This is a genomic window from Desulfurobacterium crinifex (assembly GCF_054656775.1).
In genome coordinates this window covers 1,354,116-1,410,282 of sequence record NZ_BAAHXO010000004.1, presented here as the reverse complement: position 1 = coordinate 1,410,282, position 56,167 = coordinate 1,354,116, and the positions used below count along the sequence as shown (strand labels likewise).

At 39.2% G+C, this 56,167-nt stretch carries 61 protein-coding genes (1 of these 61 running past the window's edge); 37 read left to right on the top strand and 24 right to left on the bottom strand.

The features are described from left to right. Window positions 1-185: 185 nt before the first annotated feature. Entirely contained in the window at window positions 186-1,499 is a 1,314-nt protein-coding gene (locus ACYQ3A_RS09230; protein ID WP_459897030.1) for a GGDEF domain-containing protein, read from the top strand. On the opposite strand, the gene mnmH is transcribed toward ACYQ3A_RS09230, so the two are convergent. The 3 genes from mnmH to ACYQ3A_RS09215 are packed head-to-tail and all read right to left on the bottom strand — an operon-like array spanning window position 1,467 to window position 4,243. Next, window positions 1,467-2,504 carry a tRNA 2-selenouridine(34) synthase MnmH gene (mnmH, locus tag ACYQ3A_RS09225; RefSeq protein ID WP_459897029.1) on the bottom strand — a complete coding sequence of 346 codons (1,038 nt, stop codon included), beginning with the start codon at window positions 2,502-2,504 and terminating at the stop codon, window positions 1,467-1,469. The genes ACYQ3A_RS09230 and mnmH overlap by 33 nt on opposite strands. Further along, window positions 2,476-3,195 carry a class I SAM-dependent methyltransferase gene (locus tag ACYQ3A_RS09220; protein WP_459897028.1) on the bottom strand — a complete coding sequence of 240 codons (720 nt, stop codon included), beginning with the start codon at window positions 3,193-3,195 and terminating at the stop codon, window positions 2,476-2,478. Before ACYQ3A_RS09220 ends, mnmH begins: the two co-directional genes overlap by 29 nt. Further along, on the bottom strand, window positions 3,185-4,243 hold the full coding sequence (locus ACYQ3A_RS09215) for a DNA double-strand break repair nuclease NurA (RefSeq protein ID WP_459897027.1): 1,059 nt from the start codon (window positions 4,241-4,243) through the stop codon (window positions 3,185-3,187). Before ACYQ3A_RS09215 ends, ACYQ3A_RS09220 begins: the two co-directional genes overlap by 11 nt. Window positions 4,244-4,310: 67 nt before the next feature. Here ACYQ3A_RS09215 and ACYQ3A_RS09210 point away from each other — a divergent pair, with 67 nt between their 5' ends. Next, complete coding sequence (locus ACYQ3A_RS09210) at window positions 4,311-5,552, top strand: penicillin-binding transpeptidase domain-containing protein (RefSeq protein WP_459897026.1); 1,242 nt, start codon at window positions 4,311-4,313, stop codon at window positions 5,550-5,552. A 9-nt stretch (window positions 5,553-5,561) separates the two neighbouring features. Further along, window positions 5,562-5,906: a histidine triad nucleotide-binding protein gene (locus ACYQ3A_RS09205; protein WP_459897025.1), complete on the top strand. Its 345-nt coding sequence runs from the start codon at window positions 5,562-5,564 to the stop codon at window positions 5,904-5,906. Between the two features lie 5 nt (window positions 5,907-5,911). Here the strand turns inward: ACYQ3A_RS09205 and ACYQ3A_RS09200 are convergent, their stop codons facing one another. The 10 genes from ACYQ3A_RS09200 to ACYQ3A_RS09155 all read right to left on the bottom strand — a co-directional run bounded on the left by ACYQ3A_RS09200 (window position 5,912) and on the right by ACYQ3A_RS09155 (window position 15,150). Next, complete coding sequence (locus tag ACYQ3A_RS09200; RefSeq protein ID WP_459897024.1) at window positions 5,912-6,628, bottom strand: GGDEF domain-containing protein; 717 nt, start codon at window positions 6,626-6,628, stop codon at window positions 5,912-5,914. Window positions 6,629-6,799: 171 nt separating this feature from the next. Continuing rightward, window positions 6,800-7,129 carry a PocR ligand-binding domain-containing protein gene (locus tag ACYQ3A_RS09195; protein WP_459897023.1) on the bottom strand — a complete coding sequence of 110 codons (330 nt, stop codon included), beginning with the start codon at window positions 7,127-7,129 and terminating at the stop codon, window positions 6,800-6,802. Between the two features lie 26 nt (window positions 7,130-7,155). After that, on the bottom strand, window positions 7,156-7,446 hold the full coding sequence (gene hisE, locus ACYQ3A_RS09190) for a phosphoribosyl-ATP diphosphatase (RefSeq protein WP_459897022.1): 291 nt from the start codon (window positions 7,444-7,446) through the stop codon (window positions 7,156-7,158). Next, on the bottom strand, window positions 7,439-7,792 hold the full coding sequence (gene hisI, locus ACYQ3A_RS09185; protein ID WP_459897021.1) for a phosphoribosyl-AMP cyclohydrolase: 354 nt from the start codon (window positions 7,790-7,792) through the stop codon (window positions 7,439-7,441). Before hisI ends, hisE begins: the two co-directional genes overlap by 8 nt. Then, window positions 7,792-9,051 carry an adenosylhomocysteinase gene (ahcY, locus tag ACYQ3A_RS09180; RefSeq protein ID WP_459897020.1) on the bottom strand — a complete coding sequence of 420 codons (1,260 nt, stop codon included), beginning with the start codon at window positions 9,049-9,051 and terminating at the stop codon, window positions 7,792-7,794. Before ahcY ends, hisI begins: the two co-directional genes overlap by 1 nt. Before the next feature lie 118 nt (window positions 9,052-9,169). Further along, window positions 9,170-10,111, bottom strand: coding sequence for an MJ1477/TM1410 family putative glycoside hydrolase (locus ACYQ3A_RS09175; RefSeq protein WP_459897019.1), 942 nt, complete (start codon window positions 10,109-10,111; stop codon window positions 9,170-9,172). Window positions 10,112-10,121: 10 nt separating this feature from the next. Continuing rightward, window positions 10,122-11,123, bottom strand: coding sequence for a UDP-3-O-(3-hydroxymyristoyl)glucosamine N-acyltransferase (gene lpxD, locus ACYQ3A_RS09170; RefSeq protein WP_459897018.1), 1,002 nt, complete (start codon window positions 11,121-11,123; stop codon window positions 10,122-10,124). Beyond that, window positions 11,120-11,656 (bottom strand): OmpH/Skp family outer membrane protein, encoded by a 537-nt coding sequence (locus tag ACYQ3A_RS09165; RefSeq protein WP_459897016.1) that lies wholly within the window; start codon window positions 11,654-11,656, stop codon window positions 11,120-11,122. Before ACYQ3A_RS09165 ends, lpxD begins: the two co-directional genes overlap by 4 nt. Window positions 11,657-11,669: 13 nt before the next feature. Continuing rightward, on the bottom strand, window positions 11,670-13,958 hold the full coding sequence (bamA, locus tag ACYQ3A_RS09160) for an outer membrane protein assembly factor BamA (RefSeq protein ID WP_459897013.1): 2,289 nt from the start codon (window positions 13,956-13,958) through the stop codon (window positions 11,670-11,672). A 43-nt stretch (window positions 13,959-14,001) separates the two neighbouring features. Next, window positions 14,002-15,150 carry a sensor histidine kinase gene (locus tag ACYQ3A_RS09155; protein ID WP_459897011.1) on the bottom strand — a complete coding sequence of 383 codons (1,149 nt, stop codon included), beginning with the start codon at window positions 15,148-15,150 and terminating at the stop codon, window positions 14,002-14,004. A gap of 76 nt (window positions 15,151-15,226) precedes the next feature. Here ACYQ3A_RS09155 and gap point away from each other — a divergent pair, with 76 nt between their 5' ends. Further along, on the top strand, window positions 15,227-16,234 hold the full coding sequence (gene gap / locus ACYQ3A_RS09150; protein ID WP_459897010.1) for a type I glyceraldehyde-3-phosphate dehydrogenase: 1,008 nt from the start codon (window positions 15,227-15,229) through the stop codon (window positions 16,232-16,234). Window positions 16,235-16,411: 177 nt separating this feature from the next. On the opposite strand, the gene ACYQ3A_RS09145 is transcribed toward gap, so the two are convergent. Continuing rightward, complete coding sequence (locus ACYQ3A_RS09145; protein ID WP_459897009.1) at window positions 16,412-16,996, bottom strand: CvpA family protein; 585 nt, start codon at window positions 16,994-16,996, stop codon at window positions 16,412-16,414. Continuing rightward, window positions 16,993-17,835: a carboxylating nicotinate-nucleotide diphosphorylase gene (gene nadC, locus ACYQ3A_RS09140; RefSeq protein WP_459897008.1), complete on the bottom strand. Its 843-nt coding sequence runs from the start codon at window positions 17,833-17,835 to the stop codon at window positions 16,993-16,995. Before nadC ends, ACYQ3A_RS09145 begins: the two co-directional genes overlap by 4 nt. Before the next feature lie 22 nt (window positions 17,836-17,857). On the opposite strand from nadC, the gene pgsA reads away from it, so the two are divergent. From pgsA to ACYQ3A_RS09070, 14 genes are read left to right on the top strand one after another with little or no spacing between them, the layout of a single operon-like run. Continuing rightward, window positions 17,858-18,409 (top strand): CDP-diacylglycerol--glycerol-3-phosphate 3-phosphatidyltransferase, encoded by a 552-nt coding sequence (pgsA, locus tag ACYQ3A_RS09135; RefSeq protein WP_459897007.1) that lies wholly within the window; start codon window positions 17,858-17,860, stop codon window positions 18,407-18,409. Further along, window positions 18,390-19,430 carry an AI-2E family transporter gene (locus tag ACYQ3A_RS09130; protein WP_459897006.1) on the top strand — a complete coding sequence of 347 codons (1,041 nt, stop codon included), beginning with the start codon at window positions 18,390-18,392 and terminating at the stop codon, window positions 19,428-19,430. The genes pgsA and ACYQ3A_RS09130 overlap by 20 nt, the downstream gene beginning before the upstream one ends. Next, the gene (coaE, locus tag ACYQ3A_RS09125) at window positions 19,430-20,020 is read left to right on the top strand and encodes a dephospho-CoA kinase (RefSeq protein WP_459897005.1); all 591 of its coding nucleotides are present in this window, start codon (window positions 19,430-19,432) and stop codon (window positions 20,018-20,020) included. Before ACYQ3A_RS09130 ends, coaE begins: the two co-directional genes overlap by 1 nt. Next, window positions 20,011-20,820 (top strand): TIGR00282 family metallophosphoesterase, encoded by an 810-nt coding sequence (locus ACYQ3A_RS09120; protein WP_459897004.1) that lies wholly within the window; start codon window positions 20,011-20,013, stop codon window positions 20,818-20,820. The genes coaE and ACYQ3A_RS09120 overlap by 10 nt, the downstream gene beginning before the upstream one ends. Further along, window positions 20,786-21,643 carry a bifunctional methylenetetrahydrofolate dehydrogenase/methenyltetrahydrofolate cyclohydrolase FolD gene (folD, locus tag ACYQ3A_RS09115; protein WP_459897003.1) on the top strand — a complete coding sequence of 286 codons (858 nt, stop codon included), beginning with the start codon at window positions 20,786-20,788 and terminating at the stop codon, window positions 21,641-21,643. The genes ACYQ3A_RS09120 and folD overlap by 35 nt, the downstream gene beginning before the upstream one ends. Continuing rightward, window positions 21,640-21,834 (top strand): ATP-binding protein, encoded by a 195-nt coding sequence (locus tag ACYQ3A_RS09110; protein WP_459897002.1) that lies wholly within the window; start codon window positions 21,640-21,642, stop codon window positions 21,832-21,834. The genes folD and ACYQ3A_RS09110 overlap by 4 nt, the downstream gene beginning before the upstream one ends. A gap of 21 nt (window positions 21,835-21,855) precedes the next feature. Further along, complete coding sequence (locus tag ACYQ3A_RS09105; protein WP_459897450.1) at window positions 21,856-22,305, top strand: DUF4149 domain-containing protein; 450 nt, start codon at window positions 21,856-21,858, stop codon at window positions 22,303-22,305. A gap of 12 nt (window positions 22,306-22,317) precedes the next feature. Next, window positions 22,318-22,632, top strand: coding sequence for a lipopolysaccharide assembly protein LapA domain-containing protein (locus ACYQ3A_RS09100; protein WP_459897001.1), 315 nt, complete (start codon window positions 22,318-22,320; stop codon window positions 22,630-22,632). Next, entirely contained in the window at window positions 22,598-22,849 is a 252-nt protein-coding gene (locus tag ACYQ3A_RS09095; RefSeq protein ID WP_459897000.1) for a S4 domain-containing protein, read from the top strand. Before ACYQ3A_RS09100 ends, ACYQ3A_RS09095 begins: the two co-directional genes overlap by 35 nt. Before the next feature lie 17 nt (window positions 22,850-22,866). Next, a complete protein-coding gene (locus ACYQ3A_RS09090) occupies window positions 22,867-24,456 on the top strand; it encodes an AMP-dependent synthetase/ligase (protein ID WP_459896999.1) in 1,590 nt (529 codons plus the stop codon). A gap of 37 nt (window positions 24,457-24,493) precedes the next feature. Then, window positions 24,494-25,300: a diaminopimelate epimerase gene (gene dapF, locus ACYQ3A_RS09085; protein ID WP_459896997.1), complete on the top strand. Its 807-nt coding sequence runs from the start codon at window positions 24,494-24,496 to the stop codon at window positions 25,298-25,300. Beyond that, window positions 25,293-25,964: a uracil-DNA glycosylase gene (locus ACYQ3A_RS09080; protein ID WP_459896996.1), complete on the top strand. Its 672-nt coding sequence runs from the start codon at window positions 25,293-25,295 to the stop codon at window positions 25,962-25,964. Before dapF ends, ACYQ3A_RS09080 begins: the two co-directional genes overlap by 8 nt. After that, entirely contained in the window at window positions 25,964-26,626 is a 663-nt protein-coding gene (locus ACYQ3A_RS09075; RefSeq protein ID WP_459896995.1) for an endonuclease III domain-containing protein, read from the top strand. The genes ACYQ3A_RS09080 and ACYQ3A_RS09075 overlap by 1 nt, the downstream gene beginning before the upstream one ends. A gap of 39 nt (window positions 26,627-26,665) precedes the next feature. Beyond that, window positions 26,666-27,718, top strand: coding sequence for an SO_0444 family Cu/Zn efflux transporter (locus ACYQ3A_RS09070; protein WP_459896994.1), 1,053 nt, complete (start codon window positions 26,666-26,668; stop codon window positions 27,716-27,718). Window positions 27,719-27,720: 2 nt separating this feature from the next. On the opposite strand, the gene ACYQ3A_RS09065 is transcribed toward ACYQ3A_RS09070, so the two are convergent. From ACYQ3A_RS09065 to ACYQ3A_RS09055, 3 genes are read right to left on the bottom strand one after another with little or no spacing between them, the layout of a single operon-like run. After that, the gene (locus ACYQ3A_RS09065; RefSeq protein WP_459896993.1) at window positions 27,721-28,569 is read right to left on the bottom strand and encodes a CoB--CoM heterodisulfide reductase iron-sulfur subunit B family protein; all 849 of its coding nucleotides are present in this window, start codon (window positions 28,567-28,569) and stop codon (window positions 27,721-27,723) included. Then, entirely contained in the window at window positions 28,562-29,683 is a 1,122-nt protein-coding gene (locus ACYQ3A_RS09060) for a succinate dehydrogenase/fumarate reductase iron-sulfur subunit (protein WP_459896992.1), read from the bottom strand. Before ACYQ3A_RS09060 ends, ACYQ3A_RS09065 begins: the two co-directional genes overlap by 8 nt. A 58-nt stretch (window positions 29,684-29,741) precedes the next feature. Next, window positions 29,742-31,436 carry an FAD-binding protein gene (locus ACYQ3A_RS09055; RefSeq protein WP_459896991.1) on the bottom strand — a complete coding sequence of 565 codons (1,695 nt, stop codon included), beginning with the start codon at window positions 31,434-31,436 and terminating at the stop codon, window positions 29,742-29,744. Between the two features lie 214 nt (window positions 31,437-31,650). Here ACYQ3A_RS09055 and sdhA point away from each other — a divergent pair, with 214 nt between their 5' ends. The 19 genes from sdhA to ACYQ3A_RS08960 all read left to right on the top strand — a co-directional run bounded on the left by sdhA (window position 31,651) and on the right by ACYQ3A_RS08960 (window position 51,082). Then, window positions 31,651-33,351 (top strand): succinate dehydrogenase flavoprotein subunit, encoded by a 1,701-nt coding sequence (gene sdhA, locus ACYQ3A_RS09050; protein WP_459896990.1) that lies wholly within the window; start codon window positions 31,651-31,653, stop codon window positions 33,349-33,351. A gap of 10 nt (window positions 33,352-33,361) precedes the next feature. Continuing rightward, on the top strand, window positions 33,362-34,327 hold the full coding sequence (locus ACYQ3A_RS09045; protein WP_459896989.1) for a succinate dehydrogenase/fumarate reductase iron-sulfur subunit: 966 nt from the start codon (window positions 33,362-33,364) through the stop codon (window positions 34,325-34,327). Continuing rightward, entirely contained in the window at window positions 34,327-35,187 is an 861-nt protein-coding gene (locus tag ACYQ3A_RS09040) for a CoB--CoM heterodisulfide reductase iron-sulfur subunit B family protein (protein ID WP_459896988.1), read from the top strand. The genes ACYQ3A_RS09045 and ACYQ3A_RS09040 overlap by 1 nt, the downstream gene beginning before the upstream one ends. A 381-nt stretch (window positions 35,188-35,568) precedes the next feature. Further along, complete coding sequence (gene hypF, locus ACYQ3A_RS09035) at window positions 35,569-37,824, top strand: carbamoyltransferase HypF (protein WP_459896986.1); 2,256 nt, start codon at window positions 35,569-35,571, stop codon at window positions 37,822-37,824. Continuing rightward, window positions 37,808-38,980, top strand: a complete 1,173-nt coding sequence (locus tag ACYQ3A_RS09030) for a nickel-dependent hydrogenase large subunit (RefSeq protein WP_459896985.1) — start codon at window positions 37,808-37,810, stop codon at window positions 38,978-38,980. The genes hypF and ACYQ3A_RS09030 overlap by 17 nt, the downstream gene beginning before the upstream one ends. Before the next feature lie 18 nt (window positions 38,981-38,998). After that, a complete protein-coding gene (locus ACYQ3A_RS09025; protein ID WP_459896984.1) occupies window positions 38,999-39,739 on the top strand; it encodes an NADH-quinone oxidoreductase subunit B family protein in 741 nt (246 codons plus the stop codon). Window positions 39,740-39,748: 9 nt separating this feature from the next. Continuing rightward, window positions 39,749-40,651 (top strand): Coenzyme F420 hydrogenase/dehydrogenase, beta subunit C-terminal domain, encoded by a 903-nt coding sequence (locus tag ACYQ3A_RS09020; protein ID WP_459896983.1) that lies wholly within the window; start codon window positions 39,749-39,751, stop codon window positions 40,649-40,651. 1 nt (window position 40,652) lies between these two features. Then, a complete protein-coding gene (locus tag ACYQ3A_RS09015) occupies window positions 40,653-40,940 on the top strand; it encodes an ArsR/SmtB family transcription factor (protein WP_459896982.1) in 288 nt (95 codons plus the stop codon). A gap of 237 nt (window positions 40,941-41,177) precedes the next feature. Beyond that, on the top strand, window positions 41,178-42,257 hold the full coding sequence (locus ACYQ3A_RS09010; RefSeq protein WP_459896981.1) for a hydrogenase small subunit: 1,080 nt from the start codon (window positions 41,178-41,180) through the stop codon (window positions 42,255-42,257). A gap of 27 nt (window positions 42,258-42,284) precedes the next feature. After that, complete coding sequence (locus ACYQ3A_RS09005) at window positions 42,285-44,015, top strand: nickel-dependent hydrogenase large subunit (protein WP_459896980.1); 1,731 nt, start codon at window positions 42,285-42,287, stop codon at window positions 44,013-44,015. Window positions 44,016-44,062: 47 nt separating this feature from the next. After that, window positions 44,063-44,704 (top strand): Ni/Fe-hydrogenase, b-type cytochrome subunit, encoded by a 642-nt coding sequence (cybH, locus tag ACYQ3A_RS09000; protein ID WP_459896979.1) that lies wholly within the window; start codon window positions 44,063-44,065, stop codon window positions 44,702-44,704. A gap of 84 nt (window positions 44,705-44,788) precedes the next feature. Continuing rightward, window positions 44,789-45,322 (top strand): HyaD/HybD family hydrogenase maturation endopeptidase, encoded by a 534-nt coding sequence (locus ACYQ3A_RS08995; protein ID WP_459896978.1) that lies wholly within the window; start codon window positions 44,789-44,791, stop codon window positions 45,320-45,322. Next, entirely contained in the window at window positions 45,323-45,562 is a 240-nt protein-coding gene (locus ACYQ3A_RS08990; protein WP_459896977.1) for a HypC/HybG/HupF family hydrogenase formation chaperone, read from the top strand. Window positions 45,563-45,564: 2 nt separating this feature from the next. Beyond that, complete coding sequence (locus ACYQ3A_RS08985; RefSeq protein WP_459896976.1) at window positions 45,565-45,915, top strand: hydrogenase maturation nickel metallochaperone HypA/HybF; 351 nt, start codon at window positions 45,565-45,567, stop codon at window positions 45,913-45,915. Window positions 45,916-45,917: 2 nt separating this feature from the next. Further along, on the top strand, window positions 45,918-46,616 hold the full coding sequence (locus ACYQ3A_RS08980; protein ID WP_459896975.1) for a class I SAM-dependent methyltransferase: 699 nt from the start codon (window positions 45,918-45,920) through the stop codon (window positions 46,614-46,616). A 2-nt stretch (window positions 46,617-46,618) separates the two neighbouring features. Continuing rightward, the gene (hypB, locus tag ACYQ3A_RS08975) at window positions 46,619-47,377 is read left to right on the top strand and encodes a hydrogenase nickel incorporation protein HypB (RefSeq protein ID WP_459896974.1); all 759 of its coding nucleotides are present in this window, start codon (window positions 46,619-46,621) and stop codon (window positions 47,375-47,377) included. A 548-nt stretch (window positions 47,378-47,925) separates the two neighbouring features. After that, complete coding sequence (locus ACYQ3A_RS08970; RefSeq protein WP_459896973.1) at window positions 47,926-49,827, top strand: TonB-dependent receptor plug domain-containing protein; 1,902 nt, start codon at window positions 47,926-47,928, stop codon at window positions 49,825-49,827. 63 nt (window positions 49,828-49,890) lie between these two features. Next, window positions 49,891-50,625, top strand: a complete 735-nt coding sequence (locus ACYQ3A_RS08965) for a DUF4198 domain-containing protein (RefSeq protein WP_459896972.1) — start codon at window positions 49,891-49,893, stop codon at window positions 50,623-50,625. Window positions 50,626-50,641: 16 nt separating this feature from the next. After that, window positions 50,642-51,082, top strand: coding sequence for a DUF4198 domain-containing protein (locus ACYQ3A_RS08960; RefSeq protein ID WP_459896971.1), 441 nt, complete (start codon window positions 50,642-50,644; stop codon window positions 51,080-51,082). 6 nt (window positions 51,083-51,088) lie between these two features. On the opposite strand, the gene ACYQ3A_RS08955 is transcribed toward ACYQ3A_RS08960, so the two are convergent. The 6 genes from ACYQ3A_RS08955 to ACYQ3A_RS08930 all read right to left on the bottom strand — a co-directional run. After that, on the bottom strand, window positions 51,089-52,255 hold the full coding sequence (locus tag ACYQ3A_RS08955; RefSeq protein WP_459896970.1) for an IS256 family transposase: 1,167 nt from the start codon (window positions 52,253-52,255) through the stop codon (window positions 51,089-51,091). A gap of 192 nt (window positions 52,256-52,447) precedes the next feature. After that, window positions 52,448-52,804 carry a NifB/NifX family molybdenum-iron cluster-binding protein gene (locus tag ACYQ3A_RS08950; RefSeq protein WP_459896969.1) on the bottom strand — a complete coding sequence of 119 codons (357 nt, stop codon included), beginning with the start codon at window positions 52,802-52,804 and terminating at the stop codon, window positions 52,448-52,450. Between the two features lie 56 nt (window positions 52,805-52,860). After that, the gene (gene hypD, locus ACYQ3A_RS08945) at window positions 52,861-53,910 is read right to left on the bottom strand and encodes a hydrogenase formation protein HypD (RefSeq protein ID WP_459896968.1); all 1,050 of its coding nucleotides are present in this window, start codon (window positions 53,908-53,910) and stop codon (window positions 52,861-52,863) included. Window position 53,911: 1 nt separating this feature from the next. After that, entirely contained in the window at window positions 53,912-54,670 is a 759-nt protein-coding gene (locus ACYQ3A_RS08940) for an ABC transporter permease (RefSeq protein WP_459896967.1), read from the bottom strand. Then, entirely contained in the window at window positions 54,671-55,660 is a 990-nt protein-coding gene (gene hypE / locus ACYQ3A_RS08935; RefSeq protein WP_459896966.1) for a hydrogenase expression/formation protein HypE, read from the bottom strand. After that, window positions 55,657-56,167, bottom strand: partial view of a phosphatidate cytidylyltransferase gene (locus ACYQ3A_RS08930; protein ID WP_459896965.1) — the 3' portion only. Its footprint extends 242 nt past the window's final position; 511 of the gene's 753 nt are visible here — the last part of the coding sequence; the start codon falls outside the window, past its right edge; it ends in the stop codon at window positions 55,657-55,659. Before ACYQ3A_RS08930 ends, hypE begins: the two co-directional genes overlap by 4 nt.

Sequence of the window (56,167 nt, the reverse complement as noted above, 5' to 3'; positions counted from 1 at the left end):
TAGTTAAGTGGAAAAGTGGATGAGTATTCACCAAAGGGATTCTTGAGAATGATGATTAAAACATCTTTATTACAGACTACCGTTTTTGAACAAATTGAAGAATTTCAACTGAGATTTTGCATTGAGACTCTTTGCCTGCTGACATTGAGGGAAGTTTTTTGGTATAGATATAAAGGAGAATTTAGATGGAAATTAAGAAGAAACTTCTACGAAACATTGTGTTAATGGCAACACTTTCAGGACTTCTCACCCCCTTAGCTCTGAAGTCCATTAATCCCTCCTTTGAGTTAGGGTACTTAGAGTTTACCACATCTCTTCTTTCTAACTTCATTTTAGGTCTCTTCATATACTTTGCTTTGGTTGAAGGAGATCTTAAAGACTACTTTAATTCACTTACAAATCTTCTTTCAAGGTTGAGGAAAGCTAAGAAGGCCGGAAAGGTGGAAGAGATGAAAATCCTACTTGAAAACGTGGAAGTTGATGTGAAGGGGGAAGATTTCATTTCAGAGTTTTCTAATGAATTTATGTACTTCCTCAACGCAATATATCAAGATGAGCTTCTTGATCAATATCAAAATGAAATAAACGATATATTTGGAAAGACGCTGGAAGGTAATGTTCTTGCTTCAAAAATATATAGATTTTTGTATGACAAGTTTGGAGTAATAGCTGCTTCTTTTTACTCCCAGAATAGAGGGGAGATAGAATTAATCTATTCTGTGAATTTTGAACCTCTTTCTCCTGAAGGTCTTAAAGAAATTATTGAAAGCGATAAAGTAAAAGTCCTGAACATGGATGAAGTAATAGTTAAGTTTCCAGGAAAATTCCATTTAAAGTCTGTCTGTGTAATACCTCTTGTAACTGAAACCTGGAAAGGAGCAGTAATTGTAGGAAAAACGGAGAGAATCAAAGGACTGGAAATTCTATTTTACAGACGAGTAAGGCATTCTATGGCTCAGGCTTTTAGAAACGCTTATGCATACGAGCTATTGAAAAAAGAATCCATTATAGATCCCCTTACAAGACTTTACAACAGAAGGTTTGGTCTCAAAAGATTAAGAGAAATTATTAAGCTCGCTAAGAGGAAAAGCAAGCCAGTAGCTATAGGTATGTTAGATATAGACAACTTTAAAAGAATTAACGATACATACGGTCATCTTGTCGGTGATTACATTCTCAGAAAGATTGCGGAAATCGTTAAAGAGAACATTAGAAAAAACGATTTAGCTGTAAGGTTCGGTGGAGAAGAAATACTCATAGTGCTTTATGATGCCGACAAAAATGAAGCGAAAGAGGTTTTTGAGAGAATAAGACGTCTCATAGAAAACTATGCATTTACCTATGAAGGACAGGAAATACCAGTAACTGTGAGCATTGGCTATCATGTGTTCTATCCTACAGACAAGAAGGATGTAAATATTGAAGAACTTATAGATTTTGCTGATAAAGCGCTATACAAAGCAAAATCAGCTGGAAAGAACCTGGTTGTTAAGTACTGATTTCAATTTCCTTATTGCATCATCTATATCTCTTGCTTCTATTGTTTTTTCCACTTCAGGAATCGATCGGCTGTAAAGTTTATCATAGTAGTTGATCATCAGCTCTTTGACAGCTTCCTTATAGCTTTTAGCTTTTATAAGTTCTCTTAATCTTCTGTACCTTTCATCACCGAGTATCTTTCTTATCCTCTCAAGTGCCTCGAGATAGGTTTCTGGTGGAAATTCATTAACTCCATAATCTTCCATTGAGATCTTTACTCTCTCTATCAATGGCATTGTTAGCTGAATTTTCCTTCCCTTTTCCATCGCTTTCCAAAAAGGTTCGGGTATGAAAAGTCTTCCGATTTTTTTACTTTCACCTTCAATAAGGATGTAAGGAGAACCTTTAAGCTTTTCAAGTTCAAGCCAGAGCAGAGAGTCAAACATTTTCTGTGAAGGTTGTTCTAAGCCTATTCCTCCAAAAACAGACCCCCTATGGCCTGCCAGACCTTCCAGGTCGATGACGGGATACCCTTCTTCCTTGAGTTTCCTGAGAATTCTCGTCTTTCCAACGCCTGTAGGACCGTAAAGGATAACCAAATTTACTTTTTGGCATATTTCCTCAAGTCTTCTTAAAATGTACTGTCTGAAAGCTCTGTAACCACCATGAAGTCTTGAAACATGAACACCTGCTACGTTGCAGATTGCAGCAACTGAAAGGCTTCTCATTCCTCCGCGCCAGCAGTAAATGACAACGTTTTTATGCCTATCTTTTATTCCCTTTATTTCTCTAACTATTCCGTGAAGTTTTGGTCCCACAAGCTCGAGAGCGTAAAGTCTTGCCTCTTTCTCTCCCTTTGAGTAGTAGATTTTTGAAATCTTTTCTCTTTCTTCCTTTGTAAAAAGTGAAATGTTCAAAGCACCAGGTATGTGAAACTCCTCGAACTCCTCTGCCGTCCTGACGTCCACAAATGTGAAACCCTTTTTTAGAGCCTCTTCAACCGTTATCTCTTTTACCAGTTCCATGGCGGTCTCTAATATAGAACTTTATTACAGTAAATCCTCCAAAGGGGCTGTTAAATCCAATTGCTTCTTCCAATTTTCTGTTTATAAATCCATCTATGGTTAAATTCAAAGTTGAATGGATTTTATCCGCTGCAATAATTTTATCTTTTAAGATCTCTCTGGCATATCTTGCCAGTTGTTTCACTTCATCAATAGTTAAAAAGTTAGTCGCTTTATAAACAGATTTTCTGTATAAGGAACGTAAGGATCTATAAAGTGAGAGAACAGAATATCTGTTAAAAAAAGCAACAACTACGGACTTTCTTGAAACTCTAACTGCTTCTAAGAAAGCTTTTCTTCTGTTTTTCATGAATTCCAGACTTGTTATAAAGAGAGTTGCGTCAACAGAGTTTGGCTTAAAAGGTAAATTTTCGGCATTACCAAGAACAAGTTTTCTTAGGCCTTTTTCCCGGGCAATCTTTAGCATATCCCTTGAAATGTCAAGCCCTATGGGTTCATTAAAACCTTCTCTTTTTAAAGTTTCCATCCATATACCTGTTCCGCATCCAACTTCCAGTAATGTCTCCTTCCTGTTTAAAACCTTCAACAGTGATTCTTTCTCGAGCTCAAAAATTGTTCTGCCATAAGCTGTCTCAAAAAAACGGTCGTACTCCTTTGCTTTCTTACCTGAAAAAAGATTTCTATTCTCCAAGAGCTTCCCTCCCTGTAATACCTCTTATTTTTAGTGTAGAAATAATGTCATCCATATCGCTTTTGGAAATTTTCACTTTTTCGTGGATTGCTTTAAGGGGGTAAGGATAGCCTTTTACTGCAAAATGTTTTAAAATGGGAAACAGATCTTCTGGTTCCATTTGACTTTCTATCTTGTAAACGCTCTTTCCCCTTGGCAGTTTAACAAAGTAAGATTTGAAGGTAAATTTTCTCAGCTTTTCCTCAAATAGTTGCGGAAATTTGAATTTCTTCTCTCTATGAATTTCCAAATTAACAGGTTCACTGTAACCAACAGGGAGATTTACGAAATTAAGAACTGCAATATCAGGAAGAACAGTATCAAGAACGTAGTTTCTCGAATCTGAACGTTTTGAAATCGCAACTATTTTTCCAGAAAAATCTTGGAGCAGCAGGTAGATTGAGTAGAGATACTCCAGATACTCTAAATAGCCAGCTGCTACAGGAAAGTTCTTTCCTGAAGCAAATTTTTCTATTCTCTTATAGAACTTTTTTGAATTGATTTCAGTCAGTGAGAAGTTCTGAGAGAGCTCATTGAATAGCTTTTCAACCTTTTCTTTAATTTCTGTTTCTATTTCGTAGGAAAACACAGCAGGTCTTATCACCGAACCGATTATTGAGCCGTCAACAAAGAGGTAAGATACACCTTCAGCAGACCTCAAAGTTTCTTTAACTTCCAGGATTCCCATGAGTATTCGGAGTCTTGCGTCGGAATACTCTTCAGGCTTCAAAATATCCACATCCACAAGGTAATTTTCTTCTCCTGTTTCTCTGCCATCTCTAAAAATAACGGAACCTGCACCTACAGCATAGAGGATGTAACCTGCAAACTCCTTTCTGTTTCTACTTCCATCCACTGCAGAGACAAAATCGGGAATTTCTGGTTGCGGATCAAAAGAGTTCCATATCTCCTTTGCGGCTTCCTGAAACCTTTTAATTTCCTGATTTGAAACTGTCAAGCTTCCTCTTTTCCGGTAAGCTGTTTCAATAAGAAATCTTTTAATACTCACAATACCTCCAGAATGCTCCGATCTCTCTAAAAGCTTATATTATATTGCTCCATAAGGAGGTAAAAGCATGAGAAAAGTTCAGATTCTAATAGGTTTCATCTTATTGCTTACTCTTTTCGGATTTGTAGTATACAAGGATTCGGATGAGAAAAAAAGTAACAGTACTTCTATTACCTTCGAGAAAAAAGAGAAAAAAGAGGAAGAAGAGAAAAAGATATTTCATGGAAAGCTCAATAAGCTTTTAAACGATTTCTCTTACCAGTATTCTCTTTTCAAACAGGCTACGGAAGAAAATGGAAGATATGTTTATCGAGATAAAGATCTGACTGTAATTTTCACTATAGATCCTCAGTTTCAGAACCGTATCGAGGAAGAATTTAAACGATTTAAAGTGAAGTATGGAGCTTATGTAGCAATTGATGCTTCCAATGGAAAAGTCCTTGCAGCCGTCTCAAGTCTTGATTATCCAGATCTTACGTTTAAAAAAACCTTTCCGGCAGCGTCAACCTTTAAAATTGTAACTGCCGCAGCAGCTCTGGAGACAGGAATTGCTGACCTTGATACTTCCTTTTTCTGTGGTGGTCATGACGATTCCTGTTCTCCATCTGTGTGGTTGAATAGCCGCTACAAAGTAAAGAGAAACCTTAGAAACTCTTTTGCTTATTCTTCCAATCCTTTTTTTGGGAATCTGGGAAGGCTTATTGGAAAAGAGAAGCTTATTAAATTTGCTCAAAAGTTTGGATTTAACAGGCCAGATTATGGATTTCCGTGGGGAATCCTTAGAGAGCCTCTTGATGGGTATGATCTTGCTTTAATGGCAGCCGGTCTGGGAGAAACAAGGATTAGTCCTTTTCATGAGGCTTTAATGGCTCTTACCGTAGTAAATAATGGTGTTATGTTAAAACCGTCTCTTGTTGAAAAAGTTTACGATTCAAAGGGTAATTTGCTCTTTTCATTTAAAAGGGAAGAGTTAAGCAGGGTTATCTCCCCATTAACAGCAGAAAAGATAAGAAGTATGATGATCTTAACCGTAAAGTACGGGACAGTCTCTGACAGAAAGTTTTTTAGAATGTTAAAAAGAAAATATCCTCAATTGGTAATCGGTGGAAAGAGCGGAACGCTATCCGAGTTGACGTATCCAGAAGGGAGGTGTGAGTGGTTTACAGGGTTTATGGAGTATGATGGTAAAAGAGTGGCTTTTTCTTCCCTTGCAGTTAATGGTAGCAAGTATTACGTATCAGGTTACGAACTGGGTGCTGTGGCATCCATGAATTTTGTTAAACTTAATGGTGAATACGCGAGGAAGTAGGAGGAAGAGATGTGTATTTTCTGCAGAATAGTGAATAAAGAACTTCCAGCTAAGGTGGTTTATGAAGATGATCTCGTAATAGCTTTCTACGATATCAACCCTCAGGCTCCTGTACACATTTTAATAGTTCCAAAAGAACATATTCCAACCTTAAACGATCTTGAAAAGAAACATAAAGAGTTAATAGGACACATTTTCTTAGTTGCCAAGAAAATAGCTCAGGATATGGGATTCGCTGAAAAGGGCTATAGAATATTAATTAACTGCAACAGAGATGGAGGTCAGGAGATTTATCATATCCACTATCACTTGTTTGCAGGAAAACCTTTAGGACCTATGATCTGTAATAAGTGATTAAGTTAATTATTGTTTTTCTTTCCTTCTTTGTTTTTGTACATATCTTCGTCTGCCCTTTGTATTATTTTTGAGAATGGTTCCGAAGGATTTCTCCATAAGGTAGTGCCGATCGAAAGGCCCAGCGGAGACTTTAAACTTCTTGATCTATTGTGCTCTTTGAGATTTTTGTTGATTCTTAAAACAAGGTTTTCTATCAGGGTTTCATCAGCATTTGGGATTAATATAAGGAACTCGTCTCCTCCAAACCTGAATATGTAGTCCTTTTCCCTTACGGAATTCTTTAAAATTTCTGCTGCCTGGGTTATGTAAAGGTCACCTACATGATGGCCAAAGTTGTCGTTGATGTATTTTAGATCGTCCAGATCAACAAATATGATTCCGACAGGAAATTCCTCTGGGTGGTTGTAGAACTCATTTATCTTTTCTCTTAGATAGTGTCTATTAAAGACATCGGTAAGTTGATCTCTAAACGCGTAGTACCTTAACCTTGAAGGTACTATTACTTTCATGCTGAAGTTTATAGAGTCCGCCAGATCATTTAATGCATCAAATATAAACTTCAAATTTTTCTTTTTACCTATGAATTTTCTCTTTGCTAGAATACCAGCTGTGAGTTCTTCAATTCTGTCAAGAATGGAAATGAAATCTTCTGCTAAATCCGTTCTCTTTATCTCTATTCTCCGTCTGAATGCCCTTAAAAAGAGCTCAGATTGGAGCAAGAGATGTTTGAACCTTGATAGGTCCTTGGGAAGAACTTTTTCCCTTCTCCGGCATCCGAAATCGAAATCTTCTCTTGCAAGTTTTAGGAGTTTTCTTCTATCTACACTTGCTAAGTCTGCTAAATTTTCAATTTCTTTAATCTCCCTCCGGGAGAGTCTTTTCAGTCCTTGTCATCCGCCTGCAACCCCCAGGAAATAGACATCGTTGTTTATTTTTACTATTAGTGGTATTACATAGTTAAGTTTCTGAGCAAAACACTGATAAAGAAAAGGCTTCTTCTCCCTTTTTGCCCTTTCGAATCTCTCTTTTCTGTCGGCTTCGCACTTTTCGGGAAAACAGCTATAAACTTCTTCACAGAAAGGAGTAACAAAGTCGACAAATCTTAGATTCCCTTCCTCATCCCACACCATGGAAGATGCATTTAGAGGGGTTGCAAACTTCTGGAGAAGTCTACCCGTTTCCTCAACAGAGATAAAGTCCTCAAGTTTTCCAATTTTCATTCAAATTCCAGAATTGGGTTCAGAACTTACTTCATTCTCCTTGCAAGCTCGTTGCCTATTTCTTCCAAGGTTATACCCTTGTTTACAAGAGCAACAAGGAGATGATAGATAAGGTCTGCCGTTTCGTAAATTGCATGTTCTCTGCTCTCGGATTTGAGGGCTAAGATTGTTTCTACTGCTTCTTCTCCAACTTTCTGTAGGATTTTGTCTTCTCCCTTTTTAAATAGTTTTGTTGTGTATGAATTCTCAGGGAGTTCTTCCTTCCTTTTCTCTATGATTTTGTAAAGTTTTTCTACAACCTCACAGAATTCACTCATTTTCTCTCTCCGCCAGTTTTCTAAAGAAACAGCTGTACTCTCCTGTATGACACGCAACACCTGTCTGTTCAACCTCATAAAGCAGCGTATCTCCGTCGCAGTCAATATAAACGTTTATTATTTTTTGAACATGTCCTGAGGTTTCACCCTTCTTCCAGAGCTTTTTTCTGGAACGGGAATAGTAATGGGCAAATCCTGTTTCGAGGGTCTTTTCTAACGCCTCTTTATTTACGTATGCTACCATTAAAACCTTTTTGGTACTTGTATCCTGTGTTACAACGGGGACAAGACCGTCCCCTTTTTCAAAGTCTATTTTGTTCAGAAGACTTTTATCTACCTTCAACATTACGTTCCCATCTCCCAGGAGTTGAGATATTCAATCTGTTCAGGAGTTAGTTCATCAATTTCTATTCCCATTGCTTTCAGTTTGAGCTCTGCAACATGTCTGTCTATGTGCCCAGGAACAACATAAACGTCTGGTCTTAAATCTCTTCCCTCTTTTACAAGATATTCAGCAGAGAGTGCTTGATTTGCAAAGCTCATATCCATAACAGAAGCTGGATGTCCCTCTGCTGCAGAGAGGTTCACAAGCCTTCCTTCAGCAAGGAGATAAATCCTTCTTCCATCTTCCAGAGTGTATTCATCAACAAAATCCCTAACTTTCCTTTTCTTAACTGCCATTCTCTCAAGAGCCGGGATGTCTATTTCAACGTTGAAGTGTCCAGAGTTTGAAACTATTGCTCCATCTTTCATTACTTTAAAGTGCTCTTCCCTGATTACGTTTATGTTTCCAGTAACTGTACAGAAGATATCTCCCAGCTTTGCAGCTTCAGACATAGGCATTACCCTAAAGCCATCCATTCTTGCTTCAATGGCTTTTATTGGATCAACCTCTGTTACAATAACTTCTGCTCCCATTCCCTTTGCTCTCATTGCAACACCTTTACCACACCAGCCGTAACCTGCAACTACAAAGACCGATCCAGAGAGAAGTCTATTTGTTGCCCTCAAAATTCCATCTATTGTTGACTGTCCAGTTCCATATCTGTTATCAAAAAGGTGCTTTGTAAGTGCTTCGTTTACTGCAATTACGGGATACTTTAAAGCTCCATCTTTTGCCATTGCTTTAAGCCTTATAACTCCAGTTGTTGTCTCTTCTGTCCCGCCGATAACATTTTCTATGAGTTCTGGATGGTTTTTATGAAGGGTTGAGATGAGGTCTGCACCGTCATCCATGGTTATGTGGGGCTTTTTAGATAGAACTGCTTCTATGTGCTGGTAGTAGGTTTCTTCATCTTCTCCTTTAATGGCAAATACGGGAATGTCGTAATGTTTTACAAGGGCTGCTGCTACATCGTCCTGTGTGGAGAGAGGATTTGAAGCACAAAGGAATACTTCAGCTCCTCCTTCTTTTAAAGTTCTCATTAGGTTTGCAGTTTCGGTTGTAACGTGGAGACAGGCTCCAATCCTTATTCCCTTTAGAGGTTTTTCTTCAATAAATCTTTCTCTTATCTCCTTTCTCAAAACAAGCATATCCATTTCTGCCCATTCGATTCTGTCTTTTCCTATATCGGCTAATGAAAGATCTTTAACATGGTATTCCATATTTCCTCCTTAAAGCCGGATTTAACTGGATAGGTTGGAGAATTCTACCAGATTGGTAAGGGGTGTTGGTTGAGAGGAATATTAATAACAAACAGTATTATGTAGAGTTGGTTGTCCCTTAATTATCACTTTCCCATACCGTTTCCGGAAGGATAACAAGCTCATCAAGGTTTCTATCAGAACGGGCGGCATAGGGTATGTAACCCTTTTCTCTTGCCTTTTTTAAGTAATCCCTAATCCTTTGAAGGTTCTCACCTGCATAACCGCTTCCATCGTCAACGTAATCAACAGAAAAAATCGGTTTCCCCTTAGATTGCACTCTATCAAGGTAATGAGTTCTCTCATTGATCTCATCTTCCGTTGCAGGTTCAGTTCCATTGTAGAAAAGGTCTTCAACAGCCCATCCAGATACAACGGAAACCAAAGCTTCCTTATTATCAAACTCCAGTAACCTTTCTCCATTTTGTGGAATTATGTAGCAGTTTTTTATTTTTTGTCGGCAGTAATCTGCTATTTCTTCAATAAACTTTATCATCTCTTGAGCAGTTTCGTTTTCGGTTAAGCTTTCTTCCTCAGCCCAGTATTCAAACTCATCAATCTTATCAAGGTAAAGACCTGAAAAACCCTGATTTGCTATTCTATCAATGTAACTGAAAACTATCTCTTTCCATTCTGGGTTCCAGTACTTTACTGCGTAGTTCCCTTTCCACTCAGGGTTCTCTTCTCCAAGCCAGTCAGGAGGATTGGTGTCCCATGTTTCATTCCAGTAAAACCGATAGTCTTCAGCTTCTCCAATGCTCAGATAAGCGATAGGGATTACTCCTGAAGTTTTTATGGTCTCTATTTCCTGAAAGGAGTACTCTCCTTCTTCACTTCCATCCCTTGAATAGTCCATTACAACAAGGTCAAAGTTGGCTTCAACTATTTCTTCAAGAGTTGCATTCTGGAGCTGATAAGCCCAGCTTCTCACCTTCAGAGAAGATGTGTAATCTTCATTACTGCTTCCCCCACCACAACCTACAAAAAGAATGAAAATTACGAGAGAAAGATATCTTCTCATCCTATCCTGTTCATTTCTTTAAAAAACTTTTTATCTTCTCGTAGAGCTCTGGAAGTCTATCAATTAATACCTGAATCTTTTTCCACTCTCTGTAAGGTCTTGCTGGGAATCCAGCATAGGTGCCAGGTTCTTTAATGCTCTTCGTTATTCCTGCTTTTGCTCCAACGGTAACGTTGCTTGCAATTTCTATGTGTCCTGCTACTCCAACCTTTCCAGCAAGGGTTACAAAATCTCCAATCTTTGTGCTTCCCGAGATTCCAACCTGTGAAACGATAAAACAGTATTTTCCAATCTTGACGTTGTGTCCTATCTGAACGAGGTTATCGATTTTCGTTCCTTCTCCAATTACGGTATCTCCGATTGTGCCTCTGTCTATTGTTGTATTTGCCCCTATTTCTACAAAGTCTTCTATTATCACTCTTCCAGTCTGAGGAACTTTATAAATCTTCATCTCCTTCTTGCTGAAGGCATATCCAAAACCGTCTGAACCAATAACGGTTCCAGCGTGTATCCTAACAAACCTTCCAATCTTCGTTCTCTCATAAATTATTACATTCGGAAAAATTACGGTGTTGTCTCCAACTTCGCAGTTTTCTCCGATATAAACTCCTGGGAAGAGTCTTACGTTTTTTCCAATCCTTACATTTTCTCCGATACAGACATTGTCGCCTATATAACAGTTTTCTCCAATTTTTGCTGAGTCTGAGATTGTTGCTTTGTCAGATATTCTGGGCTCAGGCAGTTTTTCAGGATAGAGAACGGAAAGGGCTTTCGCAAAAGCCACATAGGGTTCTTCACAGATAAGTTGAGAAAGCCCAAGTCCTTCAATCTCTCTTTCAAGGAGAACAGCAGATGCTTTTGTATTTTTCAAGAACTTCTTGTACCTTGGGTTTGTAAGAAACGTCAAATCCCCTTCTTTAGCTTTCTGTATCTCAGAAATCCCGTTAATCTCAATATCAGGATTGCCGACTATCCTGCAATCTAAAATTTCTGCCAGTTCCTTTAGTTTCATGGCTTCGCCTGCTCGTTGTAAAGCTTGATAATTGTTTTAGTCAAATCGTACTTTGGATCTGCTGCTATGATTCCAGCTTCTCTCATTTCAACTATCATAGGAATCTTTTTTTCTTTCTGGTAGTTGCTGATAAGGTTTACTACATCTTTAACTATTTCCGTTGTATATTGCTTCTCAAGGTTCGATATCTCAATCTGCATATCCTGACGGTATCTCTGGAGATCCCTTATTTTCTGCTGGAGTTGTGTCTCCTTGTCTGCCTTCGCTTGAGCGCTGAGAACCGGACTTCTCAGCTCCTCCTTCAGTTTATTTATCTCCTGCTCCATCTTCTTAATTTCTTCTCTGGCTTTAGTAATTTTCGACTCAAGTATTGCTTTTGCTTGCTTTCCTTTATCAGATTCGTTTATTATCTCTTGTATATTCACATAGTAAATAACGAACTGCTGTGTCTGAGTTTCTTTTTCCTTTGCAGCAAGAGCATTTCCGCCTGTAATCAGTGAAAACAGAGTTGCAGCTAAAATTACCTTTTTCATCATTTATCCTCCATTAAAAATAACTTCCCATTCCAAAGTGCCATTCTGAAGAGCTTTCACCACTTCTCTTATCAAGCTTCCATCCCAAATCAAGTCTAATTGGTCCCATTGGTGTCATGACCCTCAGTCCAATACCTGCTGATTTTCTCATGTCGCCGATCTTAAACTCGTTCCACCAACCACCACCAACATCAACAAATGTGATAAGTCTCAGCATTCTTGTGACATCATACCCGAGTTCAAAGTTGAAAATGAGTTCTCTGTTTGCACCTTCAGGATCACCATTTTCATCTGTTGGTCCAGCCTCACCCCAGCTAAATCCTCTAACAGTTGTATCTCCACCAACATAGAATCTGTAGTCAATTGGTAATTCTGAAGTGCTTCCAAAGGCTTCTGCGTATCCAATTTTGGTATGAACAGACGCCACAAAGGGTAGTTCGATATCAATAGGTAGGTCGTTCAGATTGAAGTAGTAAGCATATTCTCCGATAACTTTGTAGAAATCTTCATCTCCACCCAAGAAATTTCCTGCAATTTGTGTTGTGATTGAGAAGTAATCACCTTTGTGGGGTAGGAATCTATTGTCCCTCAGATCTCTTGAGATAAATCCTGTTGCCATTCCAACGGTACTTATTCCTTCTTCATCTTTGACAATATCTGGAGCATCGTCTGAGATGTCGGTAATTTTATTTCTCTCTACCAGATATCCCAGTCCTATTTTCCAGTCTTCCCAGATTCTTCTTGTTACCATTGTTGAAAAACCTATCTTGTGGCTGGTATAGGTGAAGTATTCGTTTCGCCTGTTGTAGAGCCCAAGTGATAGTGTTTGAGGTTTGTCTAACCACCATCTATGATTATAGTTAAGATCAAAGTAGAAAACCCTTGAACCGGCTTGGAAAGAGATAGCTCCCGAATCTCCAGTTCCAAATAGGTTTCCTTTTGAAAGGCTGACCATTGCAACGAGCTTTGAAACAGAACTGTATCCCGCTCCTACAGAGAACATTCCTGTCAGTCTTTCTTTTACATCTACATTAACATCAACTTTGTTACCTTCAACAATTTTCGGTTTAACATCAACATTTTCAAAGTATCCTGTATTAAAGAGCCTTCTGACAGATCTTTCGAGCCTCACTGTGTTAAAAATTCCAGTCTCGTATAGGTCAAGTTCTCTTCTTATTGTTCTATCTCTTGTTGCGATATTTCCAGTGATGTTTATCCATCTAACGTAAGCTCTCTCTCCTTCATAGATGTGGAATGTGACATCGGTAGTGTGAGTTTCAGGGTGGATTTTTATTTCTGGATCAACGTTTGCAAAAATGTAACCCAGTTCACCGTATTTCCTTATTATCTTTTTCACAAGCTTGTCAACAAGTTCCTGGTTAAAGGTTTTTTCAGGTCTTATACCTTTCGAAAGTTTAAGAAAGTCCTTAGAAGAAAAGAGATTGTTTCCTTCAAAGAGAATCTTTCCAAATATGTATCGTTTGCCCTCACTTTTAATTGTGTATATAACCTTGTAACAACCGTTTTTTTCGACGACTTCGGGCTCTCCAACTTCTACATCGAGGAATCCCTCTCTATAGTACAGTTTCTTTATATTTTCAACATCCTGTTTCAAGTTCTCAGCAGAAAGGGGGGCAGAGAATCTTAAGTGGAGGAAGGATTTTTCTTTTGTAGCTAAGACATCCTTAATATCTCCGCTGCTAATTTCTTTGTTTCCTTTGATTTCTATGTTGCAAACATTTGCTTTCTTTCCTTCGTCTATCACAAACGTTGCAATAGCTCTTGTTGGTGAAATCCTTTCGATTGTATAGTAAACTTGGGTTCCTGGATAACCTTTTCTTTCATAGATTTCCTGGATTTTCTTCTTCAGAGTGTCTAAGTATTTGTAACTGAGAGGTTCTTGAAGTTTAGTTTCTTCTTCCTCTTCGTTTATAAGCCCAAGTTCTTCTTTCAATTTCTTGGAAGATAGACTTTTATTTCCTTTGAAAACGACATCGGTAATGATCGGTTTCTCTTTAACGAAATATCTGAGTATAACCCCTTTCTTTCCTTCTTTAACGTCAACAGAAATGTTTTCAAAGTAACCAAGCTTGAAAAGAGTTTTTATGTCCTTTGCAACTAACTTTCTTGAGAAGGTTTTACCTGGCTTTTCCGAGATGTAGTAAAGAATGGTACTTTTGGGAACAACCTCATTTCCGATTATCTCTACTTTTTCAACTACTTGCTGTTCATCTGCAAAGGTACCCTGCCAAATGAGAAGTGTTGATAGTAAAACTATCGCGTTGAGTATCAGTTTATTCACATTCGCCCCCGATAGTCTGTGGCTTGACTAATGATAGCACAAATTAAGATTTTGGGAGATAGATTTTAAAACAAGTTCCTTTTCCTACTTCACTTTCGACTTCTACCTTTCCTCTTAACCTTTCAATTGCCAGTTTTACTATTGATAATCCTAATCCGGTTCCTCCAAGTTTTCTTGATCTTGAGCGTTCCACTCTGTAAAAACGTTCAAAAATGAATGGAATGTGTGATTTGGGAATGCCTGGACCTGTATCACAGACGTAGATCTCAACTTCTCTGGTAAGGTCTCTGAATCCTATGACTACATTGCCGCCTTCTCTATTGTACTTAATGGCATTGTCTATTAGATTTTTCATTATTGCGTGGAACATTTTTTCATCAACGTTTATCCAGGCTTCTTCCGGGATGTCTATTTTTACTGTTATCCCCTTTTTCTCCACAAACTCTGAAAGATCATGAACTACCCTTTCAACAAAAGGCTTGAGTTTAATTTTAGTTTTTCTTACTGGAAAGTTGGCGCTTTCAAGCATTGAAAGTGTTATGAGATCTTCTATTAATTGTTCCATATAGTTAACTCTCTCTATCGCTTTGCGTAAAAACTTCTCAGCCTCAGGTTTGTCTCTACACTCCTCTTCAAGGGTTTCAAGGGAAAGTTTCATTGCAGCAACCGGTGTTTTAAGTTCGTGTGAAACGTTGGCAATAAAATCCTTTTTCAAGTTCTCATACTTCTTTATTGGAGTAAGATCGATGAGCAGGAGAACTTTTTCATCCATATCTGATCCAAAGATGACCTGTACGTATTTGTCTTTTATCTTCTTCTCCTGCCATGCTCTGTATTTTTCGTTAAAGCTTTCGTTGATCATTGAAATGACATCAAAGTTTTTGATTGCTTGATAGAAAAACTTTCCTATATCTTCTGGATGAATGTCGAGGAGCTCCCTTGCAAATTTATTCGTGAAAATAATCCTTCCGTAGGGATCCATTACCACAATTCCTTCATGAATAAGGCTCAGTGCCCTTGCGAGTAGTTTTGTGTTATCAATTTTCTGACCGATCTTTTTTTCCTTTGGTCGGCTTAATCTTAAAGTGGCTAAAGCTCTCTCCCGTTTCTTTCTTTCGGTATAGGCTATGTAGGCAAAAATCAGTGTCAACGTTGTCAGAAAAATGGTAATAGCAAGCAGTATGGCTTCCAACTTACCACTCCATTTGAATAATACTTTTGGAAAGTTTATCATTAACAGGAGTAAATTTAGACAAAGGGAGGATTCAATGGCGCTCAGGGTGGCTATTAACGGTTATGGAAGAATTGGTAGATGTTTTCACAGGGCGAGACTTAACGATCAAGATATTGAAATCGTTGCAATTAACGACCTAACAGATGCAAAAACACTTGCTCATCTCCTCAAGTATGACTCAGTTCACGGGAAACTTGAAGTTGATGTTGATGTAGATGGTGATGAACTGATTATTGGTGGAAAGAGAATTAAGGTCTTTTCAGAACCTGATCCTGAAAAACTTCCCTGGAAGGAACTTGAAGTTGATATCGTTCTTGAATCAACAGGAAGGTTCAGGGACAGAGAGGGTGCATCAAAGCATCTTAAGGCTGGAGCAAAGAGGGTTGTGATTTCTGCTCCTGCAAAAGAACCAGATATTACGATTGTTGTAGGGGTTAACCATAACGAGTACGATCCTTCAAGACATTTTATTGTTTCAAATGCTTCATGTACAACAAACTGTCTTGCTCCTGTTGCAAAGGTTCTCCTTGAGAACTTCGGAATTGAATCAGGTTTCCTTACAACGGTTCATGCTTATACTGCTGATCAGAGACTCCTTGATGCACCCCACAAAGACCTCAGAAGAGCAAGGGCTGCTGCTCTATCGATGGTTCCGACCTCAACAGGAGCTGCAAAAGCAGTAGGGCTTGTGATTCCTGAACTCAAAGGAAAGTTTAATGGAATTTCCATCAGAGTTCCCACACCTGATGTTTCTCTCATTGACTTTGTTTGCGTTGTAAAGAAAAACGTTACAGTTGAAGAGGTCAACGAAGCCCTCAGGAAAGCTGCAGAGGGAGAACTTAAGGGAATCCTTGAATATACAGAAGAGGAGTTGGTTTCTATCGATTACACAGGAAATCCACATTCAGCCATTGTTGATGGTAAAAGCACAGACGTTATCAACGGAAACCTTGTTAAAGTTCTTGCCTGGTATGACAACGAATGGGGTTATTCTGTAAGACTTGGTGATTTGATGAAACACATGGCTTCTGTAGGGGTGTAGGCTCTACGCCCACCCCTTTTTATAGAAAAATCACGGGCTAAAATCCTGTTTTTTTAAGCAGCTATACAACCAGACGTCCCGTAGGGACGTTGGTTCTTGCTTTTTGCATGGATATGAGTATGTGGTGGAGTGAACTCGCCACGAGGGAGAAGGGAAGGGACAACCTACCAAACTCCTTTAGAGGCCTACAAATTTAGTCGTAGATAGTTCACTTTTCCACTCTTCTAAGTTTTTAATGAGATAACCCCTTGCTGTTTTCCAGTTGTCTTCAAGTTGCTTTCGTGTTTTTTCCGGCATAAATGTAAGGGCTTTATCTATTACAGGAACAGTCAACCCACCTAAGTAACTTTTCTTTATCAGGTAGCTTTCCGGAGCAATAAAAGCTATTCCCAGGACGAAGATAGAGGCAATTGATATACCTCTGAAAATACCGAAGAGAAATCCCAACAGGTTGTTGAGCATTCCGAATGGAGTTTTCTGAAGTTGCTTATTGATACTAAAGGCAAAGTACTTGAACACCAGAAAAGAGATAAGGTAGATTCCAAAGCCAACAATAGCTATGGTAGTTGAATCGGGTTGTTTGGTACTTAGCAGTAGATTTGCTATGTGGTGAGAAAAGCTGAAAGCCAGAAAGAGGCTTATTACGATGCCTATCAGTGAAAGAATTTCCTCCACAAACCCCTTGTTGAATCCTCTTATAAGGTTCCATCCAAGTGTAATTACTATTAATCCATCAAGAACGTTAAGGGGAGGTAGATTCATAGAACCTCCATGCTGATATCAATCCATCTTGCTCCGGTTATTACTTTACTTGTGGATATAAAGTCTATGGGTTTGTCTTTGAGTTTTCTAATTTTCTCAATGGTTATATTTCCGGATACCTCAACTTTAATGGAACTTTTTGCACTCTTTAATTTCAAAGCTGCATTTTCTACTTTATCAATATCCCAGTTGTCAAGCATAACAATGTCAACAAGCTCAATAACTTGTATTACCTCTTCTAACTGCTTTTCATTCTCTATTTCGACTTCAATCTTTGTAGTTACGGGAATTGAAGAAGCAACTGACTTAACAGCAGATATTACTCCTCCGAATGCTTTAATGTGGTTGTCTTTTATCATTACTGCGTCGTAGAGTCCCATCCGATGGTTATAAGCTCCACCTATTTTGGTTGCATACTTTTCAAAATATCTCAAGCCAGGGGTAGTTTTTCTCGTATCAAGCAGCTTAACATTTGAGCCTTTTAAGAGGTTTATGTATTTTCGCGTTTCAGTTGCTATTCCTGATAGTCTCTGAAGGATGTTCAGAGCTGTTCTTTCACACGTCAGTAAGGTTTTAATGTTTCCATATACTTTTCCGATGACTTCACCACCTGAAATCTCTTCTCCCTCTCTTCTTTTCCATTCAAATGTTGTGTTATTATCATAAAGTCTGAAAACAGTTTCAAAAAACGGAATACCACATAGAATAAAGTCTTCTTTTGCGATAATTTCTGCTTCCGACTTCCTGTCTTCAATGGAAGCGGTAGTGAGGTCTCCGGGAAGGGCTAAATCTTCCTCTAAAAAGGATAAAATTGCCTTTTCGAGGTATATCTTATTCATTCATCCTCCACGGGGAGATAGTATGGTAAATGTTCCAAACGTTATAACGCTCATTAGAGGATTCTTAGTGCCTCTCTTCATTATGGCCGTTTTTTACAGGAATTTCAAGCTGGCATTATTTATCTTTCTGATAGCTGCAGTTAGTGATGCGCTTGATGGTTTTCTTGCCAGACGGTTGAATCAGGTTACAACGCTTGGAGTCATTCTGGATCCCCTTGCTGATAAAGCACTTATAAATTCTGGATTTATTCTGCTTTCTTATGTAGACAGGATTATTCCAGTCTGGTTAACGGTCTTTGTCATCAGCAGGGATATAATAATCCTTGTAGGTGGATGGCTTTTGGCCACTTTTGGAAAGATAAGCAGGATAAAGCCTACTTTAATTGGAAAAATGACAGCTTTCTTTCAGTTTTTTACTATTTTCATCACTCTTCTGAATCTGAACTATCAAATATGTCCTTCTCTGTGTATTAAAATAGTCTATATGATAACGGCCTTCTTAACTGTGCTTTCTGCTGTCAGCTACAGCATTCTGGGGATACGGGAGTTAAACAGTGAAAAAATATCTGACTGAGTTGTTTTTTCTTTCTTCTTTGGTTTCCCTGATAGTTGTTCTATTTTCAATGAAGGCTGCTATCATGCCTTTTTTTATTGGCTCGGCTGTTGCTTATGTTTCCTATCCGCTCTTCGAGTTCTTTCAGAATCTCACAGGTGAAAAACGGAGAATTTCAGCCGTTTTAACTCTTTTCTCCATTCTTCTTCTGGTGTTGATAGCTCTTTTCATAATTTTGCCAACGGTTATAGCTCAGGTTCAAAGTTTTGTTAAGTTCCTTCCTGAGCTGATGAAAAGGCTGGATGCCTTTATCTACAAATTCTTGGGAGAGCACTTTTTAAAGAAATTCAATTTTGATACTTCCACACTCCAGACATTGATTAAGAGCGCTTATTTCCAACTGGGATCTTTGCCGGTTGGGAACATTATCCAGAGATTGTTTTCAGGTGTTTTTTCTGTGTTTAATGTGTTGTTGAATATTGTTCTTGTTCCGTTAATAACCTACTATCTACTTGTAAATGCCAGAAAGATCAAGGAGCTCTATTTGACGATAGCACCTGTAAACATTAGGGATGAACTCCATGCTCTTCTGAATAAAGTTCACGATTCCCTCTCAAGCTATCTTATAGGTCAGATGGCAGTTGCAACGTTTGTTGGGTTCTATGTAGCTCTTGGTTTGTACTTTGTTGGTATAAAGTACTCCTTTTTAATTGGTTTTGTTGCTGGAGTTCTCAATATGGTTCCCTATGTGGGCTTTTTCTCAGGCTTAGTTCCATCTATCTTGTTGGCAATTTTTGACAATGGTGAGTTTACCTACGTTGTAGGAGTGTTAATCGTTTTTCTGACTGAGGTTGGAATAGAGAATCTCATTTATCCTATTGTCATGAGTAGGACTACAGGTATTAATCCTCTCCTTGTTCTTCTCTCAATATTTATAGGTGGTTACTACGGAGGACTTCTGGGTATTATCATAGCGGTTCCGGTTGCGGTTATGATTGTTCCAGTGTTTGAGACCTTTATAGAGAAGAAGGGAGCCGTGTAGTGCTTATCGGAATAACGGGAAATATAGGTTCCGGAAAGTCCACAGTTTCAAAGTTTCTTTCAAATGCTGGTTATAAAGTCTTCAATGCCGATGAAATAGGGAAGAAAGTTCTGTTGAGAGGTCAAAAGGGGTATGACGCCGTTTTGGAAAAATTTGGGAGGCAGATTCTCACAGAAAAAGGAGAAATAGATACTAAAAAACTTGCTTCAATCGTTTTTTCCGACAAAAAGAAGCTGGAAGAACTGACCTCAATAACCCATCCTTTGATCGAGGAAGAGATAGAATCAATAAAAACGGCTTACCGTAACCAGATTGTTTTTGTTGAGGCAGCTGTTCTTGTTGAATATGGTTGGCAGCGCTTATTTGATTTTATCGTTACTGTTTTTGCCTACAGAGGACAGAGGCTTTTGAGAGCTTCGAAGAAATTTGGCTTGAAAGAAGCAATCAAGAGAGATTCCTTTCAGCTTCCCTACAGAGAAAAGTTAAAATACTCTGACTTTCTGATATGTAACACAAAAGATATGTTACATTTGAGGAATCAAATTTTAAGTCTTATTCACTACTTAGAGGAGCTCAGAAAGTGCGAATAGCTTTCCTTGGAGACATTGTTGGAAGGCCGGGTAGAAGGGCAGTCAACTTGTGGCTTGAGGAAAACAGGAAAGAGATAGATCTCTGTATAGCAAATGGCGAGAACGGTGCCGCCGGTTTCGGGTTGACGGAGAAAGTTGCAAAGAATCTTTTCTCTTACGGTGTTGATGTTCTTACAGGTGGAAATCACACCTTTGACAAGAAGGAAATCTATCAGTTTATCGATAACTATCCAATTTTGAGGCCAGCAAACTATCCAGAGGGTACTCCCGGAAAAGGATACATTCTCCTTGAAGTCAAAGGAAAAAAAGTTCTCATTATCAATCTGATGGGACGGGTATTTATGGAATGTCTCAACAACCCGTTTTTCGTCTTTGACAGGATAGTTGAAGAGAATGAAGCCGATATTGTTATTGTGGATTTCCATGCTGAAGCCACTTCAGAGAAGTTAGCGTTTGGTTTCTATGTCGATGGCAGAACAACAGCAGTCTTTGGAACTCATACTCACGTTCAGACTGCAGACTTGAGACTTCTTCCAGAAGGTACCCTCTACATGACGGATGCTGGAATGTGCGGAGCTGTTGATACGGTTATTGGAATGGAAAAAGAAGAAGGGATATTCAGGTTTGTAAAGCAGCTCCCTGTAAAGCTTAAAGTACCTGAGAAGCCGAAAAAGATTCAGGTTTCTGGGGTTCTCTTTGAAGTGGATGAGAATGGAAAAGTAGTAAACTTCGAGAGAATTTTTCAAGTTTACCAGAGGAGAGAAGATGGCAGTTATATTAGATGGGAAGGCACTTTCTGAGAAGATTAGAGGTCAACTTAAAAGAGAGGTTGAAGAGCTTAAAGAGAAAGCAGGTAGAGAACCAGCTTTAGCGGTAGTTTTGGTTGGTAATGACCCTGCAAGTGAGATTTATGTTAGGAACAAGATAAAGGCGTGTCAGAAGATTGGAATCAGGTCGATCGATAAGAAGCTTCCTGCAAGTATTACGCAGGAAGAGTTAAATAGTATCGTCAGGGAGCTTAACGAAGATGAGACCGTAGATGGAATAATTGTTCAGCTCCCTCTTCCCAAGCATCTCTCGTGCAGAGAGGTTATTAACTACATCTCTCCTGAAAAGGATGTTGATGGTTTTCATCCAGTCAACGTTGGAAAGGCAGTTCTTGGGCTCTACGATGAGGGGTTAATGCCCTGTACTCCAGCAGGAGTTATGAAGTTCTTCGAGGAGTATAACATTGAACTTGAGGGTAAAAATGCCGTAATGGTTGGGCATAGCAATATTGTTGGGAAACCTTTAGCTAACATGCTTTTAAACGCAAATGCCACTGTTTCAGTCTGTCATATCTACACAAAAGACCTTGCCCATTACACCCGTAATGCAGATATCCTCTGCGTTGCAACTGGAGTGCCACATCTCATAAAAGAAGACATGGTAAAAGAGGGAGTTGTTGTAATAGATATCGGTATCAGCAGAGTAAATGGTAAGATAGTTGGTGATGTTGACTTTGAAAGGGTGAAAGAAAAGGCAGCGGCGATTACTCCAGTGCCAGGCGGTGTGGGACCGATGACAATTACGATGCTTCTTTACAATACAGTAAAAGCCTTTAAGATGAGGATGGGTTATTGAAAGTAATTCCATACATCGATCAGGAAAAGTGCATAGGTTGTGAAATCTGCGTGGACGTTTGTCCACAAGGTATCTTCATTATGAGCGAAGAAAAAGCTGTTGTGATGAGCCCTGAGAAGTGCAACGGCTGTGGAATCTGTGTTGAGAACTGCCCAACGGATGCTATCGCTCTAAAGTGGACAGATCTTTAGGAGGATTGATCTGTGCTGTTTATGAAGTCACTTTATCTATATTCCTTAACTTTATGGGTTGGAAGTATGTTTTTCTTTACTGCAATTGGAGCACCTGCTGCATTTAAAATCTTTAAAAAAGAAGATGCAGGAAAGTACACGGGGTCTGTTTTTCCAAAATACTTTGGTATAGGATACATTTTAGGACTGGCTGTTCTGGTTTCATTCTACCTTTTGACGAGAGATGCAATGAACATTTTTTCCTGGTTAAATTTAGTTTTTCTTCTGCTAATGAACATCTTTAACTTCATCAATGGATTGATAATTACGCCAAAAGCCAGTTTACTTAAAGTTAGTTTCTATCAAACTGGTGATAAGAGCTACTACGATAAATTCCTTAAGTTGCACCGAGTTTCCATGGTACTAAATGGCTTAACGCTTATTCTGGGGCTATTTTCTGTTGGCTTGACATCGCTCTATCTAACCTTTTAATACGAGGCAGAGATGACTCTAAAGCAGAACATTTACTTCCTTATTGTGGCTATCATAGTCATAGCCGTAACCCTATTCGCACTTCAGAATTTCCAAGATGTTGATGTTACAATTCCTTTTGTAGGAGTTTTTCACACCAAAATCTTTGTTGTTGTAGTTTTCTCATTCCTTGCCGGTTTTCTGGCAGCAGGTTTACTTTCTCTCATTCTTAAGATATTTTCTATTCCATCAAACATAAGGAGTAAGAGGAAAGAGAGTGCGGCTGGATCAGTTTCTGAAACTGTCAAGGATAGTGAAGAGGAGAAGTCAGGCAAAGGAACTATGTGATTTAAAGGTTGTCAGAGTAAACGGTCAGATAGTAAAGGCTTCAAAGGAAGTTAAACCTGGTGATACGGTTGAAATTGATACGGTTTCAAGGTATGTAAAGTTTACAGTTCTTGAGATTCCGTCTGGGAAGAACGTTTCAAAGAAAAAGGCACGGGAGCTCATTGAAATCATAGAAGACAGGAAGAAAGATATCAGGGATATTATTGACTTAATTTGAAGGATATGAGGGATGCCATGAGAACTTTCTTAGAAAGAGTTCTTGAGAACGTTGAGGAGTTTCCCCAGAAAGAGATTTTTGTAAAAAAGGAAAAAGGCAAATACTCCTCTTTAACCTATGAGGATTTCAAGAGACAGATTTCTACATTGCAGGAGAAACTTCAGAAACTTGGAGTAGAAGATAGAGTAGCAATCTTTATGGAAAACAGACCAGAGTGGATAAGTGGTCTTTTTGCTGTTCTCTTCAAAGGGGGAATAGCAGTTCCTGTTGACTATCTTATCTCAACTGAGGAGCTTTTTAACATTTTTAAGGATTGTCAGCCAAAAGTTGTGATTACTTCAAATCAAAACGTTGAAAAGGTCAGAGAGGCAATTAAAGATATTGGCTATCACATTCATATTTTGAACGTAGATGAGATAGATCTTACAAAGACACAGGAGAAGATACAGTTCGTTAGAAGAGATATTAATGACGTTATAGTCATTCTTTACACCTCGGGAACTACTGGCAATCCAAAAGGTGTAATGCTTACTGCCCGAAACCTTGATCACAACGTAAGAGCTATTGAAAACTTGGGAATCCTTAATGAGAATGACAGGTTTGTAGCAATCCTTCCTTTTCACCACACCTATCCTCTCTTAGCGACGGCAATTCTTCCAGTTACTTTGAGGTTACCACTTGCTTTCATTGAGAAACTTACTCCCAACGACATACTTTCAACGGTAAACGAGCAGAATGTAACTATTTTGGTAGGAGTACCAAAGCTCTATCAGGTAATTCACCATAACATAATGGTTGAGATTAAAAAGCTTCCTAAGTTGAAAAGACAGGCAGTCCTGACAGCTTTGAAGCTTTTCAGAAAGTTTGACATTAAACCGGTAGAGAAGAAGTTTTTTAAGGAGATACACAACAGGATAGGAAAAAGTTTGAGATTCATGATAAGCGGTGGAGCAAAGCTCAGTGAAGAGGTCTGGAGAGACTTTGAGGCATTTGGGTTTAATATTCTTGAAGGGTATGGATTGACTGAAACCTCTCCGCTTATTTCTGTAAACAGACCCGGTAAGAAGAAGATAGGAACTGCTGGAGCTCCAATAGATGAAGTTGAGGTGAAGACAACAGAGAAAGGAGAGATAATTGTTAGAGGTCCCAACGTTATGAAGGGTTACTACAATAAGCCAGAAGAGACAAAAAAGGTTATCAAAGATGGCTGGTTCTACACAGGGGACCTCGGTTTTATAGATGAAGATGGTTTCATTCATATAACGGGAAGAGCAAAAGAAGTGATAGTTCTTGATAACGGAAAGAATGTTTATCCTGAAGATATAGAAGTTGAAATCCTTAAGAGTCCTTACATTTTGGAAGTTGGAATTTTCTATCAGGATGGAGGACTAAGAGCTCTTGTCAGGCCGGACTTTGAACTCCTTGTAGAAGAAGGAATTGAAGATATTAAAGATTTCATCAAGCAGGAGATTCATAGAAGAACTAAACACCTTCAGCCTTACAAACGGGTGAAGGAGTTTAAACTGATAGATAGGGAGCTCCCAAGAACAAGGATTGGAAAACTGAGGAGATTCCTCCTTCCAGAGGTCTGGAAAGAGATAGAGTAAAGGGCTTAGTAGCAAGTAAAAAAGGAGCAAAGGATAGATGAACTTCTCAAAGCTTCAAGGGACAGGGAATGACTTTATTGTCATCGACAATAGAGAAAAGAAGTTTGAAAAGTTTATTGGTGAGTTATCGGTAGAGCGAGCTGTCCAAAAAATCTGTCAGAGAAAGACTGGAGTTGGTGCAGACGGATTGATACTCATAGAGAGCTCTGACGTTGCAGACTTTAAATGGTGTTTTTTTAATTCAGATGGTTCAACTGCCGAAATGTGTGGGAACGGTGCAAGATGTGCTGCAAGGTTTGCCTTTGAAAAAGGGATAGCACCACGAGAGATGAAGTTTGAGACGCTTGCAGGAATCATTGAAGCTGAAGTTAATGGAAAGGAAGTAAAGGTTAAGCTGACAAAACCCTTTGATCTAAGACTCAACCTAAGCATTGAAGGGTTAAGTGGTCATTTCATAAATACTGGGGTTCCTCATTTTGTAGTTTTTGTTGACAGAATTGAGGATGTAAACGTTAAAGATGTAGGACGAAGGATAAGATTTTCAGAGGTCTTCCAGCCTGCCGGGACAAATGTAAACTTTGTAGAGACAAGACTTGATAAGGTTCTGGTAAGGACTTACGAAAGAGGCGTTGAGGACGAGACACTTGCCTGTGGAACAGGTTCTGTTGCTTCTGCTTTGATTGCTGGAAAAGTGTTTGGGATGAAATCACCTGTTGAAGTTGTTGTCAGAAGTGGCGAGAGACTGAAGGTTTATTTTGATGAGGAAATGGAAAACGTTTACCTTGAGGGAGCTACCACTTGGGTTTATGATGGTATTCTAAAGAGGGAAATTCTTGATGAATGAACTCCAGAGATTCTTAAAGTTCCTTGAGTTCATAGGTTACGATGAAGTTAGAGTAGATAAAGGAGTTAATCCGATGGTTGAAGATAGAAAAGATTCCAATCCAATAGAGGAACTGGAGAAATTAAAAGAGGAAGTTTTAAAGTGTTGTAAATGCAGACTTTGTAAGACAAGGACAAATGTTGTCTTTGGTGAAGGCGATCTGACAACCAATCTCATGTTTGTTGGTGAAGCACCGGGAGAGCAAGAAGACTTACAGGGAAGACCTTTCGTTGGGAGAGCAGGGCAACTTCTAACAAGGTTTCTTAACCTCTATGGAGTTTCAAGGGATAAGGTTTACATAACAAACATTGTTAAGTGCAGACCTCCAAACAACAGAAATCCGGCTTCAGACGAAATACAAGCTTGCTATCCTTATCTTGAGAAGCAGATTGAACTTATAAAGCCAAAAGTCATTCTTTGCCTTGGAGCCTTTGCTGCAAGGACAATCTTGAACCTTCCTGAAAAAACTCCCATTTCAAAAATAAGAGGGAAAGAGCAAAAATTTGGGAATGTTATAGTTATTCCCACTTTCCATCCAGCCTACCTTTTGAGAAATAGAAAGGGAGAGCCAGAATTTCAGAAAGACCTTGAACTGGCATTGAGACTTGCCGGGTTCATTAAGTAATGAAAGAGACTGAGATAGTAGCAAAAATCAGAGAAATTGCAGAAAGGCTGAACCAATTATTCCCGAAAGTTTACAGGCCAGATAGAACTCCTGAAGAGCAGATGGTCTTTACCATCCTCAGTCAGAATACAACCGATAAGAATGCCGAAAAATGTCTTGAAAATCTGAAGAGACTTACAAACGGTGATTTAAGGAGCGTTATTGGTTTCAGTCAGGAAAGATTGATTGAAACTATAAAGCCATGTGGTATGTACAACCAGAAGGCAAAGGCAATCATTTCCATAATGAAGGATTGGGAAAGCTTAAAAGAAAAACTTAAAGAACTTCCTGTGCAAGAGGCTATAGAGCTTTTAACTTCCTATCCGTACATTGGAACAAAAACTGCAAGAGTTGTTCTCACTTTCTCTTTCAACAAAAACACTTTTCCGGTGGATACCCATTGCTACAGAGTTCTTAAAAGATTAGGGATTTTTCCTGAAAACAGGGATAAAGATAAAATTTCTAAATTTATGGAAGAACACTTTGATACTGAGTTCAACAGAAAATTCCATTATGACTTGATTAGGCTTGGAAGGACAATCTGCAAAGCGAGAAAGCCGGAATGTGAAAGATGTCCGTTAAAGGATCTATGCAGATTTTATGGAGAGAAGAATTTCCACTAAGTGATACAATCTAATATAGAAAAAATTTAAGAGGCCGGAGTGAATTATCTACGGGAATTTTTCGTAAATATTTTTCTTTTTACGAACTCCATAGCAATATATATAATCATCGGACTTTTTATAGCTGGAATTTTACACGAATTGTTGCCTGAGGACTTCATAAAAAAGCATCTCGGGAAAGGAAATTTCGGGTCATTAATTAAAGCAGCAATTTTTGGTATACCGTTACCACTCTGTTCCTGTAGTGTGGTTCCATTTATCGGAGCGCTGAGAAAAAAAGGAGCCAACAAAGGAGCCGTGCTAACGTTTACTATATCCACACCGATTACTGGAGTTGATTCTATTTTGGCAACCTATGGAATATTTGGTCTTTTCTTTACAGTGTATAGAGTTATCACTTCTATGATTCTATCGTTGGTTGCTGGATTTTTAAGCATTATTCTTGATAAGGATTCTAAGGAAGAAGAATTGGCTCTGGAAAGTAGTTGCTGTTGTAATGGATCGTGTGATGTTCCTACTGTTCAAGAAAGGAAGCGGTTTTCTTTGAAAAGAGCTATTGAATATGGATTTGGAACGCTGTTTAGAGATATTGCAAAGCCTCTTTTCTGGGGTATAGTCATAGGTAGTTTAATTGCCACTTTTGTACCGCAAAATTTAGAAATCTTCCTGAAGGAAAATGCTACTTTTAGTTATATCTTGGTCTTAGCAGTCGCCATTCCAATGTATGTATGTGCTACTTCTTCCCTTCCCATAGCAGCCTCTCTGATCATTGCTGGAGTGCCGGTAGGTGCAGCTTTCGTATTTCTGACAGCGGGGCCAGCCACCAATGCCGTTACAATAGGGGTGGTGGATAAAATCCTTGGTAGAAGGACACTATTTGTTTATTTGACAACAGTAATTGTCGGGAGTATCCTATTTGGGGTGTTTCTTGATTGGATTTTCAATGTTCACGGAGTTAGTGCAAAAGAAATAGTCCATCTTGAAGAAATGTCAGATCCGATAAGGATTTTATTTACTGGAATTTTTCTGATTTTACTTTTCAAGAATCTATGGGAGATAAAAAAGAAGAAGTCCCCAAAAATGGGGACTTAAGATTATTCCTTTTCCACTTTTACAAGGTGGTGTCCGAGTCCAGACTCCTTCTTATCAAGTCCAAATGCGTAAGCCATAAGCTCAGTTAGGTAGGACGATGGAATCATTGGTGGATTTTCCATCTGGAGCTGGTAGATATCGAAAGATTTAAAGCAGAGTGGACATGGAGTTGCAACAATGTCAGCTCCTGTATCCTTTATATTTCGGAGAATTCTGTTCAACTTTTTCATAGTCATGCTTTTATCTGTAAAAAAGGAGTGGTATCCACAGCAGGCATCTCTTTCTTCATAGTCATCTATAACTTCCGCACCGAGAGCTTTCAGAATTTCCTGAAGAGATGATGGGTTATCGCTGTTGTCTATTGCAATTTCCTTTGGATAGAGAACGTGGCAGCCGTAATAAGCGGCAACTTTCCACCCCTTTAGAGATCTTTTAACAGCTTTTCTTATTCTATCGTAGCCCACAACGTCTCTAAAGAAGTCCAGAAGGTGCCAGATTTTAGAGGTTCCCTTATATTCAAGTCCCTCTTCCTTCAGTAAATCGTTTATTTCTTCTCTTAACTTCTTGTTCGTGTCAAGCGCCCTTTTTGCTTTTGCAATTACCATGTAGCAGGTGTTACAGGAGATGAGCATATCCACGCCTCTTGCTTCAGCAAGAGCAATGTTCCGTGCATTTATTGCATAAGAAAGTTTTCTGTTTTCTTCGTCTATGGTGTTTCCACCGCAGCAGGTGGTTTCTTCAAGGAGTTCAAGTTCAATATCAATCATCTTGAAAATTTCCTTCATCGTCTCAAACATATGGGCGTCTTGCCCCTGAAAGCAGCAGCCCTGATAAAAGCCAACCTTATTCATCCCTGCCCCCTAAAAGCTCTTTCAGTTTACTGATAAGTCCTTTACTGCTCTTTCCTTCTCGATGAGCTGTATCAACAATCGTACAAATGTCCGCTTTGAAGATGTCGCTGACTTTCTTGTCAATCCTTCTGACATGGGAAAAGTCAAGTTCAAGTGCTTTGTCCTCTTTTGAGAGGATTTCAAGGTAAATATCCCTGAACTTCATGAGACCTTTTGTAGGTTTTGGAACTTCCCAGACCTCGACTCCCATGGATTCGTAGGCCTTTGTAAGTTTTTCTCTTGCTTCCCTGTTCCCATAGACTTCTTCAGGTAGATAGAGCCTGTTGATCTGTCCAGTTGCGTAAATCCAATCAACATAGTGCTTGAGTTTCTTTGCACCTGGTTTGTCCGTAAATCCTTTCTTAACAGCCTGTCCTCTCAGATTTTGAATGTCTTCAGCAGGTTTTACACCCTTTGGACAGACGTAGAGGCATTTCTGACACTGGACGCAGCTCCACAAGCCTCCTGAAATTGAGTATCTGATTCTTTTTTCCTTTGCGGTCTCAATGTCTCTTCTATCTACCTGAAACCTGTAAGCTCTCGAGAAGGCAAAAGGTCCCCTGTACCTTTCGTTGTCCTTTACGGCTTCACAGGATGAGTAGCAGGAAAAACAGAGCATGCAGTGAATCTGGTTTTTGTAAGCTTCCATTTCCTCAGGATAGATGATACTCTCGTGCCTTGGATCGGATGGAACAACTCTTGGATCAGGAACAAGCCAGGGAATAAGGGTTTTCATCTTTTCTATTGGTTTATCTATATCAACAACCAGATCCCTTATGACCTGCATATGGTTGATGGGGTCTATTTTTAAAGGCTTTCTTTGCCACGTTTTAACCAGATCTTTCATTAGAGTTTTGCAGGCGAGTTTTGTTTTTCCATTTACTCTCACTGAACAGGAGCCGCAGACTTCACTTCTGCAGAACGCTCTGAATGCAAGAGTCGGATCGAGATTATCCTTTATGTAAAGAAGTGCATTGAGAAGCGTTCCTTCCACCGGAACTTCATAATCCTGATAGTAGGGAACTTTGTCCTTTTCAGGATTGAATCTAAAAACTTTAAGAACAACGGTTTCCATCTTCACCTCCAAACCAATATTACAGATCCTCTAACCATCCAACCCCCCAGCCTTCAAATTAGTACTTCCTCTCCTCTGGAAGGAACTTCTTGATAACGACAGGTTTCCAGGAAAGCTCGTAGTCTCCGTCTTCCTTTAAAGTTATTACAGAGTGTTTGAGGAAGTTTTTATCATCCCTTTTCGGATAGTCCTTTCTTGCATGAGCTCCCCTACTCTCTTTTCTCTCCATTGCAGGAATTGCAATTGGAATTGAGAGATCAACAAGATTCAGAAATTCAAGGACAGAGATAAGCTCTGTATTAAACTTTCTGCTTGTGTCATGAACCTTAACGTGCTTAGCTCTTTCTTTAATTTCTTTAAGCTTTTCAAGACCTTCTCTCATTGAAGACTCTTCACGAAAGACTCCAAAGTGCTTCATCATGACGTTTCCAAGTTCACGCCTCAGCTCTGCCATGTTTTCTTTTCCGTCCGATTCCATCAATTCAAGGATTTTTCTTTCTTCGTCTTTCTGCTTTGCAAGAGATGGATTTGTCTCAGGAGCTTCATCAGCATATTCAACTGCTCTTAAAGCCGTAAGTCTTCCAAAGACAAGGATATCGAGGAGAGAGTTTCCACCAAGCCTGTTTGCACCGTGAACGGAGACACAGGCACACTCGCCAGCAGCGTAGAGTCCCTTTATAGGAGTTTCACCAAATTTGTTTGTGTCAATTCCGCCCATTGAGTAGTGAGCTGTAGGAGCAACTGGAATAGGCTCTTTTACCGGGTCAACACCCTCATACAGTATTGCGTGTTCTCTCGTCTGAGGAAGCCTCTCATTTATCTTTTCCTCTCCGAGATGTGTAAGATCAAGGCAGATGTAATCCCCATTTGGACCACAGCCTCTACCTTCATCTATTTCAGTCTGGATAGCCCTTGCAACTATATCCCTGGGGGCAAGTTCCATCTTTTCCGATGCATATCTTTTCATGAATCTTTCGCCGTCTTTGTTCCTGAGATATCCGCCCTCGCCTCTGGCACCTTCAGTAACAAGAATTCCGGTCTTTGCAAGACCTGTCGGGTGAAACTGTATAAATTCCATATCTTTCAGAGGGAGTCCAGCTCTAAGAACGGCTGCGGTTCCATCTCCAGTGTTTCCAAGTGCATTCGAAGTCCTGTTCCAGTAGACCCTTCCGTGTCCACCGGTTGCAAGAATTACAGCTTTTGTCTTTATAAGGTGAACTCCTCCGTTTCTGATATCCCAGGCAGTAATACCTTCAACTCTTTCTCCGTTGTGGATTATTGATAGGAGAAACCATTCATTTAAAAACGTAACGTTGTTCTTCAAGCACTGTTCGTAAAGACTCTGAAGTATGTAGAATCCTGTCTTATCAGCGGCGTAGCATGTTCTCGGGAATGATGCTCCACCAAATGGCCTTTGAGCTATTCTTCCATCGGGTCTTCTTGAGAAAGGTACACCTCTGTGGGCAATGTCGTAAATGACAGCTGCTCCCATCTTACACATAATGTCAACAGCATCCTGGTCAGCTAAGAAGTCACTACCCTTTACAGTATCATAAGCGTGGGCTTCAGGGCTATCGCCTACAGAGTGGGTGAGAACTGCATTTATTCCCCCTTCTGCTGCTCCTGTGTGAGAACGGGTCGGATAGACCTTTGTCATTACTGCCACCTTGAGGATTGTGTTCTCGGCAGCCCAGAGTGCAGCGTAAAGTCCGGCGCCACCACCACCAACTATCAGTATGTCGTATTCGAGCATGAAAACCTCCTAAAACGATTAGACTCATTTAATGTTATAAATTTAAGATGCTGGTTAAGATTTTACAAAATTTTTACAAAATTTTAACAGTTCTGAGTAGCACTATTTGGTCTTCTGTCCAGAAATTCTTGAATTTCAATAGTTATATCTTTCTTTTTTTGTAAATGTTAAAATCTTGTAAACAAAACTTATCTTGGAAAATTTAGGAGGAGAAATGCTTCAGTACGACATACTTATTGTCGGAGCAGGAGGTGCGGGCCTTTACGCTGCCCTTGAAACAAGTAAAAGAAAAGGAATAAAAGTTGCAGTAATTTCAAAAGTCTTTCCTACAAGATCCCACACAGGTGCTGCTCAGGGAGGGGTAAACGCTGCACTTGGAAACGTTGCTCCTGACAGTCCTGAAAAGCACGCTTATGACACAGTAAAGGGAAGTGATTTTCTGGCAGACCAGGATGCTGTGGAACTCATGTGCCAGACTGCTCCAAAGATAATTAGAGAAATGGAACATATGGGACTTCCATTCTCAAGGCTTCAGAATGGCAAAATTGCCCAGAGACCATTTGGAGGAGCTTCATTTCCAAGAACGTGCTATGCAGCAGACAAGACTGGGCACGTTATGCTCCAGACACTTTATGAACAGTGTATTAAGAACAATGTAACCTTTTTAAATGAATGGTTTGCCCTTTCTCTTGTTCACAATGGAGAAAGAATAGCAGGCGTTGTGGCACTGGATCTTAGAACTGGAGAAATTCACGGAATAAGGGCAAAAGCTGTGATACTTGCGACAGGAGGGCATGCCAGGATTTACTGGAAGAGAACTTCCAATGCCCTTGGAAATACCGGAGATGGTCCAGCGATGGCTTTAAGAGCTGGAGTTCCACTTAAAGATATGGAGTTTGTTCAATTTCACCCTACCGGTCTCAGGAGAACTGGTATTCTGGTTACAGAGGGTGCTAGAGGAGAAGGGGGTTATCTGATAAACAACAAAGGTGAGAGGTTTATGAAGAAATACGCTCCAGAAAAGATGGAGCTTGCTCCAAGGGATCTGGTTTCAAGGGCTATTGAGACTGAGATAATGGAAGGAAGGGGCTTTAAAGATAATGAAGGAAATGAGTTTGTTTATCTTGATTTGAGACACCTTGGGAAGAAGAAGATACTCGAGAGACTTCCACAGATCAGAGAGTTGGCAATTGACTTTGAAGGAGTTGATCCAATAGAAGAGCCTATTCCTATAAGGCCTACAGCTCACTATTCAATGGGTGGAATAGATACAGATATTTATGGAAGAACAAAGATCAAAGGGCTTTACGCTGCTGGTGAATGTGGTTGCGTCTCTGTCCACGGTGCCAACAGACTTGGAGGGAACTCTCTCCTTGACATAGTTGTTTTTGGAAAATTAGCAGGAGAAGATGCAGTTAATTACGTTTCTGAAAACGGCTTTGTTTCTTTCGATGAAATGGCAGTTAGGGAAGAAGAAGAAAAGATTAGAGCTCTTTTTGATGCTGATGGAAAGGAAAAACTCTCAGACCTTAGAAACGAACTCAGCGACGTTATGACTTACGGTGCTGGAATCTTTAGAGAAGAGAAAAGAATGAAAGAAGCCCTTGAAAAAGTGAGGGAGGTTAAGGAAAGAGCAAAACACATAAAGGTTCACGATAGAGAGATGACATTTAATACAAACCTTCAGCAGACCCTCGAATTCCTTAACATGGTTGAAGTGGCTGAAACCATTGTTCTTGGAGCATTAGAAAGGAAAGAGAGTAGAGGTGCTCATTCAAGAATTGACTATCCTAAGAGAGACGATGAGAACTTCCTGAAACACTCAATAATTGAAAGAGGAGAAGATGGAGAGCTCAGGATAAGCTGGAAACCTGTAAAGATTACAAAGTTCCAGCCTGAAGAGAGGAAGTACTAAGGAGGAAAAAATGGAAAGTAGAAAAGTTACGTTCAGAATAAGGCGTTTTAATCCAAAGAAAGATGAAAGACCTTACTATAAGGACTATACAATAGATGTTCCAAAAGGAATGACAATACTTGAGGCTCTTCAGTACATAAAGGACAATATAGACCCAACTCTTGCATTCAGAGCTTTCTGTAGGAGTGCTATTTGTGGTTCCTGTTCTGTAAAAATAAACGGCTATCCAAAACTTGCCTGCAAAACACAGGTATTTAACGAGCTTGATGTTTATCAGACTGATACTCTTACAATCGAACCTATCGATAACATGGAAGTTATAAGGGATTTAATTGTTGACTGGGACAGTGCAATTGAGAAGATGGAGAAAATGAGGCCTTATCTCATTCCAGATCCAGAGATTGTTCCAGATACTCTTGATGAAGAGAGCAAAGTTTATCCTAAGGAACTCAAAAAATTTGACAAGTTTACAGACTGTATTCTGTGTACAACCTGTTATTCCGCATGCGGAATAGTAAAGGTTGATAGTAATTATGGTGGACCGTTTCCTCTTGCAAGAGTCTACAGGTTTGCAGTTGATCCAAGAGACTCGCTTAAAAAAGAAAGAGCAAAAGTTGGCTATTCCTTTGATATGTGGAACTGTGTTAGGTGTAATAAGTGTGCCGATGTCTGTCCAAAACACATTGCCCCTGTTGATGGAATAATGAAGCTAAGAGGTCTCTCTATAGAAGTAGGTCTCAAAGACAATCCTGGTGCAAGACACGTAATGGCCTTTTATAAGTCCCTTCTTGAATCTGGAATGCTTAATGAAGTGCTGCTACCACTAAGAACTAAAGGAATTAAAGGGGTAATTGAGAACTTACCACTTGGTATAAAGATGATCCTTAAAGGAAAGGCCCACTCACCAATTATGAAGCCTATCAAGGAGCATGAGACACTCCTTAAAGTCATGAAAGCAGCTATGGAGGTTGAGTAATGGGAAAGTACGCTTTCTATCCAGGGTGTGCTGCAAAGGGAGCTTCCAAGGAGCTCTATGAGTCAACGATTGCAGTTTCTAATAGATTAGGACTTGATATGGTTGAACTTCCAGAGTTCAGTTGTTGTGGAGCTGGTGTTCTGGAAGAGATAAAAGAAGTTTTAGACATAGTTGTAAACGCCAGAAACCTTGCCTATGCCGAAAAAGCAGGGAGAGATATTGTTACAGTCTGTAGTACCTGTCTTCTCGTTCTGAGGAAAGCAAAATACCTTCTTGATAACGATGACGATTTAAGGGAAGAGGTTAATGAAATCCTTAGTGAGGCTGGGCTTGAATACAAAGGAACAGTTGATGTTAAGCACTTTCACTGGGTTCTCTTAGATGAATTTGGAGAAGAGGGGCTGAAAGAAAAGGTTACAAAGCCGCTTTCCGGTTTGAAAGTCTATCCCTACTACGGCTGCCATACTGTAAGGCCAAAAGAGATAATCGGTTATGAGCCTTCAGAGAATCCTCAATCTCTTGAGAAAATAATAAAGGCAGTTGGAGCCACTCCTGTTAGTGGTGAAAGAAGGCTTGAATGTTGTGGTTTCCATGCTTTCTGGCCTGCACCAAAAATATCTATGAAGCTGACAGGTTTAAACCTTAAAGATGCTAAGAGGGAAGAGGCTGACTGCATAGTAACTCCATGTCCATTGTGTCATATGAACCTTGATGCGAATCAGGGTAGAGCTCTCAAAGAGATTGGAGAAAACTTTAATATACCTGTTCTTCACGTTCCTCAGCTTGTTGGCTTAGCTCTTGGAATAGAACCAAAAGAACTTGGTATCCATAGAAACATTGTTCCAGTAAACTGTGTTTAATCACTATAAAGGGGAGAACAATTGTTCTCCCTTTTTTCTGTTGACCTCCTCCACCCATTAAAATGGGTGGTTTCTTGCTTTACAGAGGCAAAAGCCCCTCCACAAGCTTAACTTCCCAGCAGTTTACGGTGGAGCTTTTATTCTCCGCTCGTCTATTTAATTACATCTTTCTTATGGGTCTCGGTGGATGCTTCCCACCACATTTCTTTCCTATCTTCTAATTTCTTTGCATTTTATGTGATCCACTTTTAGAAATCAACGCCTGTCTGCATGTGCCTGTGTGCCTTCTTTGAAAAAAGGGGGTTGGGTACTTTTGATTCCTAAAATTAGAAACTATATTTCTTTATGTTTTACTAACTCAAGGAGTTGTTAGTACAGACCATGAACCTTAAAATTCGCATTACTGGTGTTGTTCAGGGAGTGGGTTTTAGACCCTTTGTCTATAGACTTGCCACTGAACTGGGACTTAAGGGTTATGTATTGAACTCAGAATCTGGAGTTGTAATTGAAGTTGAAGGAAAAAAGGAGAAGCTTGAAGAGTTTCTTCTACGGCTTCAGGAAGAAAAACCTCAAATATCAAAAATCTACAGCTTAGAGTACAAATTTCTTCCAGAGAAAGGATACTCAACGTTTGAAATTAAAAAAAGCGAGAAGAGCGGAGAACTTCAGGTTTCAGTTCTCCCAGACCTTGCAACCTGTGAGGAATGTCTAAAAGAACTCTTTAATCCGAATGATCGTCGATACAGATACCCGTTCATAAACTGTACCAATTGTGGTCCTAGATTTACAATAATTGAGAAGTTGCCATACGATAGACCAAACACAACTATGAAGAATTTTGAAATGTGTTCTTTGTGTAAGGAAGAATACGAAGACCCTTCAAATAGGCGTTTTCATGCTCAGCCAAATGCCTGTCCGATCTGTGGACCTTATGTAACTTTTATAAACGAGGAGAAAAAGGCAGTTGCTGAAAGGGAAGAGGCAATAGAGTTAACTGTTGAATATCTGAAAAATGGAAAAATTATAGCTCTAAAGGGGCTTGGGGGATTTCATCTTATCTGTGATGCTACAAATGAAGAAGTGGTGAAGGAGCTAAGAAAACGAAAACTCAGAGAAGAAAAACCCTTTGCAGTAATGTTTCCAGATTTTGAGACAGTTAAGGACTATGCATATATTTCGAGTCTTGAAGAAAGAGCTCTAAAGTCCATAGAGTCTCCCATTGTTATCCTTGAAAAAAAAGAGAAAACTGACCTGGCTTCTTTAATTTCTCCTGAAAACTCAACCGTTGGAGCTTTTCTACCCTACACACCTCTTCATCACATAATTCTTAAAGAGTTTAGAAAACCAATAGTTGCAACAAGTGCTAACGTAACCGATGAGCCAATAATAAAAGAAAACGAAGAAGCTGTTGAGATTATTGGCAGGATAGCTGATGCTGCTTTAATTCACGATAGGCGTATTGCAAGGCGGTGTGATGACTCTGTTGTCAGGATAATGGCAGGGAGGCAGATTCCAGTAAGACGTTCAAGGGGTTTTGCTCCACTTCCTGTTATTTTACCGTTTGAATTGAAGAGACCTGTTCTTGCTCTCGGTGTTCACATGAAAAATACAGTGGCAGTTGCAAAAGGTAATAAAGTTTACCTTTCCCAGCATATAGGGGATATAGATAATTTAAAAGCAGAGGAGTTTTTTGAAGAAGTTGTAGAGGATATGTTGAAACTTTTTGAAGTTGAGCCAGAAATTGTTGTTTGTGACCGCCACCCACTCTACTATTCCACAAAGTTTGGAGAAAAAAGATTTGGAGACAAACTGGTTAAGGTCTATCATCACCACGCACACATAATTTCTACAATGGCTGAAAACGAAATCCCGTTAGAGGAAAATGTTATTGGACTTGCTTTTGACGGGACAGGATACGGAGAAGATGGTACCATATGGGGTGGAGAGATTTTGATTGCAGGTTATACAGAATTTAAAAGAGCTTTCCACTTTAGAACTTTCGGACTTCCAGGGGGAGATAGGGCTGTTAAAGAACCTTACAGAGTAGCAATTTCTCTTCTTTTAGAGGCTGGAATAGAGCCTGAATCTGTTCTTAAAACAGATAAGAGAAAAATCGGATTCATAAGACAGATGGTAGAGAAAGGAATCAATGCACCTCTTACCTCTAGTATGGGAAGACTCTTTGACGGGATTGCTGCTATTTTAGGAATTAGAGAAACAGTTTCTTACCACGCTCAGGCTGCAATACTTCTTGAGCAAGCTGCTTTAAAGTCTGAGACTACCGAGTTTTATGAGTTTGAAGTTTTAGACAGTGAAGTTGATTGGAGACCAGTAGTTGTTGGAGTAGTTAAAGATTTGAAGTCAGGGAAATCCTTGCCTGATATAGCAAAGAAGTTTCACAATACTATTATCGAGGTAGGCGTGGAAGTAGCTTTAAGGTTGAGAGATAAGACAGGAATAAATGCAGTTGCTCTTTCTGGAGGTGTTTTTCAGAATAAAATACTTACTGAAAACCTATCAAGGAAGTTAGAAGAGAATGGTTTTAGAGTGCTTATTCACCAATTACTTCCTCCAAATGACGGTGGCATCTCTCTTGGACAGGCGGTTTATGGAGGTTTAATTGAAAAGAGTAATTAATCTCGAAGGAATTTCTCTTACAGAGGGGCATTCAGGTCTTTACCTTGAAGTTGAGAATGGAATAGTTAGAAAAGGCTATTACTATGCTCTTGTTCCAGTTAGAGGATTTGAAACGTTACTCTTAGATAAAGAAGCTGTTGTGGCCCCTATACTCACTTCGAGAATCTGTGGTCTCTGTCAGATAACCCATTCTATAGCTTCAGCGAGAGCTGTTGAATCGGCTGCTGGGATTGATGTTCCAAAAGAGGCAGAACTTCTCAGGGAGGTTCTTGGACTTGCTGTAAGAATTTACAATAATCTTCTCCATCAGATAGTAATTTCTGAAGATGTTTTTCCTGACAGGGAAGAAAGGTTCGCCTTTATCAGGAAAGTCCAGAAAGTTAGAAAGTTTACAGGGGAAGTCTTAGAATCAATAGGCGGCGAAATCATTCACGCTCCTAACATAAGAGTTGGTGGAATTTCTGAACCTCTGGAGGACTTTGTTAGAGACAAGATACTTAAATCGTGTGAAGAAGTTAAACCTATTATAAATCAAGTCTTTGAAGAATTTAAGGAGGGTCTTGATAGATTCTGGAAACGGGAAGGGTTATCTGAGGATTTTGGTAAGCACAATCTATCCTTTTTTGCTACTGATAGGTTTTATGGTAGACAGATAGATCCTGGAAGAATAGAATTCAAATATCCCCAGGAGATTTTCGATTCTCCTCTTAAGAGAGAAGTTACAGGTTTGTTTCCGTTCATAGATGGAAAAGTTGTTGAAACAGGACCAAGGGCAAGGAAGGTTCTCTTTGAATCTTACCATCCATCTGGAGGAGTTAAGGAGCTCCATTTCCTTCGTGCTCTCGAATCCATAGAAGCCCTTAGTAGAATTGAAGAAATACTATCCAGCCGCTCGTTTGAAGTGGAAATGTGGAACAGAACTTTTCCAACATCCGATGGGGAGACCCCAGGAGTAGGAGTCCACGAAGCTCCAAGGGGAACTAACATTCATGTTGTCAAATTGGACAAAAGAGGAAGAATAGTATATTATAAAATAGTGGTACCGACGGAAATTAACTTTATGGTAATTTCGGAAACTCTGAAGGGAATACCTGCTTCAAAAGCAGAGATTTTGATAAGGGCTTATGACCCTTGCATAGTTTGTGCAGTTCATTGAACGGTTTAGGGAGTTCAAATGTTTTTCTTTGGACAGGATTTTAACTTTGATTCAGATTTTAAGGTTAAACTGGGTTTTTTTCATTTTTCCAGCTGTTCAGGTTGTCAGGTAGCTTTCTTTGATATGTTCGAAGACTTAGTGGAAATACTTGATACTGTAGAACTTGCTTACTCCAATATGCTAACGAAAAAAAAGGATGTTCCAAAATTACACATTGCCTTTGCAGAAGGGGCACTCTGTATAGAGGACAAAAGGCATTTGAGTTTGGCAAAGGAACTTGCTGAAAAAGCCAATATAATAGTTACTGTTGGTGGATGCGCTTCTTTTGGAGGAATAAGAAGGCTAAGTGTCGGCAGTCAGGCTCCACAGCCGTCACACCAATCATTCATTCCGCTTACGGAAGTTGAACTTCTGAAACAGAAAATCAAATATGCAATTCCTGGATGTCCTCCAAATCCTTCTCTCCTTTACAACTTTATGATAGCACTTTTGGAGGTTAATGAAGATTTTCTCCAGCCATTTGAGTTTATGGCGAATTCTAAAGATGCTTGCGGCTTTGATATAGTTAAAGAAGTCATTAACAAAGGGTTATGTGTGGGGTGCGGTACCTGTGTTACAGCCTGTTCCTCAAGAGCAATGAATTTTAATTATCACTACAACAGACCAACATTTAAGCCTGCACTGTGTGTACATTGTGGTTCCTGTCTGGCTGCGTGTCCTCAAAGCTTTAAACCATATCCGCAACCTATTTATACTTAGAGGTTTACGATGCTAAAGTTGGATAGACAATTTCTCTTGGGAAAGTTGAAGGGAATTTATGAGGTTACCTGTATAGAGGAAAATCCTCTTCAGTTCATTCTTAAGGAGATGATGAAAGAAGAACTTATAGATGGAGTTATAGGTACTACTCAGGAAGGAACTAAGGTAAAACCCAAATTGTTTATAACTCCAGATGAGATAAAGTTATCAAGGCTTTCTTTCCATTCTGGTCAAAATACATTCTTGAAAAAGGCTATCCAAAAATACAGGCTGAATAAGATAGCCATTGTAGCTCCATCCTGCATTCTTGATGGTCTTAACAAAACTCAATACTATGGAATTGGTTGTAACTGGGCTAAAACAGCAGTTGCATTGAAAGTTGGTATTCTCTGTCTCGGTATAACTTCTGAAAAAGGCTTAGAATGTGAGTTACTCGATATAACTGGTGAAGTTAAAAAGGTTGTGAAAAATTATCTATCTCCAGAAGGATATTTCTTTGAAACGGACTCAGAAGAAAGAATAAAAGTAGACATGGAGACACATCATCATTATATTAATTCAGGATGTAAGTACTGCTTAAATCTTTCAGCCCGTGGCTCAGATATAACATATATTCCACTTCAAGACGATAGTAGTGGGATTTTCATTATTAGGAGCGAAAGAGGATGGAGAACCCTCAGTATACTTCAAAAGAAATTCCCCGAAGCTTTCAAATTTAGACTCTTAGGGTTTAAGGACATAAGCTATGTAGAAGATTTACTCAAGCAAAAGTTAATTCTAAACATCGATTACATACTTGAAAAAGTTGAGATGGGGCTTCCTGTACCCAAATGGAACAGCAACAGATTCAGGAAGTTCTATAGATTATGGAACAGCGTTAATGATGTAAATATTGAAGAGGAGGTATTCTAAAATGATTTCTTTCGAAGAAACCACAAAAAAAGAGTTGCTTAGAAAGTCAGAGTTGCTTAAAGTTTTAGGACATCCTGAAAGGTTGGCTATTCTCCTTTTAGTATATGAAGAAGAAATGTGTGTAAAGGATCTAATGGAAGCTTTGCAAATTTCTCAGCCGAAAGTTTCTCAGCATGTTGGACTCATGAAAGAGCTTGGAATTCTCTCTTTCAGGAAAGAAGGTACAAAAGTTATTTATAGATTGTCCAATCCTGTTGTAAAAGAGATCTTAGATATTTTGTTTGAATAATTAGTTAAATAACTAAAGTTAAAGGTCATAAAGGTAGGAGGGGGTTTTTTGTCCAAATTTTCCTAAAACATCCTTATGACAATATATAAAGAATTCTTTATATTAAAAAGAATTAATCAACTATTAAAAGATTCAAAATAAAGAAAATAAAATTTTTATGATACTCTTGACGAGCAATAAAATTTTCTCTAAAATCTTGAACAAGGTCGGCATACAACCCGATAAAAGGAGGGCAAGATGGATAGAAGCATTTTTATGGGAGGAATACCTGGAACCACCTCCCGTAGAGGATTCCTCAGAGCCTGTGCCATAGCAACGGCTGCCATGGGACTTCCTATGGAGATGGTTTCAAAAGTGGCCGAAGCCGCTCAAGATCCAGAAAGACCCCGTGTGGTTTGGCTTCATTTTCAAGAGTGTACAGGGTGTTCTGAATCTCTTCTTAGGGCTTCACATCCAGATTTAGCTTCTCTCATTCTTGACTTAATTTCTCTTGACTACCACGAAACTCTCATGGCAGCAGCTGGAAAGCAGGCAGAGGAAAACTTAGAGAAGGCTATAGAAGAGGGAAATTACATCCTTGTAGTTGAGGGTGGTATTCCTCTCAAAGATGGTGGAGTCTACTGTAAAATCGCTGGAAAGACTGCTGTAGAAATCCTTAAGAAAGCTGCAGAAAAAGCTGTAGCCATAATTGCAATTGGAACATGTGCTGCGTATGGTGGAATTCAGGCAGCAAAACCTAATCCAACTGGTGCTGTAGGTGTACAAGACATTATCAAAGATAAACCAATCATAAACGTACCAGGTTGTCCTCCCAACCCACACAACTTTCTTTCAACGGTTTTATACTATTTGACATTTAAAAAGCTTCCACCTACAGATAGATGGGGTAGACCTCTGTTTGCTTACGGTAGGAAAATACATGACCATTGTGAAAGAAGACCTCACTTTGACGAAGGTAGGTTTGTTGAGCAGTTTGGTGATGTTGGACACAAGCTCGGATACTGTCTTTACAAAGTCGGTTGTAAAGGTCCTGAAACCTACTCCAACTGTCCAGTCATCAGGTTCAACGACGTAGAGGTGTGGCCTGTATCTGTTGGTAATGGATGTTACGGATGTACAGAGCCAAACTTCTGGGATACTATGACTCCGTTCCGCAAGAGGCTTCCGGACATTAAGATACCTGGTGGAAAAGGTATTCAAGCAAGTGCCACAGAAATTGGTAAAACTGCTCTTGGTGTTACAGCAGCTGCTGTTGCAATCCATGCCGGTGTTGGCATAGCTAAAAGACTTGCAACTGGTTCTAAATCTGAAGAGTAATCAAAAACCCATTGGGAGGTTTAAAAGATGGCTAAAAGAGTAGTTGTTGACCCTATTACGAGAATAGAGGGTCATCTTAGAATAGAAGTTCTACCTGAAGATGGTTACATAAAAGATGCGTACTCCTCCGCTCAAATGTGGAGAGGAATTGAAGTCATACTCCAGGGAAGAGATCCAGACGATGCATGGATGTTCGTTCAAAGATTCTGCGGGGTATGTACAACAGTTCATGCTATAGCTTCTGTTAGATCTGTGGAAAATGCCCTCCAGCTGGAAGTTCCATTTAATGCTCAAATGGTAAGAAACATAATCATTGCTGCTCACGCACTTCACGACCACATTGTTCACTTCTATCACCTCTCAGCTCTTGACTGGGTTGATATAGTTTCTGCACTTGAAGCAGATCCTCAAAAAACTGCAAAAATTGCAGAAAGTATCTCTGACTGGAAGTTAAACGGAGCTTCTGTATTTAAAGCTGTCCAAGAAAAACTCAAGAAGTTTGTTGCAAGTGGCCAGCTTGGTCCATTTGCGAACGGTTACTGGGGACACCCTGCAATGAAGCTTCCACCAGAGGTTAACCTCTTAGCAGTTACACATTACCTCCAGGCTCTCGACTATCAGAGAAAAGCTGACATGGCAATAGCTATCCTTGGTGGTAAGAACCCACACATCCAAAACCTTGCAGTAGGTGGTGTTTCTACTGCTATTAATCCTGACAATGAAGCAACACTTAACATGGAGAGACTCTACTACATTAAACAACTCCTTGAGGAAGTTAGAGAGTTCGTCCATAAAGTTTACGTTCCAGACGTTATTGCTATTGCAGCCCTTTACAAAGATTGGCTCCAATACGGAAAGGGAGTTGACAACTATCTTGCAGTTCCTGATCTCCCACAGGACACAAAAGGTGAAGTTTTTGACCTTCCAGGTGGAACAATCTTTGGAGGAGATCTCTCAACTGTTAAACCTATTAAGAGCTTTAACGATCCATACTTCATCAATAACGTTGCTGAGTGTATTACCCACTCCTGGTATAAGGGAGACTGGACGAAACATCCATGGGAAGAGGATACCATTCCTGAGTACACAGGCTTTAAGCCAGACGGTACAGTTGACGAAAATGGTAAGTATTCCTGGTCTAAGGCTCCAAGGTTCAAGCACAACGGTGAATACGTTCCAATGCAGGTTGGTCCACTTGCACAGGTTCTCGTTGGATACGCTCAGGGGCACAAGCTTACCAAGAAGTACGTTGATCAAGCTCTCTCAACGCTCAGCAGCTTAGCTGGAACAAAAGTAGATGTAGAAGCTCTCCAATCCACTCCAGGAAGACACCTTGCAAGAGCAGTAAGAGCTCAAATCCTTTCCGACCTTGCTCTCAAGCAGTGGGAGCAGCTTGTTGACAACATTGGAAGAGGAGATCTTGAAATCTTTAATCCACCATCCTATCCTGCTGGTGAAATCAGAGGATGTGGATTCCACGAAGCTCCAAGAGGAACTCTTTCCCACTGGTGTGTAATTGAGAACGGAAAGATTAAGAACTATCAGGCTGTAGTTCCATCTACTTGGAACGCTGGTCCAAGGGATGCAAAAGGACAGATGGGACCTTACGAGGCTTCTCTTATCGGCAATCCAATAGCCGATCCAGAAAAACCTCTTGAAGTTCTAAGAACAGTTCACTCATTTGACCCATGTATTGCCTGTGCTGTTCACATGATTGATCCTGAAGGTGAAGAAATAGTGAAGGTTAAAGCTCTATAGGGGGGCGGCACCTCCCCCTTTTTTTAAGCCTATACAAGGAGGGCAAAATGGCTACCTACGAAAAGAAATACGTCTGGAGCATACTGCTCAGGCTTTTCCACTGGTCTTTCGCTTTATCAATCTTTTCTCTTGTAGTTACAGGCCTTTACATAAACTGGCCATGGACAAACACCTGGATGGAAGGAAGCCATCAGTTTACAATGGCAATCATGAGGTGGATACACTTTATAGCTGGAATGATCTTTACCTGTGCAGTACTTGTCAGACTCTATCTTTGGTTCTTCGGAAACAAGTATGAAAGAGTTTGGGACTTCCTTCCTATTACACCAAGGAACATAAAAAATCTGTTTTCTACACTTCTCTACTATGCCTACATTACAAATCATCATGAAGAAAGACTGGGTCACAATGCTTTAGCTGGAACAGCTTACTTCTTTACTATTATTCTTGCGGTTATTCAGTTTATTACAGGCCTGTACCTTCTCTATCCAGAAAATGACTTCTTCGTTTCTCTTGGTTCCATCTTTGGAACTCAACAGGAAGCAAGGTTTATTCACCACATTCTTAACTGGTACTTTGCTTGGTTTGCAATGGTTCATATTTACATCGTTGTTTGGAACGATATTAAAAATCCAGAAGGGCTTATCTCCTCAATCTTTGACGGTTACAAGTTTGCACACAAAGAATAAGTTTCATAACTTAACCTTGAAAGGAAGGGGGGAGCTTGTCTCCCCCTTTCTTAATTTGAACGCCTTACTTACAAGGAGGAATAAGTGAAAAAAATCGGAATAATGGGTGTTGGAAATATTCTGCTGAGAGATGAAGGATTTGGAGTTAAACTCCTCTATCTCATGAAAGCAAAGTACGATTTTCCTGAAAATGTGATTTTAATAGATGGAGGAACAGCTGGAATTTTCCTTTCTCCGGAAATTGACTATTTAGATAAACTTCTCATTGTGGATGTCGTAAAAGCTGAAGGTAAACCTGGAGATATAAAGACTTACGAAAAAGAGGATTTCTTTATAGATAGGCTACCTCTAAAGCTATCTCCACACCAGCTTGGCCTTCAAGAGGTTCTACTTTTAAACGAAATAAAAGGAACTTGTCCTGAAGAAATTAAGTTAATTGGAATTATTCCTAAATCTATAGAAACTGGAACTTCTCTTACACCTGAACTGGAAGAGAAAATACCAGAAGTTGAGAAATTAGTTCTTGAAACACTAAAAGGCTGGGGAATAGAACCAAAGGAAAAGGAAAAACCTGAGGACCCAAACATTTGGTGGGAAAAGAAAGTAAAGGAGGCTTGAATGTGTGTGGGCGTTCCAATGAAAGTTGTCGAAATCAACTATCCTATGGCTGTTGCTGAAGCTAAGGGAGTAAAAAGAAACATTAGCCTCATGCTATTGCCTGAAGATGAAGTAAAGGTCGGAGATTATGTAATGGTTCACGTCGGAAATGCTATAGAGGTTATAGACGAAAAAGAGGCAAAGGAAATCTGGAAGGTTCTTGATGAGGTTATGGCAATACTTGACGAAGAGGAAGGGTAGCTATGCACGAAACTTCAATTGCCATGGGTCTTCTCCAATCTCTTTCTGACCTTGTAGAGAGAGAGAACGCAAAGAAAATAACAAAAGTCAGGATAAAAATTGGAAAACTTTCAGGTATTGTTGTTGACTCATTCCAGTTTGCTTTTGATGCCCTTAAAGGAGAGTTTAAAAAAATAAAAGATGCTGAACTCATTATAGAAGAGACCCCTGTAAGATATAGGTGCAACGACTGTGGAAACGAATTTGAAATCGATTCTGTTTATTTCCCTGAGTGTCCAGAGTGCAACTCCCTTAACCTTTCTCTTATTAGCGGAGAAGAGCTTGAAGTAATAGACGTTGAAATCGAGGTTTGACTATGAAAGTTAAAGAGATCTTCAATAGCGATTTTGCAATCTACTACGAAAAGGTAATAAACAGACTTTCAAGTCCAATACAAATAGACAGGTGGAGAAAGGTTCTTGTAAAAGGAGCAGTAACTTTCTGTCCTAATGCTACTACTGTTGTGGATTGCTGCTCAGGAGCTGGGAACGTTGGGAAGTTTTATCTAAAAGAGAATCCTGATGCAAGTCTAATTAACTGTGATATAAGCAAACCTCTTTTAGGGCTTGCAAAAGAGAATTTTACTAATAGGAAAAAGGTCTTTTACGTCTGTTCTGATAACAGGTTTTTCCCAATTAAGGATGATAGTGTTGATATTTTATTTTCCTCTTTTTGCGTAAGGAATTCCCCTGAACCACTTTTGACAGTTGAAGAAGCAAGAAGGGTGATCAAAACAGGTGGAGTCTGGGCAATTTTGGATTTCTTTAAGCTGGAAAATGAAGATTTTTGTACTGCTACAAATAACCTAATATTTAGATCCTTCATGAAGCTTAATAAAATAGTTGTTCCTTCTCATTCAGAGGCTATAAACTACTTGTTTGAATCAATAGAGAACTTTTACACGATAAAAAAGTTCAGGGAAATTCTTTTAGAATTTGGGTTCAATGTTGTTAAACTTGAAGAGTTCATGGGTGGAATTGCCAGCGTTCTAATAGCTATAAAGAAGGAGGTGTGATCATGTGTGACGTTTGTGGATGTGGAAACCATGACCATTCTCACGAAGTTAATCCTATGAAAGTTTCAGATGACACAGGAAAGAAGACAGTGGAAGTTAAGCAAAGCTTATTGAGAGAAAACGAAAGGGTTGCAGAAATAAACAGACAACACTTTGACGAGAAAGGTATTTTAGCAATTAACCTTATCAGCTCTCCGGGTTCAGGTAAGACGACTTTACTTGAAAAAACAATTGAAGCTTTAAAAGATGAGTTCAAAATAGGTGTTCTTGAAGGAGATATAGAAACAGAGAGAGATGCAGAAAGAGTAAGAGCCAAAGGGGCTGTAGCTGTTCAGCTTACAACTGGTGGTGCTTGCCACCTTGAGGCTCCTCTCGTTCATAAAGGTTTTCATGCCCTTGAAAAACAGATGGACGGAGAAGCTCCAGATATCTTATTTATTGAAAATGTTGGGAACCTTGTTTGCCCATCATCTTTCTACCTTGGTGAACATGTTAGAGTTGTTCTCGTTTCCGTTCCAGAAGGACCTGATAAGCCGGCGAAATATCCGAAAGCTTTTAAGACTTCCAATGTTTTTATCATTACAAAGGCAGATCTTCTTCCTTACTTTGATTTTGATGTAGAGAAAGTAAAAAAAGAAGCTCTTTCGCTGAATCCTAACCTTAGAATCTTTGTTGTTTCCTCTAAAACAGGAGAGGGGCTTAACGAGTGGTTTGATTACTTGAAGGATCTTGTTGGAAAAAAGAAAGGAACAAAAGTTTAAAACTTAGGGAGCCAATTGGCTCCCTTGACTTAAAACTCTGATGACAAATTTCCTTACCTTCATATTCTTTTCCTAAGAAGGAAAAATAACTTAAACTTCCTTTTTTTTGATTAAGCTCTCGCTTTTATCTTTCCAATCGCTATTTCAAACCTTCATCTCATTGATTGCCTTTTTCAACAACGTTATAAAAATCTTGGGACGGCAAGACTCTGTTTAGTTTTCCTTACATTGAGGCTGTTTGAAAAATAACCAGGAACGTGAAGAGATCCTTCGGGCTTTACTTTCGTCATTCTGAAGCTGCTTTGCAACCGAAGAATCTCAATATCTTTTAGAACCCAAAATAAGAGTTTTCAAACACCCTCTCCTTGTATCTTACTAAGATAATCTGATTAGTAATATTTATCGTTTTAATTTTTCTTCCTAAAGTTGTCCATATATTAATTTAGGTATTAACTCTTATGTAAAAAATGGCTATAGAATATTGATTTAGTATTACCAATTTACATATAATTATGACCGCAAAATTTCTCAAAAGGAGGAGGAGGATAATGCGAAGAAAATTGCTGTTAGGAACATTAATGCTTATCAGTGGATTAAGTTCCTCATGGGCAGAAGAACCCGAAGAACCTTGGAAGCTTGAAGAGGTTGTAGTTACAGCAACTAAAACTCCTCATCTTTTAAAAGACGTTCCTGTCGAGACAGTAGTTATTACCCAGAAAGAAATTGAAAATTCCAGCACTCAAACGGTCAGTGATATCCTTCGTTACGTTCCTGGCATCTTTGTAAGAGATGAAGATGTTCCTGGAATCACGAGTTGGAAAGCTACCATGAGAGGTCTTAGGTTTGACGATGGCTATGCACTGATTCTGATTGACGGAGAACGTGTAAGAGGCGAAGGTATGGGAGATTCTGGAATCGGACTCAACCAGATTCCTCCTCAGATGATTGAAAAGATAGAAATCGTCAAAGGTCCAAGTTCAGCTCTTTATGGTAGTGATGCTATTGCGGGTGTAGTAAACATTATTACTAAACGTGTTCCTGATAAAACAACTTACGGTTTTGAGGCTGGATATGGCTCGCACCATACCAACATGGAATATATGTACTGGGGCACAAAAGTAAATGAAAAGCTTGGTATTCTTCTTCAGATAGGAAGAGAAGAATCAAAAATGGGAGCTTATGGTTACAGGGACACGAGAGATGAATCTTTTAAAAGATCAACCTTTATTGGCAAAATTGCATATGATATTAACGAAAACGTGCAATTTGATTTGAAACTTTCTGCTCAAGAGGAAGATAGAAAAACTATATATCTTACTCAGGATACGCAGGTATTTAAAAATGACTATAAATACCGTATTGCTCCTAAAATAACAACAACTTTTGATGATGATTCCGTATTGATTGTACAGGGATATTACTATGACTGGCATTTAGATGGAGATTCTTATGGTACAGATCCATATCCTTATGCTATTTATAGGGGAGACATGTACTATAAAGATATTGAAGTTCGTTATACAAAACCATTGGGGGAAACTCACCTACTTACCATGGGTTCTGAGTATTTACAACAGGAATTGGATTACACTTTCTCTCAAAAAACACTCCATTCAATTAGCGGCTACATTCAGGATGAAGCCAATTTTGATGTAGGAATTCCGCTCACCGTAGTTTTAGGCGCACGGACGGAACATCATTCCCAATACGGTTCTGAGTTCTGTCCAAAGGTTAACATCATGTTAAAACCGTTCAAAGGTACAAAAATAAGAGCTTCCGTTGGAAGAGGATTCAAATCTCCTACTATAAGACAAGCGTTTTATACAGAACCTTATCCTCATAGTGATTATTATTATGTATCAAATCCCAATCTTAAAGCTGAGACTTCCTGGGGTTATTCTTTGGGAATTGAACAAAGCATAGGTAAGAGATTCTTGGGTAGTGTTACCTTTTTCAGAAATGATATTGAGAATATGATTACGAGATATTATGACTATAGAGATATTGATGGTGATGGAATTGATGAAAAGATAAGAACATTTGCAAACACAGATAAAGCCCTTACGCAGGGTATTGAAACTACTCTCCAACTTGCTGTTGTTAAAACTTCCCAGGCTGAACTGCTACTGAATACAGGTTATACCTATATGCATACGGAAAACAAAATAACAGGGGAACCTTTAGACGACATTCCAAGACACAACCTTACTACTCAGATGACTTTCGACTACAAACCACTGGGAATTTTATTTAATGTTGGTGTTCAACATGCCAGTAAAACTGAAGAAACAGAAAGTTATTCCGTTGTTGACGTGAAATTCATTAAAAAGATTGGAAAGCATAGTTCAGTTTCTATTGAAGGTAACAACGTTTTTGATTCTGATTATGGTGGAGATCCTGATAGTTACTGGGGATCTACCTGGTTTGTACGCTATAGCATGCACTTCTAATACTTCCGGCTACCTATTGTAGGTAGCCGTTCTATAAAAGATCACTAATAACGGAGGTAAATAATGAAAAAATGGTTGACTTTCATTTTTTCATTGATCCTTTCTGTAACAACATTGAAACCTGCTAATGCACATGATCTCTGGATTAATGTAGACAACTATTACCCCTTAGCAGGAGAAAAAGTTAGAGCAAAAGTGGTATTTGGACACAATTTTCCTTACGAAGACATATTGATTCCCAAAAAGGATATAAGTGAATTCTCGTATGTAACTCCTGAAGGAAGCAAAAAAGCAGTCACCAACCTTTGGGAAGCTGTAAAAGGGAATAGAAATGCAAGCTATAAAAAAGGAAGTTTGGTCGGAGAAATTAACCTATCAACCTGTGGGTGTAAAGAAGGAACTTATGTCATTGCAGCTTCCAGAGTTAGAAAGGGAGATAAGTATCACGTTCCTTCCGAAAAATACGGTAAAGCAATAATTGTTGTTGGCAACAGAGGAACGGAAAATGTAAGCTATGTTTTTGGTCACAGAATCGAAATAGTACCTTTAAAGAATCCTTCTGACGTTAAACCAGGGGATTACTTTCCGATCAAAGTGCTCTTTGAAGGGGAACCCTTGTCCACCTATGTGTACGCAACTTATGCTGGCTATTGGTCAGAAACAGAACCATTCCCTGTAATGGCTAAAAGTGGTGACGATGGCATAGCCTACATAAAGATTTCAAGACCAGGTGTGTGGCTTATCGTGTGCAACCACAAAGTGGACTTCTCAGCTTCTTTAACTTTTGAAATCAAGTAAGGAGGAGGGAAAAGCTATGAAATCAAACATAAAAAATTCCATCTTTGTGTGGGTTGCAGTTTTAGTTATTGTTCTCTTTTCAAAAAGTTACGCTCATTTCCTGTGGTTAAGCGTTGATGATTACACTCCAGAGAAAGGACAAGAAATTACAATAACACTTGGCTGGGGACATAGGTTTCCCGAAACTCCAAAACCACCAAGAGAAGAAATGGTGAAGAAGCTCAATCTTTTCTTAATAGATCCAGACGGTAGGGAAATACCTCTCAGTATTAAGATAAGAAATGGAAAACCTCAACCAGTGAAAATTAAACTTGCAAAAAAAGGTGTTTACCTTGCAGTAGCCACTACAAAACATTTTGTTTCAAAGACCACAGAAGGTTATTTCTATAAAGCGAAAGATGAGCTGAAAGACAAGGAAATTATTTATTCTAAGGGGAGTGTCCATAGAACTGTGTAAATTCTATCATGCCTCTAACCTCTCCTCGAAAATTATTGACAGCTGCCCGTAAATAATACCCCAATCCTTGATAACACTTCTGTTCCATTTTTTCGCAAGTTCCAAAGCAGCTAAATAGAGGTTCTTAAGAACTGACATATCACTCGGAAATACCCTCTTTCCATCTGTTACCTTCCTGAACTTACTATTAATACTCTCTATGATGTTCGTCGTGTACATAAGTTTCCTGAGTTCAAGCGGATACTTAAAGTAAGCCATAAGCTCTTCCCAATTAGCTCTCCAACTCCTTACTACGTGTGGGTATTTACTTCCCCATTTCTCTTCAAACTCGTTCATCCTAAGTTCTGCTTCCTCAAGTGTAGCTGCTCCATAAACCCTCTTGAGATCCGATGATAATTCTTTTTTGTCTTTCCACGATACATATCTTAATGAGTTCCTTATCTGGTGAACTACACATTTTTGTATTTCTGCTTGAGGATATACTCCTTTTATGGCTTTCCCTATTCCTGACAGATTATCCACGCTAAATATCAGAACGTCTTTGACTCCTCTACTTTTTAGGTCATTTAGTACCTTGAACCAGAAGCTGGCACTTTCGCTCTCATTTATCCAAAAACCAAGGAGTTCCTTTCGTCCCTCTTTATTTACCCCTATGACCACGTAAACTGCTTTATCTACTACCTTGCCATCTTGTCGTACTTTGTAAAAGATGCAGTCTATATAAAGGATAACGTAAATTCTTTCAAGTGGTCTTGACTGCCATTCTTCTATTCTCGGAGTTAGTCTGTCGGTAATCTTTGAAATCAAAGAAGGACTTATGTCCATTCCATACATGTCGGAGAGTAATTCCTGAATGTCTCTTACTGTCATTCCCTTTGAATATAGGGCTATTATCTTGTTCTCCAGGTCTTCAAGGACTGTCTGGCGTTTTTTGACTATTTTGGGTTCAAAATCTCCCTTTCTATCTCTTGGAGTTTCAATCTCTACTTCTCCAGCTGCGGTTTTAACAGTCTTGGAGATATAGCCGTTTCTGGAGTTGTTAGAATTAGTACGCTCATACTTTGAATAGCCAAGGAACTCTTCAAGCTCTGCTTCTAATGCTTCTTTTAATGTTTGTTGGATGAGCTTCCTAAGATCATCCTTAATGAGTTCTGGATCATATTTCTGTTTCATGTGTCCACCCTCCTTTAGGTTTAATTTTTACACACTTGGGTGGACACTCCCACAACTCATCTCAGAAGATTGCTCTTCTTCTCAGGCTTACGCAAAATATCGTACACTACCTAAGAGAAAGGTAAAATCTACCCAATTCTATAGACATTTCAGTAAATAAAGAGTTTAATTCAGACGTATTAGGAAAAGGTATCAAGTTGAACCTATATATAGCACCTTCGTCTTTCCTTCTTTAAAAAGACTTAAAGCTTCATCAACCGTTTGTGTTCCCAATGGTAGTTTGTAAACTACAATCCCTTTTTTTAGGAGTTTAAAGAAAGGAGCTTCTGAAATTTTTTCTATGAGAAGAGCTTCAACTTCCTGTTCTGCAAGAAGATCTGCAGCATTCTTTCCTTCTTCACATCCTTCCTTGCAGCCTCCACACGCGTAAACATTATTTATGAATTTCTTTTCTCCTGTGTCAGTATTGATAATCACAAATCCCGGTGCGGGTCCAAACAGGTTTGTTACTCTTTGTCCATCTTTTTCAACAGGTATAGCAACAAGCATCTGACCTCCTTTGCTAACTTTAACTCAAGTCTTACTCAAGGGTAATTTCAAAGTTTTCACCTTGTTCCAAACCTGTACCAGATGTTGCATGCACCTTCCATAGAGACCATGCAGGGGCCCTTCGGATCTCGTGGAGTACAGGCAGTTCCAAAGAGTTTGCACTCATCTGGATAAGCTTTTCCAAGAACTATCTTGTCACATATACAGCCGGGAACTTTTTTCTCCTCAATTTCTGGAAGATTGAAAACTTTTTTGGCGTTTATGTGGTCATATTTTTTTCTAAATTCGAGTCCAGACTTTGGAATGTAACCAATTCCTCTCCAGTTCACATCTGTCTTTTCAAAGTATTTGTACATGAGTTCCTGAGCTTTTCTATTTCCTTCCGGTTTTACAACACCTTTGTAGACATTTTCAAGTTCAGCTATACCTTCTTTTATCTGTACCAGAATTCTGAGAATTGCAAGGAGTAGATTTTCTGGTTCAAAACCTGCAACAACCGTGGGAATACCGTATTTTTCAGGAAAAACTCTCCAGGCATTTGCACCGACTATTGCTGAGACGTGACCGGGAGCAACAAAGGCGTCAACTCCAACTTCCGAGTCCTTTACGAGAATCTCCATAATCTCTGGAGTGAGCTTTTGAGAGGTAAGGATTGTGACATTTTCAGGAAGTCCCATCTCGATAAGGGCAGCGGTCGGGGCAGTTGTTGTTTCAAATCCAATTGAAAAGAAGACAACGTTTTTATCAGGATTTTCCTTTGCAATCTTCAGAACTTCGTGGGGAGCCGAAACCATCTTGTAGTTTCTACCATTGCTTCTAATGGAGCCTATTTGAGTTGGAACTCTAAGCATATCTCCATATGTAACAAGAATTGTGTCGTCTCTTTTTGATAGGTTTATAGCATTTATTATGTCGCTTTCAGAACAAACACAGACGGGACAGCCTGGACCAGGAACAAGTTCAACATTCTCAGGCATGAGAGAACGCATCCCGCTGTAAGTGATAGTATGCTCATGAGAACCACAGACGTTCATTATTTTTATCTTCCTATCCTTTGGAGTAATTTCATGAATGGCTTTAATCAGTTTTTCTACCCTTTCTTTCATCTCACACCTCGATTTTTAATCCATAGAGTTTCACCAGTAAAAAGAGTGTTATTGTTGGAACAAAGGTAAACTGAAAAATCATTGTAGAAAGAATAGCAAATTGAATAACAGCAGCTTTTACAGGTAATATACCCGCAATGAGGAGACCCACCATAACTCCAGGTATGTGAACTATTCCCGAAGATCTCAGCATATCTCTGACTGGAGCGGTGATATCAAGAATCAACTCTCTAAATATGAATTTGAAGATCTTTATATCACTTGCACCAAGGGCAGCCATTCCAAGAATTATCTCTTCCAGATCCCTGAGCCTTGTTTTGTAGTAACTGAAGGAAAGGGAAAGACTTCTCATTCCAGCCGCTGCAATTATTCCTGCCAGTGGAATGATACTGTTGGCTTTAAGGTGAAGAATTCCAGCAGTGTAGAGAGTAAGAAGAGAGATAGTTGATACGGTAGAAATCGAGAAAAGAATAATTAAGAAGCCTTTCAACTTGCTATAAGTCTTGAATTGAAACCTTCTAAGAGCTATGAGGGATGCATTTATAAAAAATAGGATAACAAATATAAGATTCAGACTTTCAAGCTTTAACTTCAAGAGGAAAAGAATTACAAATCCGATTCCAATTAACTGAACAATAGAGAGAATTGAAGCTACGAGGATATCCTTCCAGAATCCAATGCCTGTTTTTATATCAAAGAGAACAACAGCAATTATCAAAAGATAGGCAAAGAGAATGATTGTAAGCTCGTGTCCTAACATTTAGCATATCCTTGGGAGTGGGTCTTCCTCGAGGAGCTCCAACCTTCTCTCTCCACCAATAGAAGTAACAAGACGGACATCTCTTGTTTCGTCTGTAACTTCTCCAATTATTTCTGCATTTTCTCCAAGGGGATGAGCTCTGAGCTTTTCCAGAACAGTTTCAGCATCTTCTCTATCAACCACAATTACAGTTTTTCCTTCGTTTGCAAGATAGAGAGGATCATATCCAAGCATCTCGCAGACAAACTGAACTTCCTCTCTGACAGGAATTTTTTCTTCATAGAGCCTGACTCCAAGTCCCGACATTTCAGAAAACTCTATCAATACTGTGGCAAGTCCACCCCTTGTAGGGTCTCTCATCCACTTCAATCCTTTTACGTCGAAAAGTGGAACCAAAAGAGAATTCAAAGGAGCACAGTCGCTTAAAACTCCCGTTTCAACATCAAACTCCTCTCTTGCAAGGGATATTGCTATTCCGTGATCACCAATAAAACCGGTAATAATTACAACATCTCCGGGTTTTGCAAACTCTGGGGAAAGAGGTTTAACAACTTCTCCTATTCCGGTTGTATTTATGTAAAGACCATCACACTTTCCTTTTTCTACAACTTTTGTATCGCCTGCAACTATTTTTACTCCAGCTTTTTTTGCCGTCTCTGCCATACTTTCAACAATCTTTTCAAGGTCTGAAAACTTTAGTCCTTCCTCAAGGATAAATCCCACAGATATAAAACGTGGAACTGCACCACTAACGGTTAAGTCGTTTACAGTTCCAGAAACGCTTAACTTCCCAATGTCTCCACCTGGGAAAAAGTAGGGGCTGACAACGTAGGAGTCTGTTGTTATTGCTATTTTGCCAGTTTCTGTTTGAAGATAAGAAGCATCCTGTAGAGACCTTAGTTCTGGAAAAGAAAAATATTTAAGGAATAGATTTTCTATCAATTCTCTTGTTAGTTTGCCTCCACTTCCATGACCAATTTCAACCTTCATTGTAAACCTCCAAAAACAACCAGAAATGGTGCAACTGAAATACTGCTATCAAGCCTGTCAAGCAGACCGCCATGTCCAGGAATTATAGTGCCAGAGTCTTTGATTCCAAAAATCCTTTTAATGTAACTTTCAACAAGGTCTCCGATCTGAGAAATAAGTGTTAGAACAAAAAGAGAAAAAGCTGTAAGTAATGAAACTTCAAAAATACCCAAATATTCTCCAATGATTGACGAGACTATAACTCCTCCAACAGCTCCTCCTATTGCTCCTTCAACTGTCTTTTTGGGGCTTATTTCTGGAATCAGTTTTCTTTTACCGAAATATTTCCCCACGAGATAAGCGAATGTATCAACAGACCAGACTATACTCAGAAGCAGAACAAAATAGCTCTTTGAGAGTTTGCCAATAGCCACTGTTCCAATGAGAAGGTATATGAAAAATCCTGCAATTGCCAGAAACCTATCTGGAACCTTTCCTTCAATGATTACGAAATATCCAAAGAGAAAG

Bases quoted from the DNA above. Each gene is read 5' to 3' on its own strand.
- ACYQ3A_RS09230 (WP_459897030.1), top strand. From the start codon at position 186: ATGGAAATTAAGAAGAAACTTCTACGAAACATTGTGTTAATGGCAACA.
- mnmH (WP_459897029.1), bottom strand. From the start codon at position 2,504: ATGGAACTGGTAAAAGAGATAACGGTTGAAGAGGCTCTAAAAAAGGGT.
- ACYQ3A_RS09210 (WP_459897026.1), top strand. From the start codon at position 4,311: ATGAGAAAAGTTCAGATTCTAATAGGTTTCATCTTATTGCTTACTCTT.
- ACYQ3A_RS09205 (WP_459897025.1), top strand. From the start codon at position 5,562: ATGTGTATTTTCTGCAGAATAGTGAATAAAGAACTTCCAGCTAAGGTG.
- ACYQ3A_RS09195 (WP_459897023.1), bottom strand. From the start codon at position 7,129: ATGAAAATTGGAAAACTTGAGGACTTTATCTCTGTTGAGGAAACGGGT.
- hisE (WP_459897022.1), bottom strand. From the start codon at position 7,446: ATGAGTGAATTCTGTGAGGTTGTAGAAAAACTTTACAAAATCATAGAG.
- hisI (WP_459897021.1), bottom strand. From the start codon at position 7,792: ATGTTGAAGGTAGATAAAAGTCTTCTGAACAAAATAGACTTTGAAAAA.
- ahcY (WP_459897020.1), bottom strand. From the start codon at position 9,051: ATGGAATACCATGTTAAAGATCTTTCATTAGCCGATATAGGAAAAGAC.
- ACYQ3A_RS09175 (WP_459897019.1), bottom strand. From the start codon at position 10,111: ATGAGAAGATATCTTTCTCTCGTAATTTTCATTCTTTTTGTAGGTTGT.
- lpxD (WP_459897018.1), bottom strand. From the start codon at position 11,123: ATGAAACTAAAGGAACTGGCAGAAATTTTAGATTGCAGGATAGTCGGC.
- ACYQ3A_RS09165 (WP_459897016.1), bottom strand. From the start codon at position 11,656: ATGAAAAAGGTAATTTTAGCTGCAACTCTGTTTTCACTGATTACAGGC.
- gap (WP_459897010.1), top strand. From the start codon at position 15,227: ATGGCGCTCAGGGTGGCTATTAACGGTTATGGAAGAATTGGTAGATGT.
- ACYQ3A_RS09145 (WP_459897009.1), bottom strand. From the start codon at position 16,996: ATGAATCTACCTCCCCTTAACGTTCTTGATGGATTAATAGTAATTACA.
- nadC (WP_459897008.1), bottom strand. From the start codon at position 17,835: ATGAATAAGATATACCTCGAAAAGGCAATTTTATCCTTTTTAGAGGAA.
- pgsA (WP_459897007.1), top strand. From the start codon at position 17,858: ATGGTAAATGTTCCAAACGTTATAACGCTCATTAGAGGATTCTTAGTG.
- folD (WP_459897003.1), top strand. From the start codon at position 20,786: ATGGCAGTTATATTAGATGGGAAGGCACTTTCTGAGAAGATTAGAGGT.
- ACYQ3A_RS09105 (WP_459897450.1), top strand. From the start codon at position 21,856: ATGAAGTCACTTTATCTATATTCCTTAACTTTATGGGTTGGAAGTATG.
- ACYQ3A_RS09100 (WP_459897001.1), top strand. From the start codon at position 22,318: ATGACTCTAAAGCAGAACATTTACTTCCTTATTGTGGCTATCATAGTC.
- ACYQ3A_RS09090 (WP_459896999.1), top strand. From the start codon at position 22,867: ATGAGAACTTTCTTAGAAAGAGTTCTTGAGAACGTTGAGGAGTTTCCC.
- dapF (WP_459896997.1), top strand. From the start codon at position 24,494: ATGAACTTCTCAAAGCTTCAAGGGACAGGGAATGACTTTATTGTCATC.
- ACYQ3A_RS09080 (WP_459896996.1), top strand. From the start codon at position 25,293: ATGAATGAACTCCAGAGATTCTTAAAGTTCCTTGAGTTCATAGGTTAC.
- ACYQ3A_RS09075 (WP_459896995.1), top strand. From the start codon at position 25,964: ATGAAAGAGACTGAGATAGTAGCAAAAATCAGAGAAATTGCAGAAAGG.
- ACYQ3A_RS09065 (WP_459896993.1), bottom strand. From the start codon at position 28,569: ATGAATAAGGTTGGCTTTTATCAGGGCTGCTGCTTTCAGGGGCAAGAC.
- ACYQ3A_RS09060 (WP_459896992.1), bottom strand. From the start codon at position 29,683: ATGGAAACCGTTGTTCTTAAAGTTTTTAGATTCAATCCTGAAAAGGAC.
- ACYQ3A_RS09055 (WP_459896991.1), bottom strand. From the start codon at position 31,436: ATGCTCGAATACGACATACTGATAGTTGGTGGTGGTGGCGCCGGACTT.
- sdhA (WP_459896990.1), top strand. From the start codon at position 31,651: ATGCTTCAGTACGACATACTTATTGTCGGAGCAGGAGGTGCGGGCCTT.
- ACYQ3A_RS09045 (WP_459896989.1), top strand. From the start codon at position 33,362: ATGGAAAGTAGAAAAGTTACGTTCAGAATAAGGCGTTTTAATCCAAAG.
- ACYQ3A_RS09040 (WP_459896988.1), top strand. From the start codon at position 34,327: ATGGGAAAGTACGCTTTCTATCCAGGGTGTGCTGCAAAGGGAGCTTCC.
- hypF (WP_459896986.1), top strand. From the start codon at position 35,569: ATGAACCTTAAAATTCGCATTACTGGTGTTGTTCAGGGAGTGGGTTTT.
- ACYQ3A_RS09025 (WP_459896984.1), top strand. From the start codon at position 38,999: ATGTTTTTCTTTGGACAGGATTTTAACTTTGATTCAGATTTTAAGGTT.
- ACYQ3A_RS09020 (WP_459896983.1), top strand. From the start codon at position 39,749: ATGCTAAAGTTGGATAGACAATTTCTCTTGGGAAAGTTGAAGGGAATT.
- ACYQ3A_RS09015 (WP_459896982.1), top strand. From the start codon at position 40,653: ATGATTTCTTTCGAAGAAACCACAAAAAAAGAGTTGCTTAGAAAGTCA.
- ACYQ3A_RS09010 (WP_459896981.1), top strand. From the start codon at position 41,178: ATGGATAGAAGCATTTTTATGGGAGGAATACCTGGAACCACCTCCCGT.
- ACYQ3A_RS09005 (WP_459896980.1), top strand. From the start codon at position 42,285: ATGGCTAAAAGAGTAGTTGTTGACCCTATTACGAGAATAGAGGGTCAT.
- cybH (WP_459896979.1), top strand. From the start codon at position 44,063: ATGGCTACCTACGAAAAGAAATACGTCTGGAGCATACTGCTCAGGCTT.
- ACYQ3A_RS08990 (WP_459896977.1), top strand. From the start codon at position 45,323: ATGTGTGTGGGCGTTCCAATGAAAGTTGTCGAAATCAACTATCCTATG.
- ACYQ3A_RS08985 (WP_459896976.1), top strand. From the start codon at position 45,565: ATGCACGAAACTTCAATTGCCATGGGTCTTCTCCAATCTCTTTCTGAC.
- ACYQ3A_RS08980 (WP_459896975.1), top strand. From the start codon at position 45,918: ATGAAAGTTAAAGAGATCTTCAATAGCGATTTTGCAATCTACTACGAA.
- hypB (WP_459896974.1), top strand. From the start codon at position 46,619: ATGTGTGACGTTTGTGGATGTGGAAACCATGACCATTCTCACGAAGTT.
- ACYQ3A_RS08970 (WP_459896973.1), top strand. From the start codon at position 47,926: ATGCGAAGAAAATTGCTGTTAGGAACATTAATGCTTATCAGTGGATTA.
- ACYQ3A_RS08965 (WP_459896972.1), top strand. From the start codon at position 49,891: ATGAAAAAATGGTTGACTTTCATTTTTTCATTGATCCTTTCTGTAACA.
- ACYQ3A_RS08960 (WP_459896971.1), top strand. From the start codon at position 50,642: ATGAAATCAAACATAAAAAATTCCATCTTTGTGTGGGTTGCAGTTTTA.
- ACYQ3A_RS08955 (WP_459896970.1), bottom strand. From the start codon at position 52,255: ATGAAACAGAAATATGATCCAGAACTCATTAAGGATGATCTTAGGAAG.
- ACYQ3A_RS08950 (WP_459896969.1), bottom strand. From the start codon at position 52,804: ATGCTTGTTGCTATACCTGTTGAAAAAGATGGACAAAGAGTAACAAAC.
- hypD (WP_459896968.1), bottom strand. From the start codon at position 53,910: ATGAAAGAAAGGGTAGAAAAACTGATTAAAGCCATTCATGAAATTACT.
- ACYQ3A_RS08940 (WP_459896967.1), bottom strand. From the start codon at position 54,670: ATGTTAGGACACGAGCTTACAATCATTCTCTTTGCCTATCTTTTGATA.
- hypE (WP_459896966.1), bottom strand. From the start codon at position 55,660: ATGAAGGTTGAAATTGGTCATGGAAGTGGAGGCAAACTAACAAGAGAA.